The sequence below is a fragment of the Pseudomonas sp. NFR02 genome, from assembly GCF_900119375.1.
Classification (GTDB): Bacteria; Pseudomonadota; Gammaproteobacteria; order Pseudomonadales; family Pseudomonadaceae; genus Aquipseudomonas; species Aquipseudomonas paracarnis.
In genome coordinates, this window is the sequence record NZ_FPJJ01000002.1 from 851,480 (window position 1) to 907,387 (window position 55,908).

Consider the following 55,908-nt stretch of genomic DNA (forward strand, 5'->3'; position numbering starts at 1 on the left):
CGTGCGCAGTATCCTGGTCGCGCTGATGATGGCGATCTTCCTGGGTGCCCTGGACCAGACCATTGTCGCCGTGTCCATGCCGGCCATTTCCGCACAGTTCCATGACGTCAACCTGCTGGCCTGGGTGATCTCAGGCTACATGGTGGCGATGACCGTGGCGGTGCCGATCTACGGCAAGCTCGGTGACCTGTATGGGCGCCGGCCCATGATGCTCATCGGCATGGGCCTGTTCACCCTGGCGTCGTTGTTTTGCGGCCTGGCGCAAAGCATGGAGCAACTGGTGCTGGCTCGGGTTCTGCAGGGTATCGGCGCTGGCGGGATGGTCTCGGTGAGCCAGGCGATCATTGGCGACATTATTCCTCCCCGCGAACGGGGACGTTATCAGGGGTATTTCAGCAGCATGTACGCGGTGGCCAGCGTGGCCGGGCCGGTGCTGGGCGGTTATATGACCGAGTACCTGTCGTGGCGCTGGGTGTTTTTGATCAACCTGCCACTGGGCGTCGGCGCCTGGTACGTGGCCCATCGCACCCTGGTGGGGCTGCCGGTGCCGCAGCGCAAGCCGATCATCGATTACCTCGGCACGGTGCTGATGATCGTCGGCCTCACCGCCTTGTTGCTGGGCATCACCGAAATCGGCCAGGGCCATTCGTGGCGTGACGATCAAGTGCTGGGGTTGCTGGCCTGCGCACTGATGGCGTTAAGCGTGTTTGTGTGGCACGAACGCCGGGCGCGGGAACCGCTGTTGCCGATGCACTTGTTTGCCAACCGCAGTGCGGTGTTGTGCTGGTGCACGATTTTCGTCACCAGCTTCCAGGCGATTTCCCTGACAGTGCTGATGCCCCTGCGCTACCAGACCGTGACCGGCGCCGGTGCCGACAGCGCGGCCCTGCACTTGTTGCCCTTGGCGATGGGCTTGCCGATGGGCGCGTATTTCGCCGGGCGCATGACCTCGGTGACGGGCCGCTATAAACCGATGATCCTCAGCGGCGCAGTGTTGAGCCCGCTGGCGATTCTCGGCATGGCCTACAGCGCGCCCCAGGCGGTGGCGCTCACCAGCGTCTTCATGTTGTTGTGCGGTATCGCCGCGGGCATGCAGTTCCCGACCTCGTTGGTGGGGACGCAGAACTCGGTGGAGCAGCGGGATATCGGTGTGGCCACCAGCACCACCAACCTGTTTCGCTCCCTGGGCGGGGCAGTGGGGGTGGCCTGCATGTCGGCGTTGCTGCTGGCGCTGTTACACGATTCCAGTTTCGCCCATCTGGCAAGCGGCGCACTGGTGGCCGAAGGCAGTTCCGGCAACGTGCTGCTCGACGGCCTCAACGCCGCACCCGGCCCGGCGCAAGATGCGTTGCGCGGCGAGCTGGCGGTGACGTTCCGGCATTTGCTGATGGTGAGTGCGGCGGTGTCGCTGCTGGGGTTGGCCGCTGCGATAGCGATGCCGAATCGGGTACTGCGCGGCCGTGAAGACAAAGTTAGATAAGCGGACGCGGAGCGTCCCAGGCGGCGTTCCCACGCAGAGCGTGGGAATGATCAGGATCAGGGGCTGTAATACCCCACCGCAACCATGAAATGCCCGCTCTTGCGCACATAGGCATGCTTGTTCTCGACCTTGCCGGTCACCGGGTTTTTCCAGCGGTATTTGTATTCGCCCTGGTCCTGTTCGGCCATCATCTGGAGGATCGGCACACCCACCGGTTTGCCATCCGGGTCCTTGATCTTGGCAAAATCGGTGTTGATCAGGCGCAGGTTGGTGCCATGGGCGACGTAGCGCTGCGTGTTCAGGTCCACCACGAATACGTAGAGATCATCTTGCAGGAAGCCGCCTTGCAAGGAGTTGATCGCCTTGAGCGTGCCGGCTTCATCCTTGACCAACGCCTCCACCGCCTTGTTGCGCAGCGCCCGTGCCTGTTCCGGTGTGGCGCGCGGCAAGTAATAACCGACCGCCAGGATGCGTTCGCCCACGCGCTGATAAAACACGTGTTTATGTTCGACCTTGCCGTCATTCCAGTTCTGCCAGCGGTAGTCAGCCTGCTGGATACCCTGGTTTTCGGGCACCTTGAGCGCGTCCTTGAAGGATTGGCGCAAATCCGGTCCGAGTACCTCGGACACATCGCGACCTATGAGCGCGGAGGAGGGCCCGCCACTGGCCAGCAGTACGCCTTTTGTATCGACCACAAACACATAACGGTCCTGGTCGATGAACTCGCCCTGACGGCTGAAGGCGGCGAACGCCTTGTCACCTTGCTTGTGGTAGTACGCCAAGGCCTTTTCCAGCAGGGCCTTGGCGGCTTGGGCATCCGCTTCCTGTGCCGTGGCGGCATGCACCTGGCTGCAACACAACAGCAGCAGCCAGGTGAATCGGAGCAGTCTCTTCATTTACCCGTCCCTCGTTCTTGTTGGTGTGCCAAGAGCGTAGACGGTTGGCGGCGAATCAGAAGGGTTTGGTCGGCAGGTATTTGCCGTCCAGGGTGATGACCGCACGGGAGCCGCCGTCCGGGTCTTCGACTTTCTTGATGTCCAGTTTGAAGTTGATGGCGCTGATGATGCCGTCGCCGAATTGCTCATGCACCAGGGCCTTCAAGGTAGAGCCGTAGACTTGCAGCATTTCATAGAAACGGTACATGGTTGGGTCGGTCGGCACACCGCTCGGGAAGCTGCCGCGCAGTGGGACGCTTTGCAGCAGGCGGCTGGCGTCCTCGTCAAGGCCGAGTTTGCCGCACACGATGTCGGCCGCTTCCTTGGGCAGCGGGTGCTGGCCGAGCAGGGCTGCGGTGACGAATGCCAGGCTCAGCCCGGTGCCGTCGGTGAGGTCCTGCCACGACAGGTTTTTGCGTGCCTTGAGGTCGATAACGGTGTCGGCCAGGGCCAGGCGTGGGGTTTGAGCGAATTGGGATTGCAACATGGTGACGTCCTCTTGGGTTGATTAGGGTTCAGGCGGCGTGGGCGCGGGTGCTGGGGTGGTCGAGCAGGGAGACGAAGCGCCCGGTGTGCCCGTCCAAAGCGTCAATGCCGCCGGTTTCGATGTCGTACACCCAGCCATGCAGGTTCATCCGGCCTTGTTCCAGCGCCAGGGCGACCGAAGGGTGAGTCTTGAGGTTGGCCAGTTGGGCGACCACGTTTTCGCGCACCAATGAATCCAGGCGTGCAGCGTCCGAGGCATGCGTACGGGCGGCATTGATCACCTTGGCCGACTCGGCATGGCGCAACCAGTTGGCCACGGCGGGCAGGTGGTCCAGGCATTTGCAGGTAGAAATTGCAGTCATCGCGCCGCAGTCCGAGTGCCCGCAAATCACGATGTCGCTGACGCCCAGCACCGCTACGGCATATTCGACTGTGGCCGACACACCTCCCGGCTCCGGGCCGTAGGACGGCACTATGTTGCCGGCGTTACGGATGACGAACAGGTCGCCGGGTTCCTGCTGGGTCAACAGCTCGGGGACTACGCGGCTGTCAGAGCAGGACACGAACAAGGTGCCGGGGCTTTGCGTGGTCGCCAGGTGTTTGAACAAGTCACTGCGAGGGGTAAAGGCTTCACGTTGGAATTTGCGAAAGCCGTCGATGAGATGCTGCATGGTGGTTCTCCTTGCGTCGCTGATGGGGGCAAGGATGGGAGTTTTTGGCTATAGGGTCCAAGACCGGTTTATTATGCTTTCTATAAGTCATGCCTATAGTTGGAGCGCTGCCCATGCTGTTGCGTCATATCCGTTACTTGCTGGCCGTTGCCGAGCACCGCAACTTCACGCGGGCTGCAGAGGCGCTGCACGTGTCGCAGCCGACCTTGTCGCAACAGATCAAGCAACTGGAAGAAAGTCTGGGCGCGCCACTGCTGGACCGCTCCGGGCGCAGTGTCAGCCTGACCGACGCGGGGCAGGCCTATGTGCGTTATGCGCGGCTGGCCTTGCAGGATCTACAAGCCGGCACCCGCGCCATACATGACGTGCAGGACCTGCGCCGAGGGCATTTGCGCCTGGCCATGACGCCGACTTTCACCGCCTACCTGATCGGGCCATTGCTGGCGCGTTTCAACCAGCTGTATCCGGGCATCACCCTGAGCATCGAGGAACTGACCCAAGACCGTATCGAAGCCGCGCTGGGCGAGGACCTGCTGGATATCGGCATCGGCTTTACCGGCGAGCATGGGCTGGAGATCGACTGTGAGGCGCTGTTTGTCGAAGAGCTGAGCCTGGTCGTCAGTGCCAGTCACCCCGAACGCACACAACCGGCCTGGCTCGAACAGCCTCTGGTGCTACTGAACACAGGCTTCGCCACCCGCCGCTACATCGACGACTACTGCCACCAGCAAGGGGTTAAACCGCAGATTGCCATGGAGGCCAATTCCATCAGCGCGATTATCGAAATCGTGCGCAGCACGCCCCTGGCAACCGTCCTGCCCCGCGCACTGGCCGAGGCCCAGGCAGGCCTGCATGCCGTGGCGATTGCCCCACCGTTGCCGCAGCGCACCGCGGCACTGCTGAGCCGCAAGGGCGCGTATCGCAGCGCTGCGTGTGCGGCGTTTGTAGCGTTGATCAAGGCGTAGGGCCGGGCTGACGCCCCAGGATCCCAATGTGGGAGCTGGCTCGCCTGGGATGACGGCCGGACAATCAACACCGATCTACCTGGCACCCCGCATTCAAGGCGCAGCCAACCACTGCCCCACAATCCCCGCATACGCCCCCGTCGCCACACTTAAATGCAACCACTGATCCACGTAACTCTTCCAGGCCACATCATCGCGCGGCAACAAAAACGCTTTTTCACTGTACTGCATCGGTTGCTCCGGGTTGACCGCGCACAACCCAGGCTTGAGCTTCTGCTGATAACGTGCCTCGCTGGCGTCGGTAATCATCACATCGGCTTTGCCCGCCAGCAGCTCATCAAAAATCGTCACGTTGTCATGCAGGCGAATCTGCGTCTGGCCCAAGTGCGCACGGGCAAACACTTCGTTGGTGCCGCCCGCCGGTTCGATCACTCGCACCTCGGGCTGGTTGATCTGCTCCACCGTCTGGTAACGCTGCACGTCGGCGCAGCGTACCAGCGGGATCTTGCCGTCGACTCCGAGTGATTGGCTGAAGAAGGCTTTTTTCTGACGTTCCAACGACACGGAAATACCGCCCACCGCGATGTCGCAGCGTTGGGCCAGAAAGTCCGGCATCAGGGCTTTCCAGGTGGTAGGCACCCAGGTGATTTTGGCGTTCAGGCTCTTGGCGAGAGACTCGGCCATGGCAATGTCGATGCCTTCATAGCCGCCGTCGCTGCGCAGCGAGGTGTAAGGCTTGTAGTCGCCGGTGGTACACACGGTGAGGGTGCCGCGCGCAATCACGTCGTCAAGGCGAGATGCAGCGGTGTCGGCCTGGGCGACAGTGGCCAGGCTTGCCAGTACACAGAGGGCCAGAGGCGCTTTCATGGGGTCGAATCCTTGGGGCACGGTCGGGGGCTCATTATTTCCAGCACAGGGCAGGGTGGCAAGGCGCGGTGAATGTTTAGCCAAACTGCAACCAAACTCCGTCAAGCCTGAATTTACCTGCGTATCCCCGCGTGTGACGCTCAAGTCTTTCTATCACTGTGAAGCGCGCATGCACGCTTGCCCCGACATTCACACCGCGACATTGCCGTCTGCGCTTGCGTTCTGGGCTCTGTTCCATTGCCGACACGCGCGCCCGCCAGATACCTCTCTCCTACGTTGATCTACCCCATGGATGACGCGCACCTGTGCGCATCTGCCCGGCGGCGCCTGCGCGCTTGCCTGACGCAAACGTATGAGAATTCCCATGAGTGTTTTTGCCCGCCTGCATGAAGCCCAGACCTTCCTTGAACAGAACCCCGACATTGAGATGTTCGAGCTGTTTATCCTCGATAACAACGGCGTACCGCGCGGCAAGCTGCTGCACCGCGACGAACTGCTGGCGGTGTACGAAAGTGGCCGGCCTCTGCCCAGCACCATCCTCGGCCTGACTATCAATGGCGATGACGTAGAAAACTCCGGGCTGGTCTGGGAGGTGGGGGATATCGACTGCCGCGCCTATCCGATCAGCGGCAGCTTGCAGCGCATGCCATGGCGCTTGATCCCCACCGCGGCGGTGCAAGTCAGCATGCACCCCACCGAAGGCCTGCCCGCCACCGTGGCCGACCCCAGGCACCTGCTGGCCAATGTTATCGAGGCGCTCAAGGCCGACGGTTATTACCCGGTGATGGCGGCGGAGCTGGAGTTCTACCTGCTCGACCAGAAGCCCGACAGCAACGGCCGCCCACAACCGGCGCGGGATGTGGATGGCAAGCGTCCGCGCTCGACCCAGGTGTACGGCCTGCGCGAGCTGGAGCAGATCGAGCCGTTTCTTGCCGACCTCTACAGCGCCTGCAAACTGCAAGGGATTCCGGCGCGCACGGCCATCTCCGAGTACGCGCCGGGCCAAGTGGAAATCACCCTCGAACACCGCACCGACGCGCTGCAGGCGATGGACGAAGCCGTGCGCTACAAACGCCTGGTCAAGGGCGTGGCGCACAAACATGGAATGACCGCCTGTTTCATGGCCAAGCCGTTTGACGACCTGGCCGGTACAGGCATGCACATGCACGTCAGCTTGGCCGATGCCCAGGGCAATAACCTGTTTGCCAGTGAAGCGGTCGACGGCACGCCACTGCTGCGCCAGGCCGTGGGCGGCATGCTCAGCACCTTGCTCGATTCACTGTTGATGTTCTGCCCCAACGCCAACTCTTATCGACGCTTCCAAACCAACAGCTATGCGCCGCTCGCTGCCACCTGGGGCGTGGACAACCGCACCGTCAGCCTGCGAGTGCCCGGTGGCCCGGCTCAATCCCGGCATATCGAACACCGCATCTGCGGGGCCGACGCCAACCCCTACCTGGCGGCCGCCGCGATCCTGGCCGGCATTCATCGAGGCATCCGCGAACAGCTCGACCCTGGCGCCCCGGTGCAAGGCAACGGCTACGCCCAGGCCAAGGAACTGTTGCCCACCGACTGGCTGACCACCTTGCGCGCGCTGGAAACCTCCCGCTGGGCACCGGATGCGTTCGGGCGCCAATTCCTCGGCGTTTACCTGGCGGTCAAACGTGCCGAATACCGCCAGTTCATGGGCGAGGTAGGGGAGCAGGATTGGCGCTGGTACTTGCATCAAGCGTGACCGGTTTTAGTGGGGGGCTTTCGACCTTTTTTTCACGTTGCGGCGGTTAAGCTGCGAATCAAGGTCGTTCACTACCGTTTCATTCACATGAGCCCGCGATGTCGCCACAACCTCCATCCTCCATCGAGACCGAATTCACCGAGCGCTATGACCGTGAGCATGCCAGGGGCTGTGGCGACCCGCGTCCGCCCAGGCTGTTGCAGCGCCTGTCGGCGTGGCGCGATGCGCGGTTGGTACGCCAAGCCCTGAAGGTGGCGGGGGAGCCAGGGCTTATCCTCGACCTGGCGTGCGGTTCCGGGCGCTTCTGGCCGGTGCTGGCCGAACACGTCAACCGCGTGATACTGGCCTCGGACAACTCCCAGGCGATGCTCGATCACGCGCGCACCCATCACCCGGGCGGGTTGCTCAAGCGTGTCAAAACATTCCAGGGCTCGGCGTTTTCCATTGGCCTTTCGGCGAATGCGGTGGACTGCATTTTTTGCCTGGATTTGTTTCGCCATGTGCCCGACAGTGATGCGCGACTCATGTTATTGCACGAGTTTCACCGCGTCAGCCGCGACACGGTGATTGTTGCCGTGAACGTGGGCACGCCCGTAGAGAGCGAGTTTCGGCAAGCCGGCTTCAAAATCCTCAATTACCAAGAGTTCCTGCCGGGCTCGCGGCGATGGTGCGTCTACGTTTTGCGTAAGAGAGGATAACGCCCCTTTGTCGGACTATTCTTCATCTCCTGTCGGAGTTTTCATGATGGCGTGTGCACTGCGGATGCTCGCAAGCCCCTTTCGCGATATATACTGCGCGCCATTCTTCAAGGGAGAGCCGTGTGGCCATCGATATTCACTGGATCTGCGACAACGATAGCCTCGGCCAGCATTGCGCCGAATGGCAGCAGTTGCCATTCGTCGCCCTCGACACCGAATTCATGCGGGTCGACACCTTTTACCCTATTGCCGGGCTGATCCAGATCGGTGATGGCGTGCGCGCTTACCTGATCGACCCCCTGACCATCGACAATTGGCAACCCTTGGCCGCCTTGCTGGAGAACCCAGCGGTGATCAAGGTGGTGCACGCCTGCAGTGAAGACCTGGAAGTGCTGTCGCGCCTGACCGGCAGCTTGCCGGTGCCCTTGTTCGACACCCAATTGGCAGCGGCCTACCTCAACCTCGGTTTTTCCATGGGCTACTCGCGCCTGGTGCAGGCGGTGTTGGATATCGAGTTGCCCAAGGGTGAAACCCGCTCCGACTGGCTGCAGCGGCCATTGTCGGAGACGCAGATCAGCTACGCCGCCGAAGACGCGGTGCACTTGGCCGAGGTTTACACCCGTCTGCGCCCGCAACTGTCGGATGACAAATACGCCTGGGTACTGGAAGACGGCGCCGAATTGGTGGCCAACCTGCGCCGCGAGATCGACCCCTACGAGGTGTACCGCGACGCCAAGCTGGCGTGGAAATTGTCCCGTGCCCAACTCGCGGTGTTGCGTGAACTGTGCGCCTGGCGCGAGCAGCAGGCCCGTGCTCGCGACTTGCCGCGCAACCGTATTATTCGCGAACACTCGTTGTGGCCCCTGGCCAAATCCCAGCCGGATAACCTCGCCGCCCTGGGCAAGATCGAAGACATGCACCCGCGCACCGTGCGCCAGGACGGCCAGTTTTTGCTGGACCTGATCAAACGCACCGGTAGCGTGCCCATGGACCAATGGCCGCCTGCCGTGGCTGAGCCGTTACCCGTGGACGCTGCCGCGTTGATCAAGCAACTGCGGGCTTTGGGCCAAACCTTCGCCGAGCGCCTGGACATGGCGCCGGAACTGATGCTGCGCAAGAAAACCCTCGAAGCCCTGGTTAAAAGTGGCTACCCCGATGGGCCTTACCAATTGCCAGACTCGCTGCGTGGCTGGCGCCGCGAGTTGATGGGCCAGGCGTTGCTCGACAGCCTGGCCAATGCCGGAGAACAGCCTTGAAACGTATTTGCTCCATCTACCGCAGCAAGAAAAAAGACGGCATGTACCTCTATGTGCTCAAAAGCGATGCCCTGGAGCGCGTACCCGAGCCGTTGATGGAAGCCTTCGGCAAGGCGCATCACGCCTTTGACATGGTGCTGACGCCTGAGCGCAAGCTGTCGCGCGAAGACATCACCGTGGTGCTGGAAAACCTCGACAAGCAGGGCTACCACCTACAAATGCCGCCAGCTGAGGACGAGTACATCGAGCACTTGCCCGAAGAGCTGCTGCGCCGCAACGACCCGATGTGATCGACCCGTGCCCGGCTCAGGGCACAGTTTCAATGGAATCGTATTAGAGGACGGTGGCCGTAAGGATGCGGGCGGCCGTCTGCACTGTTTTTTCAAAGGTTTGAACCATGCGTGTTCTGATTGCTGAACAGGATCATCCGCTCTACGCCCAATTGCTCAGGGACGCCGCCCCAGACCTCGAAGTGCTGACCAGCGGCGATTCGGCCGAACTCTCGCGCCTGGCCGCCGACTGTCCGGTGTGGCTGGGCCAGCCCGATCTGTTGGCGACCCTGCTGCGCCAGGGCCATCATCCGCAATGGCTGCAATCGACGTGGGCGGGCATCACGCCACTGCTGGCCGACGGCTTGCCACGCGACTATCGGCTGACCCGCGCGGTAGGCATTTTTGGCCAGGTCATGGCCGAGTTTGTCCTCACCTACATGCTGGGCCACGAGCGCGAAGTGCTGGCGCGGTTGGTCAGCCAGGTGGAGCGCAAATGGGATAACCGCATGGGTCAGAGCCTGGCGGGGCGTAAGGCGCTGATCGTCGGCACCGGTGACATTGGCCAGAGCGTGGCCGAGTTTCTGCTGCCGTTCGGCGTGCAGTTGTATGGCATCGCCAGCCAGGCCCGCGAGCAGGCACCGTTTATCGAAGTGGCGGGGCCCGACCAGTTGGGCCGGCTGGTGGGGGAGGTGGATTACGTGATCAACCTGCTGCCCAACACGCCTGATACCCATGACCTGTACGACGCGGCGCTGTTCAAGCAATTCAAACCCACCGGTTTGTTTATCAACGTCGGACGCGGCGTGGCGGTGGTGGACGCCGACCTGGTCGAGGCGCTCAAAGAAGGGCACCTGGCCGGCGCGGTGATCGACGTGTGCCGCCAGGAGCCCTTGCCGCAACGCCATCCGTTCTGGACGGCGTGGGGTTTGCTGTTGACCGGGCACAGCTCGGCCCCGACCTCGCCGCCGATGATGGTGGCGTTGTTTGTGCAGAACCTGCGGGCGTATCAGGCCAAGCAAGCGCTGCGCGGGGAAGTGGATTTCGAGCGCGGTTACTGACAAAACGCGGAAAAAAATGTGGGAGCGGGCTTGCTCGCGAATGCAGGGGATCAGTCAACACATTGGGTGGCTGCCACACCGCATTCGCGAGCAAGCCCGCTCCCACATTGAGTGTATGCAAGTCTTAGAGACTGAAGTCACCCTCGGACACCAGCTCGCTCAACGGCTTGCGCGGGCTCGGCATTTCGCGCCCTTGCAGGTACTCCGGCAAACTCGACTTGTCACCCAGCTTGCCCACCGCCACGGCCGCATGCAGCGCATAACCCTGCGGAATCTTGAGCTCCTTGCGGGTCAGTTCCTGGTCGAAACCGGCCATGCCGTGGGTGTGCCAGCCACTGAGGCTGGCTTGCAGCGCCAAGTGGCCCCAGGCCGAGCCGGTGTCGAAGGTGTGCCACAGCGCCGGGGTTTCTTCTGTGGCGCCGGGGGCGATGAAGTCGGTTTTCGACGCGATAATGACCAGAGCCGACGCATGCTGCGCCCAATTGCGGTTGAATTCATTCAGCAGGCCCAGGAAACGCTCCCAATCCGGCGTGTCACGGCGCGCATACAGAAACCGCCACGGCTGCGAGTTGTAGGCCGAAGGTGCCCAGCGTGCCGCTTCGAAGAAACTCAGCAGCGTCTCCTGCGGGATGCTCTCGCCGGTAAAGGCGCGGGGCGACCAGCGCTCGGTAAATTGGGTGTGGATCGGATAATCGGCAACGCGGGGGTTATTGCTCATGGACAGACCCTGATGAAAAAACCGGGATTCAAAACTACTGCGCGCATCCAGGCCTGACAAGTCTTGCAACACCGTCAGTCGTAAGCGCTTGGCCCCAACGGGCTTGGGCACTAGACTGGCGGCCTTTTCACCTTCCGATACTGATGCAGAGCCATGGCCGCCAAAGTCGAACCTTTCTGGATACGCAAAACCCTTGAGCACCTCGACCAAGAGGAGTGGGAGTCCTTGTGCGACGGCTGTGGCCTGTGCTGCCTGCAAAAGCTCGAGGATGAGGACGACAACAGCGTCTATTACACGCGTATCGCCTGCAAACTGCTCGACCTGAAAACCTGCCAGTGCACCGATTACCCCAACCGCCGTGCCTCGGTGCCTGATTGCATCCAGCTCACGCCGGGCCAGGCCGATCAGTTCAAATGGTTGCCGCCGACCTGCGGTTACCGCCTGGTCAGCGAGCGCAAGGACTTGCCGCTGTGGCATCACCTGGTCTGCGGCGACCGTGACGCGGTGCACCACGAACGCATTTCCCAGTCCGGGCGCATGCTCAGCGAAGGCAGCGTGCCCGAAGACGACTGGGAGGATTACCTGATTTTCCGCGCGGGTTGAACGAGGAGTGTGTATGAAGGTGGCCGCCAAGTGGGCAGCGGGCCTGGTCGTGCTGGCGCTGAGCGGGCCGGGCTGGTGCGCGAAGAAAGTCGACCTGGATTACCACGTCAAGCTGTTGCCCCAAAGCCAGCAGGCCGAGGTGCGCGTCAGCCTGTCCCAAGGCGCGGCGGTGCGCAGCCTGAACTTCGACCTGGGCCGCGACGGTGACTACAGCGACTTCAAGGCCGATGGCCAGTGGCAAATCACGGGCAACCGTGGCCTGTGGCAACCCAGTGCCGACAAGGCCAGCCTGACCTACCGCGTGCGCCTGGCCCATGCGCGCAAGCCCGGCGTGTATGACACACGCATCACGCCCGGCTGGGCGTTACTGCGCGGCGAAGACCTGGTGCCGGCCGCCCGTCTCGACCAGCAAGACGGCGTCGAACTGGTCTCACGCCTGATGTTTGAACTGCCGACGGGTTGGAAGAGCGTCGAAACCGCCTGGCCGCGCATCGGCCAGAACAAATTCCGCATCGACAACGTGTCCCGCCTGTTCGACCGCCCCACCGGCTGGATGCTGGCGGGCAACCTCGGCAGCCGCCGCCTGCGCCTGGGTGATACCGACGTCACCGTGGCCTCGCCCAAGGGCCAGGGGATGCGCCGCATGGACGTGCTGACGTTACTGACGTTTGTCTGGCCCCAGGTGGAGGCCGCGTTCCCGCGCCATCCTGGCAAACTGTTGATTGTCGGTGCCAGTGACCCGATGCGGCGGGGCGCTTATTCGTTACGCGATTCGATCTACCTCAACAGCCGCACGCCGCTGGTTGGCGAAAATGGCAGCAGCCCGTTGCTGCGCGAAGTGGTGCAGGCCATCGGGCGCTTTAATGACCACGACAGCAGTGACTGGATCAGCGAGGGCTTGGGCGAGTACTACGCAATCGAGTTGATGCGGCGTGCCGGCGGTATTACCGATGAGCGCTATGCGGCGATCCAGGCACGGCTGACCAAAGAAGGCAAAGACGTCAGCACCCTCAAAGGCGAGCACGTCAACGGCGCGACGCTGGCGCGTTCGGTGGTGGTATTGCAGGAACTGGACCGTGAGATCCGCGTGAAGACCCACAACAAGCGCTCCCTGGACGATCTGGCGCAGGCAGTGATGCGGGTGAACAGCATCAACACCAAAGAGTTCGTGCAGTTGGCCGAGAGTGTGATTGGTGAGTCTTCGGTGGTACTGGACTCCAAATTACTGCGCTGAGCAACAAAACTGTGGGAGCAAGCCAGCTCCCACATTTTAGATCTTCACAGTCTTGAAGACAGGGATCAGGCTTTAGGTTTCACCGCCTTTTCAGCCGCCACTTCAGCCTTGGTCTTCAGGTTCTTCAACTCTTCCCCGGCGCGCTCGATTTTCGTGCGCACGCTGTTCATTTCCTGGCGGCCCTGTTCCAGTTTGTCCTTGAGCGAACTGTGCCCGGTAAAGCCACGGGCCAGTGCCACGCCACCAATCGCCACCTGGATCAAGCCGAAAATCCCACCACGGCGCAAGCCTTTACCCACCATCATTACCCCGCCGGCCACCGAGCCGATGCGCTCCCAGCCATGCACGTTCTGGGTGGGTTGAGGCTTCAACGGCGTGGCTTCGATGATAGGTCGCAAGGTTTTGCTGTCGCTCATGATCAGTCTCCAACAAGGGCAAGTGTTACTAGCTGACTGCGCGCATGTGCCGGATGTTCCCGCAATGTCAGTACTTGGGGCCCGAGCGGGTGTTGTTGCCCTTGGCCAGGCGGTCATAGAGCACCACGTTGACCGTGGCCGCCAGGTTCATGCAGCCGGTGGTGGGGATATACACCACGTCCTCGCACCAATCGCGGATCTCTTTGTCCAGGGAGCCGTCTTCGGGGCCGAAGATATACAGCGCGCGGTCGGGGTGGGTGTATTCAGGCAACGGGCGGGCGCCGTCGACCAATTCCACGGCGACCGGGATGCAGCCTAAGGGCAGGATCTTTTTCAGATCGTCGATGCCGATCAGCGGGATATCGTGGTGCACCTTCTTGGTGTCGGTGATGAAATCCCTGGCGCGCTCGTAACGCACGCCGGTGTAGAACACCGAGGCCACGCCGTAACAGCCGGCGGCACGCATCACCGAGCCGACGTTTTCGGGGGATTTGGGGTTGTACAGACCGATGCAGCTGTAGCGTTTATTGCCCACGGGGAAGGGTGCCTTGAGAAAAACGGCGATTATACGGGGAATGTGAGACTGCGGTCGGGAACAAGTTATGTGTTGTTGCAGCCGCCGCCTTCGCGAGCAAGCCCGCTCCCACATTTTAATTTGTGAACACATTCAAATGTGGGAGCGGGCTTGCTCGCGAAGGGGCCAGGACAGTCAGCCCAGAGCTTCAGTTGTCCTTCTTCATCAACCCCGCCAACGCCGCAAACGGGTTGTGCGTCGCCTTGGCAATGCTCGGGCTGCTGGTGGAGCCTTCGCCGAAGTACTGCTGGTCGGTGTAGCGCGAGTGTTCGTTGTCGTGGCAGTACAGGCACAGCAACTCCCAGTTGGAACCGTCCTGGGGGTTGTCATCATGGTTGTGGTTGCGGTGGTGAACGGTCAGTTCACTCAAGCGCTTGCCGGCAAATTCACGGGCGCAGCGGCCACACACGTGGGGGTACATCTTCAAGGCTTTATCGCGGTAGCCCATTTCGCGGTCGCGCTGGGCATCGGCAAGGATGCGGTCCAGCTTGGCGGTGTGGGAGGGCGGGTTGTTCGAGCTCATCATGGCTCCTGGCTATTATTGGGTGGTTCACGGACAAGGTTGATTCTAGCTGCTCCCACAGGGGATTGGCGCGATTGAATCAACCGCGATCAGCCCTTGAGCTTCTCTGCAATCCAGATGGTATGCCGCGTACCCTTGTTGCCATGGGCAAATACTTGCACTTCTTCGGCCTTGAAGCCGGCCTTGCGCAGTTTGTCACTGAACAGCTTGTCGGCGCTGGCCGACCACACGGCCAGCACGCCCTTGGGGCGCAGGGCCTTGGCACACGCGGCCAGGCCACTGGCCGAGTACAACCAACTGTTAGCCTTTTGCGTGAGCCCTTCAGGGCCGTTGTCGACGTCGAGCATGATCGCGTCAAAGCCTTGGGGCTCGGCCTGCAGTACCTTGGCCACGTCTTCCTGGCGGACCACGGTGCGCGGGTCCAGCAGCGGGCGTCCGGATTTCTCCCCCAGCGGCCCTCGGTTCCACTCCACGACGCCGGGCACCAGTTCGGCCACCACCACTTCGGCGCTCTTTCCCAAATGCTTGAGCGCCGCGGCCAGGGTAAAGCCCATGCCCAGGCCGCCGATCAGCACCCGCGAACCCGGGCGCCCGGCCACTTTGCGGCAGGGAATCTCCGCCAGGGCATCTTCGGAGCCGTGCATGCGCGTGTTCATCAACTGGCCACCGTCACCGCCCTGGATCTTGATGACAAAGTCCTCGCCGTATTCGAACAGGCACAAGGCGCCGCCGTTGTCGGGGATTGGGGTGGTGTCCAGCAGAACGAAACGTTTCATGGAAATCTCATTGGGAAGGGCATTCTTGCGCGGTTGGGAGTAGCCTTAGGGCATTCCGGTCAGGCCATGGAGCCATCGATGAAGTGCAGCATTCTAACGGTCATTGTGTTGAGCGCGCTCGCATTGGGTACCGCGCAGGCTCAGGAGTTACAAACCGTACCGGTCGCGCCCGCGCCAACCCCAGGCGCGCCGGGCACGCCAACGCCCACGTTGTACCCGCAAGTCACGCCGCCCGTTGCGCCCAAGACCCATAATGGCTCGCCACCGCTGGCGCCCATCGTGCTGCCGGCGCCGCCCAAGGACCAGACGGTCCCTGGCCTGCAGCAAAACGACAGCAAGCCGAAAACGCCGGGCGGTTAGACCAGACCGAGGGCCTTGAACACAAAGGCATATTCGAGGGCCACGTCACGTAAGCCCTGATAGCGCCCGCTCATGCCGCCATGGCCGGCACCCAGCTCGGTCTTGAGCAGCAGCAGGTTGTCGTCTGTCTTGGTATCCCGCAGCTTGGCCACCCACTTGGCGGCTTCCCAGTACTGCACGCGGCTGTCGTTATAGCCGGCGATCACCAGCGTGGCCGGGTAAGCCTGGGCACGGACGTTCTCGTAGGGCGCGTAGGCCTTGATGCGCGCATACACTTCGGGTTCCTCGGGGTTGCCCCATTCGTCGTACTCGGTGATGGTCAGCGGCAGTTCCGGGTCGAGCATGGTATTGAGCACATCGACGAACGGCACTTCCGCAATCGCCGCCTGGAACAATTCCGGACGCTGGTTGAGCACCGCGCCGATCAGCAGGCCGCCGGCACTGCCGCCGCTGATCGCCAGTTGTGGGGAGGTGGTCAGGCCCTCGGCGATCAAATGTTCCGCGCAGGCGATAAAGTCGCTGAAGGTGTTCTGCTTGTGTTCCTGCTTGCCGCTGCGATACCAGGCCTCACCCAGCTCACCGCCGCCGCGCACATGGGCGATGGCAAACGCCACCCCGCGGTCGAGCAAGCTCAGGCGCGCATGGGAGAACCACGGGTCCAGGCTTGAGCCGTAGGCACCGTAGCCATACAGGTACAGGGGCGTCGGCTTGCCGAGCTGGTCACGCTTGACCACCAGGCTGATGGGTACCTGGGTGCCATCGGCAGAAGTGGCCCACAGGCGTTGGCTGACGTAATCGTCGGCGTTGAAGACGCCCAGCACCGGGGTTTCCTTGAGCACGACCTGCGCGCCTGTCGCCAGCTCGAGCTGGCGCACTTGGGCCGGGCGATTCAAGGCCTCATAGCGCAGGCGGATCTTGTCGCTGGGAAACTCGAGGCTGTTCTGTACGTAGAGGCTGTAGGCGGCGTCAGGCAATTGCACCCGATAGGCCGGCACGTTCTCGGGGTGTACTTCGATAACCGGCAGGCCACCAATGCGCAGGCTCAAGGTCATGGCGTTGGCGTTCAGGCTCACGCCGTCGAGCATGACCTCGTCGCTGTGGGGGATCAGGTTCTGCCAGTCGGCTTCGGTGGGCGGCGTGCCGGTGTCGGCGGCCACGTACAGCGCATGGTTGATGCCGTCGCGGTTGCTGCGGATAAACCAGGTCCACTGGCCATTGCGCTTGCCGTGGTCGACGTCGTATTCGTGGTCTTCGACCCGTGGCGCCAGGCAGGTGAAGGCCAGGTGCGGTTGCTCGGCGTCCAGCGCCCAGACTTCGCTGGTGGTCTTGCTGCCCAGGGCCAGCAACAGTTGGCGCTCGGAGCTTGAGCGGTAGCAATGCAGGAAAAAACGGCCGTCGGGCTCGTGGAACACTTCCTGCGCGGCGGTGCCGTCCAGGCGATAGCGATACAGTTTGTGCGGGCGATGGGTGTCGTCCAGCTCACCGAAAAACAGGGTCAGGCTGTCATTGGCCCAGGTCATGCTGCCATCGCAGTTTTCGAACGCCAGTTCGCTGACCTTGTCGGTCGCCAATTCCTTCACGAACAGGGTGTAAATCTCTTCGCCGCTGGTATCGAGGCTATAGGCCAGGCGTTGGTGATCGGGGCTGATGCTGAACGCGCCCAGGGAAAAAAAGCCGCCATTGGCCAAGACGTTCGGGTCCAGCAACAGTTCTTCGCTGCTGGCGTCCACCTGGTTGCTGTCATCGGCCGGGCGGCGGCAGCGGTAGTGGCGGGCGTACTCGTCACCGGCGGTGGTGCGGGTGTAATACAAATACGGGCCCCAAGGGGAGGGCAGGGACAGGTCGGTTTCCAGAATGCGGCCCTTGATCTCGTCGAACAGGGTCTCGCGCAACGCCTGCTGATCGGCGAGTTGGGCTTCCTGCCAGTCGTTTTCGGCCTTGAGGTAGTCGAGTACCTCAGGGTTGTCGCGTTCTTGCAGCCAGGCGTACGGGTCTGGGCCTGGGGCCTTGCGGGCAATCGGTGCGGTGGAAATAGGCATGGATAATTCCCTATCTGGCAGACGGTGGCAGGCATTGCAGCCGCGACACGCAAAAGCCGTTATCATAGCCGCCTGTTTGCCAACCTTGCCATGGACACCATGACCGAGAACGACTATCTGACCGCTTGGGGCCTTTACGCCTTCGCCGCTTTGGGCTGCCTGTTGGTGTGGTGGCGCATGACCCGCTGGCTCTGGCGCTGGCTGCGCGAGCCCCTGCAATTGCTGATGGCGGTGTTGCTGCTCAGCCCGACCATTGTCGACCCGGTCAAGACCCAGTTTGCGCCGGCCGTGGCCATTACTGCCCTGGACCTGGTGCTCAAGGTCGGCAACAACGCCTGGCGCGCCATTTCCGACCTGTTCATGTACACGATGATCGTGTTTGCCCTGTACATCGTGTTTGTGCTGATCCGCTGGCCCATCGAACGCGCCGCCAACGCTCGCCGTGAGCGCAAGGCGGCTGCGGATGCCGCCTTGGCCGCCGAACCGGAAGACGACGAACCGTTCCGTCGCCCGGCGCCTGCCGGTGGTATGCGGGTCGAACCGCGCCTTTAACGTTGTTTGCCCTGCAGCGAGAGCCCTGGCATGTGTGAATTATTGGGCATGAGTGCCAACGTCCCCACCGATATCGTGTTCAGCTTTACCGGGCTGATGCAGCGCGGTGGGCGCACTGGCCCGCATCGCGACGGTTGGGGCATTGCTTTCTATGAAGGCCGCGGCCTGCGCCTGTTCCAGGACCCGGCTGCCAGTAGCGAGTCGGAAGTCGCGTTGCTGGTGCAGCGTTACCCCATCAAGAGCGAAGTGGTGATCGGCCATATTCGCCAAGCGAATGTGGGCAAGGTCAGCCTGGCCAATACCCATCCGTTCGTGCGCGAGCTGTGGGGGCGTAACTGGTGTTTTGCCCACAACGGCCAACTGGCAGACTTCGATCCCCGCGCCACCTTCTACCGCCCGGTGGGCGATACCGACAGCGAAGCGGCGTTCTGCGACTTGCTCAACCGTGTGCGCGAAGCCTTCCCTGAGCCGGTGGACATCGAACAGGTGCTGCCCGACCTGATCGCCGCCTGCGCCGAATACCGCAGCAAGGGCGTGTTCAACTGCCTGCTCAGCGACGGCGACTGGCTGTTCTGCTATTGCTCGACCAAGCTGGCACAGATCACCCGGCGGGCGCCTTTTGGCCCGGCGCGCTTGAAAGATGTCGACGTGATCGTCGATTTTCAGGCCGAAACCACCCCCAATGACGTGGTAACGGTGATCGCCACCGAGCCGTTGACCGACAACGAAAACTGGACCCGCTACGAACCGGGCCAATGGAGCCTGTGGCGACGCGGTGAATGTGTCAGCCAGGGCGTTACCAAGTAAGGAATCGAGCATGTTGCTTAGCTATCTGCGGTTGGTGCTGTTTGCCGTTGGCTTGTTGGTCGGCGTGCAGGTGCCGGGGTTTATCAATGACTACGCCAAGCGCGTCGAAGCCCACTTGATCGAGGCCCAGACCGGCTTGCGCGGTTTCGAGTCCACGGCGCAGCAGTTCTTCAACGGTGATATGCAAGCCTTGGTGGCGCATTACCGCGCCAGCGATGACCCGGTGTTCCAGAGCGACGCCAGCAGCCTGGGCGCCATGCTCGACCGCCAGCTCGAGCTGGACAAGCAATTCCAGGCCATGCAGGGTCCGTGGTACATCCGCGCCCTGCAAGTGGCGGTGGCTGCCGACTCGGATATCCGTTCGGAGACCTGGAATGGCTACAGCTACCAGATCTTGCTGACGCCCGAAGCCATGGGCTGGGGCCTGGGCGGGGCGATGCTGTTGTCGTTCGGCATCGAGTGCCTGTACCGCTTGATCGACTGGGTGGTGCTGGGTGGCCGGCGCCTGCGCCAGAGCCGGCCCATCGAAGAACGGGACCTCAAGGGCCTCTAACGACCCACTGATCGTTCCCACGCTCCGCGTGGGAATGCTTTTTCTGACGCTCCGCGTCGCGCGTGAGGGCGCAGAGCGCCCTGTGCTGCATTCCCACGCAGAGCGTGGGAACGATCAGTCGGGCTTATTCAGTTGCATGCGTTCTGCACCGACTTGCTCGGCATAGCGGGCAACGACTTTCTGGCACAACCCCACAATCTCCTCCACCAACTCCACCCCCACACGCCACGACACCACCACCTGCAAGTTCGGCAGACGCTGGGCCATGGGCAGCATCACCAATTCCCCTCGCTCCAGCTCTTCGCTCACCAGCACCGGCGGCAGCGCGCCAATGCCGAAGCCATCGCGCAGCAACCGGGTGATCGCCGACACCGAGTTCACGCAGTTCATGCGCGGTGCGGCCACGCCATTGGCCTGCATCAAACTCAATACGTCCTGATGCGGGTGGGAGTTTTTCGAGTAAGTGATGATGCGCTCCTGGGCCAGCTCGGCGAGGGAGGCGTAGTCACGGTTGTAAATCGACTGGCTGGCCACGATCCAGGCCATGGGGTGGCTGGCCAGCTCCAGGCTGCGCACGGTTTCCAGGCGCAGCAGGTCGGTTTGCAGGATCAGGTCGAGGAAACCTTTTTGCAGTTGATCGCTGAGGTTCAGCGCAGTGTCGGCGACCAGCTCGATTTCCACCAGTGGGTACAGCTTCATCAGCTCAGCAACCAGCGGGCTTAGCCAGGTGTGGATCACCGTGTCCATTGCGCCGATCCGAATGCGCCCAACCTTGCTGCTGGTGGTCTCCAGGGACTGCTTCAAGCCCTGCATGGTCACCATCATCTGCTCGGCATAGTCGAGCACTTTCAAACCTTCCGGGGTCAGGCTCACGCCACGCGAATCACGCAGGAAAAGTTTCACCCCCAGCTCGCTTTCCAGCACCGCGATGCGGCTGGAGATCGAGGCTTGGGTGGTGAACAGCTTCTCGGCCGTCAGCCGGAAGCTCTTGAGCTTGGCCACCCAGACGAAGGTTTCGAGGAACTTCAAATTCATGGGATCAACTTTTTCTTATGCATGGATCGGTTTTTATTAGTTGGACGTCGCACCGGGTAAGCGCCAAAAATCGAGCTATTCCACGATAAGCGTCGTTGGGGTGTCAGGACAAGTTGCGAGTTCTGCGTAAAAAATCCCACACTACAAGAAAACAAAGCCTACAGGAGCGACCCCCGTGAGCCGCCTGCTACTGAACTGCGACATCGGCGAAAGCTTTGGCAACTGGACCATGGGTCTGGACGCCGAAGTCATGCCGTTCATTGATTGCGCCAACGTGGCTTGCGGTTTCCATGCCGGCGACCCGAGCATCATGCGCAAGACCGTCAGCCTGGCGTTCAAGCACGGCGTGCAAGTGGGCGCTCATCCGGCCTACCAGGACCTGCAAGGCTTCGGCCGGCGCTCCATGAACTACACGCCGCAGGAAATCCAGGACCTGTTGCACTACCAGATCGGTGCGCTGGACGGCATCTGCCGCGCCCAGGGCGGGCGCGTCAGCTATGTGAAACCCCACGGCGCGATGTACAACGACATGATGGCCAACCCCGCGCAGTTGCGTGCGGTGATCCAGGCCGTGGCCGCTTACGGCGACCTGCCGCTGATGCTGCTGGCCACCCGCGACAACCGCGCGGCCCAAGCCTTGGGCGACGAATACGGGGTGACCCTGTGGTTCGAAGCCTTCGCTGACCGTGCCTATGACAGTAACGGCCATCTGGTGTCTCGCCAACTGCCCGGCGCGGTGCATCACGACGCCGACACCATCGTGCAGCAGGCCCTGACCCTTTTCCGTGGCGAATCGCTGATTGCCAGCGACGGCAGCCCATTGGTGCTACAAGCCAATACCCTGTGTGTGCATGGCGACAACGCCAGTTCGGTCGCTGCCGTGCAGCGTATCCGCGAAGCGTTGAAAACAGCATGAACCCACGCATCGAAGTGGTGGCGATCGACTGCCTGATGGTGCGTCTGTTTGACGTGATCGCCGAAGCCAACATGCCGTGGATGCTCGCGGCTACCGAGCGCCTGCGCCACGGTTTTGGCCCGGCCTTGGTGGACCTGGTGCCGTCCTACACCACCTTGATGGTGCATTACGATCTCACGGCGCTGACCCCGGCCCAGGCCCGGGCGCTGATCGACCAGGCCCTCACCGATCTGCAACCCCAGGCGCAGGGCAGTGGCCAGTGCCATGTGCTGCCCGTGTGGTACGACCTGAGTGTCGGCCCGGAACTGAACTTGCTGTCCCAGCGCAGCGGGCTGGCCGTGGAGGAGGTGATCCGCCGCCACAGCGCCCACGAGTACCAAGTGTTCGCCCTCGGTTTTGCCCCAGGGTTTGCCTTTATGGGGCTGGTGGACGAGCTACTTGCCACGCCGCGCCTGAACACGCCGCGCAAACGCGTGGCTGCCGGCAGCGTCGGCATCGCCGAACGGCAAACCGCCGCGTACCCGGTGGTGTCCCCGGGCGGCTGGAACCTGATCGGCCGCACCCCGGCCAAACTGTTCGACCGGGAGCGCGACGGCTACAGCCTGATGCAACCCGGCGACACGGTGCGCTTCGCCTCGGTCAGCCACGCCGAATTCATCCACTTGGGTGGCGACGACACGCCGCTGGAGGCGCAGGCATGAGCCGCTTGATCATCGAGGCCAGCACGCCGCTGTGCCTGTTGCAGGACGCCGGTCGTTTTGGCGTACGCCACCTGGGCGTGACCCAGGGCGGCGCGCTGGATTGGGTGTCGATGTCCTGGGCCAACTGGCTGTTGGACAATGCCCTGGATGCGCCGGTGGTGGAGATCACCCTTGGGGGCTTTACCGTGCAGGCCGAGGATTATTGCCTGCTGGCCTTGGCCGGTGCGGACCTGGGCGCCTATGTCGATGAGCGAGCGATAAGCCCCGGTCGCAGTTTTATCCTGCAAAAGGGCCAGCGACTGCGCTTCACCCAGCCGTTCAATGGGGCACGCGCTTATCTGGCCGCGCCCGGTGGCTTTGATGCGCAGGCTGTACTGGGCAGTTGTGCCACGGTCGTGCGCGAAGCGTTGGGCGGGGTGGACGGTTGCGGCAAGGCACTGGCCGAAGGCGGGCGGTTGGCCTATTCCGGTACGGGCGGTGCAATGAAGGTGCTGGCCAACCCGGATTTGCAATCCGCTGCATCACTGGACGTGATCATCGGCGCGCAGATAGGCCAGTTCAGCGGGCAGAGTCTGTTTGATGCCTTCAACGCCGAATGGTCTCTGGACAGCCGTGCCGACCGTATGGGCGTGCGTTTGCTCGGCACGCCGTTGCAGTATCAGGGGCCGTCGTTGATTTCCGAAGGGATACCGTTGGGCGCGATCCAGGTGCCCCCGGATGGGCAGCCGATTGTGTTGCTCAATGACCGGCAGACGATCGGTGGTTATCCGCGGTTGGGCGCGTTGACGCCTTTATCCTTGGCGCGGCTGGCGCAGTGTTTGCCGGGGGAGAAAGTCCGATTGGCCCCAGTAGTGCAGGAAACAGCGCATCGGCAGCACATAGAGTATTTACGCAGGTTTTCAGCGTAAGTGGGTTTTAAAGATGAGTCCTACGACATTGCAGAATTTTGTCGTCTTTGCCCCAGCGCACAGCCATGCAAGCCTTGATTGGCTTATTCACTATCAGGCTTTGCTATGCGCTATTTGAAGATATATGCCCAGGATGTACTCGATAACGATATTCCGGATGTGGTCTATCTGGAGTTTTATGACACCGCCCAAACCCCCGCGCTTGTGCATCGGGCAACGGCATTTGATATTACTGACGATGGCCAGTTTGACTGGATTATTGCGGATGATCTCAATCAAGACGGCATTGTCGACAAGGTTGACCAGGAGATGGCACTGGAGTTTTCCCAGCTGTTTCTGGCTTTCCAGTGGTTCAGTCTCGATGAGCCCTTTGACAAATACCTGAAGGTGTTTGCCGGAGACTTCGATGACAACGGGATTCCTGATACGGTGCGGCTGCACTTCCATCAAGGCGAGGGAGACCCTCGAGATGAAACCATCGTCTATTCGGCGGCGGTATACAGCGACGGGAATGGTCAAGGGGCCAGTGTTTCGATCAATCAGGATGTGAACAACGACGGGAAAGTAGACCGCCAGGATTCTGAACTGATCAAACAGTTCGCTGCGCTCTTTCTCAGGTTTTCCTGGATCGACAACGAGCATTGCTGAGTGCCGTGCCTGTAGCCGATAGCATCGGCTACAGGCCAGGGTTCACTTGGATAGAAAACGCATGCCCTCTTCAAGCCCGCGCAGCGTCAGCGGATACATTTGATCCTCCACCAACTCCCGCACAATCCCCGTCGACGCCGTATAGCCCCAGGTATCTTTCGGGTAGGGGTTAATCCAGATCAGCTTCTTGTACTTGGCCATGAAACGCTGCATCCACACATACCCGGGCTCCTCGTTCCAATGCTCCACGCTGCCACCGGCCTGGGTGATTTCATAGGGCGCCATGGCCGCATCGCCGATAAAAATCACTTTGTAGTCGGCGCCGTATTTGTGCAGCAGGTCCTGGGTGGAGGTGCGTTCGGAAGTACGGCGCTGGTTGTTCTTCCACACCGATTCGTACACGAAGTTGTGGAAGTAAAAATACTCCAGGTGTTTGAACTCGGTCTTGCACGCGGAGAACAGCTCCTCGCAGATCTTCACGTGGGCATCCATCGAGCCGCCGATGTCGAACAGCAGCAACAGCTTGATGGTGTTACGCCGTTCGGGGCGCATCTGAATATTCAGCAAGCCGGCATCGCGAGCGGTGTGGTCGATGGTGCCATCGATATCCAGCTCTTCGGCCGCACCCTGGCGCGCAAACTTGCGCAGGCGGCGCAGGGCGATCTTGATGTTGCGCGTGCCCAGTTCCACCTGGTCGTCGAGGTTCTTGTACTCGCGCTGGTCCCAGACTTTCACCGCCTTGCCCTGGCGCTTGCCCGCGTCACCGACGCGAATGCCTTCTGGGTTGTAGCCGCCAGAACCAAAGGGGCTGGTGCCGCCGGTGCCGATCCATTTGTTGCCGCCGGCATGGCGTTCTTTCTGTTCTTCCAGGCGCTTCTTGAACTCTTCGATCAGTTTGTCCAGGCCACCGAGGGACTGGATCTGCGCACGTTCCTCATCGCTCAAGGAACGTTCGAATTCCTTGCGTAGCCATTCTTCGGGGATCAGCGCCTGCAGGTGGTCGTCGAGCTTTTCCAGGCCGTTGAAATAGGCGCCGAAGGCCCGGTCGAACTTGTCGAAATGCCGCTCGTCCTTGACCAGGATCGCCCGGGCCAAATAATAAAACTCGTCCATGTCGGCGAAGGTCACGCGCTGTTTGAGCGCGTTGATCAGGTCGAGCAGCTCGCGCACCGACACCGGCACCTTGGCGGCACGCATCTCATTGAACAGGTTGAGCAGCATCAGCGATTACCGCGACGGCTCATGAACGCCAGACGCTCCAGCAACTGCACGTCTTGCTCGTTCTTCACCAGGGCGCCAGCCAGGGGAGGGATGGCCTTGGTCGGGTCGCGCTCGCGTAGCACTGCTTCGCCAATATTGTCAGCCATCAGCAGCTTGAGCCAGTCGACCAGCTCGGAGGTGGAAGGTTTTTTCTTCAGGCCCGGCACCTTGCGCACATCGAAGAACACGTCCAGCGCTTCGCTGACCAGGTCTTTCTTGATGTCGGGGTAGTGCACATCCACGATTTTTTGCAGGGTGGTGCGGTCGGGGAAGGCGATGTAGTGGAAGAAGCAGCGGCGCAGGAACGCGTCCGGCAGCTCTTTTTCGTTGTTGGAGGTAATGATGATGATCGGGCGCTTCTTGGCTTTGATGGTCTCGTCGATTTCGTAGACGTAGAACTCCATCTTGTCGAGTTCTTGCAGCAGGTCGTTGGGGAACTCGATGTCGGCCTTGTCGATTTCATCGATCAACAGGATCACCCGCTCATCGGACTCGAAGGCTTCCCACAGCTTGCCCTTCTTCAGGTAGTTGCGCACGTCGTGCACCTTGTCCACGCCCAGTTGCGAGTCGCGCAGGCGGCTGACCGCGTCGTACTCGTACAGGCCCTGGTGCGCCTTGGTGGTGGACTTGATGTGCCAGGTGATCAATCTGGCACCGAAGGATTCGGCCAGTTGCTCGGCAAGCATGGTCTTGCCGGTGCCCGGTTCGCCCTTGACCAGCAGCGGCCGCTCCAGGGTGATGGCGGCGTTGACGGCCAGTTTCAGGTCATCGGTAGCCACATAGGCCTGGGTGCCTTCGAACTTCATCGGTCATTCCTCGGATTCATCAATGGCCCGACTATACCCCTCAGCCCCGGCGACTGTGAACGCAGACGGGGCATTCAGTCTCTGAATGGCGGGTCACATCAGCCCTGGCCCATGCAGGAAGTGGGGGAGCTGGCTTGCCTGCGATGACGGTGTATCAGTGACAGATGAGTTGGCTGACCAGCTCCCACAGGGTTAATCAGCGCTGGGCTTGGGCTGTTCGTAACGAGCATTGAAGGCCTGGATGAACCCATTGCGCAGAATCGCGATCACCGCAGAAAACGCACTGATATTTTGCTGATGCACGCTACCGCTCAGCTCCACACGGGTGGCGAACTGGTTTTTACGCTGGTTTTTCAGCACGGTTTCGCTGGCGCCCACCACGGCTTCCCAGATCGAACGGAAGATATTCTTGTCCTGGTTTTCAACGTCTTGTTGCCAGTCGAACACCTCCACATCACGCAGCAGTGGCTTGATGTAGCCGGTGAGCCGGCCATTTTCAGCCTGGGCTTCGATCACCACATCACCCGTGCCTGCCTTGAAGTCGAACTTGCCGTAGGCAGAGGCGAAGTCGTTCATGCGTTTGAGTTGCAGGTCGCGGGCGCGGAAGCGGAACTCGAACTCTTCGAAATCGCTCAGCGGGTCAAAGGTGGCGTTGGCTTCCAGGGGCGCCTGGCCTTGCAGCAGTGCCTTGCCTTCAAAGCGTGCATCACGCTTGCCTTTGACATCCACCACATTGGTCAGGTTATAGAAGCTGGCGTTGACCCCGGTGGCGTTGATATTCACCTGAGGCTTGGAGCTGAAGTTATGGAAGGCGATCTCGCCGTCTTCGATGCGTACTTCATTGAGGGTAATCGGCAGCAGCTTGCGCAGTTGTTCCTGCCAGTCGGTGCCTTTACCGGTCTGGGACGCCTGCTTGTTGGCACCGCCATCGACGAAGTTGATCTGGGGGCGTACAAAATGCCCCTCGGCCACGACGGCATGGTCGTACCACAGCGAATGCCAGCTCACGGCGAACTCGATCAGCGGCGCCTTGACGAATGGTACCGGGACCTTGCCGTCCACCTTGACGATTTGCAGGCCGTTGATCCGATAGGCGCCGCGCCATAGCGCCAGGTCCACATCGGCAATCTCGCCACGGTAGTCGCCCATGTTGGCGAGTTTGTCGTTCAGGTAGTTGCGCACCACGTAGGGCAGCGCGATGTGCACGGCAATCAGGACCAGCACCAGAGCGGCGATTGTCCCTAACGGCCAACTGTAGCGACGTTTCATTGGGCAGTTCTCCTAGCTTGTAGGAGATTGACTGTTCTGATCGTCGCAACGTTCCTCCTTCTGGACGCTTGGGAGCACGAGGCATACCCTTGGGGCCTTCCAAAGTCTCGACAACAGGAATCGCCATGAGCCGCATCTTCGCAGACAACGCGCACTCCATCGGCAACACGCCTCTGGTTCAGATCAACCGCATCGCACCGCGGGGCGTGACGATCCTGGCCAAGATCGAAGGGCGTAACCCCGGCTATTCGGTGAAGTGCCGCATTGGCGCCAGCATGGTCTGGGATGCGGAAAGCAGCGGCAAACTCAAGCCGGGCATGACCATAGTCGAGCCGACTTCGGGCAACACCGGTATCGGCCTGGCATTTGTCGCCGCTGCCCGTGGCTACAAGTTGCTGCTGACCATGCCGTCGTCCATGAGCCTTGAACGCCGTAAAGTGCTCAAGGCTCTGGGCGCCGAACTGGTGCTGACCGAGCCGGCCAAGGGCATGAAGGGCGCCATCGATAAGGCCGCCGAGATCGTCGCCAGCGACCCGGCCACCTACTTTATGCCGGCCCAGTTCGATAACCCGGCAAACCCTGCGATCCACGAGAAAACCACCGGCCCGGAAATCTGGAACGACACCGATGGCGCCGTGGACGTGCTGGTGGCGGGCGTGGGAACCGGCGGCACCATCACCGGGGTATCGCGCTATATCAAGAACACGGCGGGCAAGCCGATCCTGTCGGTGGCTGTGGAACCCATGGTTTCGCCGGTGATCACCCAGGCTTTGGCGGGTGAAGAGATCAAGCCCAGCCCGCACAAGATCCAGGGGATCGGCGCCGGTTTTGTGCCGAAAAACCTCGACCTGTCGATGGTCGACCGCGTGGAGCTGGCGACCGACGAGGAGTCCAAGGCCATGGCCCGGCGCTTGATGCTGGAAGAGGGCATTCTGTGCGGGATCTCCTGTGGCGCCGCCATGGCGGTGGCCGTGCGCCTGGCCGAGAAGCCGGAAATGCAGGGCAAGACTATCGTGGTGATCTTGCCGGACTCCGGTGAGCGCTACCTGTCGAGCATGTTGTTCAGCGATTTGTTTACCGAGCAGGAAAACCAGGCCTGAATATTGTAGGAGCGAGCTTGCTCGCGAAAAACCTGAGAGCGCCACGTTGTGTCAGTAAGCCCTCGTTATCGTTGACGTTCTTCGCGAGCAAGCTCGCTCCTACAAGTGTTGATACAGGTCAGTCTGGTTTCCTGGGCCTTCTGCATAATGGCTCAAGTGTTTATCATGGCCGGCTGTTACGTCTGGTTTCCCATTGACGGAAATTTGCTGGCCAGGCGCTTATTTCCAGGAGTTGCTGCATGACCTTTTCTTTGGCCGCCAAACTGTCGGTGTTGCTGCTGTTCATCGGCAGCACGCTGTATGTGCACCTGCGTGGCAAGGCCCGTTTGCCGATGTTGCGTCAGTTCGTCAACCATTCGGCGCTGTTCGCCCCGTATAACGCCCTGATGTACCTGTTTTCCGCGGTGCCGTCCAAGCCCTACCTGGACCGCAGCAAGTTCCCGGAACTGGATGTGCTCAAGGACAACTGGGAAGTGATCCGCGAAGAGGCCATGCACCTGTTCGACGAGGGCTACATCCGCGCCGCCGAAAAGAACAACGACGCCGGCTTCGGTTCGTTCTTCAAGAAGGGCTGGAAGCGTTTCTACCTCAAGTGGTACGACAAACCGCTGCCTTCGGCCGAGGCGCTGTGCCCCAAGACCGTGGCGTTGGTGAGCAGCATCCCTAACGTCAAGGGCGCGATGTTTGCGCTGTTGCCGGGCGGCAGTCACCTCAACCCGCACCGCGACCCGTTTGCCGGTTCCCTGCGTTATCACCTGGGGCTGTCCACGCCGAACTCCGACGACTGCCGTATCTTCGTCGACGGCCAGGTCTACGCCTGGCGCGACGGTGAAGACGTGATGTTCGATGAAACCTACGTGCACTGGGTGAAAAACGAAACCGAACAGACCCGTGTGATCCTGTTCTGCGACATTGAGCGGCCATTGAGCAACCGCGTGATGACCCGCATCAACCGCTGGGTCAGCAAGCAACTGGGCCGCGCAACCGCGCCGCAGAACCTCGATGACGAGCGCGTGGGCGGCATCAACCAGGCGTACGCCTGGAGCAAGACCTTCAGCGACAAGTTCAGTGGCCAGGTCAAACAGTGGAAGCGCAAGCATCCCAAGGCCTACCGCATTGCGCGGCCGGTGCTGGCGGTGGTGGTGCTGGTACTGCTCTGGAAGTGGCTGTTCGGCTAAACCGCACACCATAAAAAGGCGCTGTATCGAAAGATACAGCGCCTTTTTCATGCCTGGAATGTGATCAAAACTGTGGGAGCTGGCTTGCCTGCGATGGCGGAGTATCAGCTATAAAAAGGTTGGCTGACCCACCGCTTTCGCAGGCAAGCCAGCTCCCACCTTTGATCTGCGTTGCTCTTAAGAGGCGATCAACTGGCGCAGCACGTAGTGCAGAATCCCGCCCGCCTTGAAATACTCCACTTCATTCAAGGTATCAATCCGGCACAGCACCTCAACCTTCTCGCTGCTGCCATCCTCCCGCGTGATCACCAACGTCAGGTTCATCCGCGGCTCGATCTCGGCGTCGGTCAGTCCGAGGATATCGATCTTCTCCTTGCCGGTGAGCTTGAGTGTCTTGCGGTTCTGATCCAGCTTGAACTGCAACGGCAACACGCCCATGCCTACCAGGTTGGAGCGGTGGATACGCTCGAAACTCTCGGCGATCACCGCCTTGACCCCTAGCAGGTTAGTGCCCTTGGCCGCCCAATCGCGGCTGGAGCCGGTACCGTATTCCTGGCCGGCGATCACCACCAGCGGTGTGCCCGAGGCCTGGTACTTCATGGCGGCATCGTAGATCGCCATTTTCTCGCCCGTGGGGATATACAGCGTGTTACCGCCTTCTTCGCCGCCGAGCATTTCATTGCGGATACGGATATTGGCGAAGGTGCCGCGCATCATCACTTCATGGTTGCCCCGGCGTGAGCCGTAGGAGTTGAAGTCACGCGGCTCCACGCCCTGTTCGCGCAGGTAGCGCCCGGCCGGGCTGTCGGCCTTGATATTGCCGGCTGGGGAGATGTGATCGGTGGTTACCGAATCGCCCAGCAGGGCCAGCACGTTGGCGCCCTTGACGTCCTCGATCACCGGCAGCGGGCCGGCTATGTCGTCGAAGAACGGCGGGTGCTGGATGTAGGTGGAATCCTGCTGCCACACGTAGGTGGCTGCCTGCGGCACTTCAATGGCTTGCCACTGTTCGTCGCCGGCAAACACTTCGGCATATTCCTTGTGGAACATGCTGGTGCTGACTTGGGCCACCGCTTCGGCGATTTCCTGGCTGCTGGGCCAGATGTCCTTGAGGTACACCGGATTACCCTGCTGGTCATTGCCCAGCGGTTCGCTGCTGATGTCGATGCGCACGGTGCCGGCCAACGCGTAGGCGACGACCAGGGGCGGCGAGGCCAGCCAATTGGTTTTCACCAGTGGGTGCACACGGCCTTCGAAGTTACGGTTGCCGGACAGCACCGAGGCCACGGTGAGGTCGGCCTTCTGAATGGCTTTTTCGATCGGCTCGGGCAGGGGCCCGGAGTTGCCGATACAGGTGGTGCAGCCGTAGCCCACCAGGTCGAAGCCAAGCTTGTCCAGGTACTGGGTGAGGCCCGCAGCCTTGTAGTAGTCGGTGACCACTTTGGAGCCTGGCGCCAGGGAGCTTTTCACCCAGGGCTTGCGGGTCAGGCCTTTTTCCACGGCTTTTTTCGCCACCAGCCCGGCCGCCATCATCACGCTGGGGTTGGAGGTGTTGGTGCAGGAGGTAATCGCGGCGATCACCACCGCGCCGTTTTTCAGGCGATAGGTGTTGCCTTCGTATTCATAATCCGCCTCGCCGACCAGATCGGCATTGCCCACGGCAACGCCGCCTCCGCCCTCGCTTTCGAGGCGGCCTTCTTCTTTGCTGGTGGGCTTAAATTGCAGGTCGAGAAAATCACTGAACGCTTGGCCTACATTCGGCAGGGCGACGCGGTCCTGGGGGCGTTTAGGCCCGGCGAGGCTGGCCTCGACAGTGCCCATGTCCAGGGCCAGGGTGTCGGTGAAGACCGGCTCCTGGCCTGCGTTGCGCCACAGGCCCTGGGCCTTGGTATAGGCTTCCACCAGCTTGACCGTCTCAGCCGGGCGGCCGGACAGGCGCAGGTAGTCCAGGGTCACCTCATCCACCGGGAAAAAGCCACAGGTCGCACCATATTCCGGTGCCATGTTGGCGATGGTCGCGCGGTCGGCCAGGGGCAAATCGGCCAGCCCGTCGCCGTAGAACTCGACGAACTTGCCCACCACGCCTTTCTTGCGCAGCATTTGTGTAACGGTGAGCACCAGGTCGGTGGCGGTGATGCCTTCCTTGAGCTTGCCGGTGAGCTTGAAGCCGATCACTTCCGGGATCAGCATCGACACCGGCTGGCCGAGCATCGCCGCCTCGGCTTCGATGCCGCCCACGCCCCAGCCGAGTACGCCGAGGCCGTTGATCATGGTGGTGTGGGAGTCGGTGCCTACCAGGGTGTCGGGGAAGGCGTAGGTGCGGCCGTCTTCTTCTTTGGTCCATACGGTGCGGCCCAGGTATTCGAGGTTGACCTGGTGGCAGATACCGGTGCCAGGTGGCACGACGCTGAAGTTGTCAAAGGCGCTCTGGCCCCAGCGCAGGAAGGCGTAGCGTTCGCCGTTGCGCTGCATTTCGATGTCAACGTTCTGCTCAAAGGCGCTGGTGCTGCCGAACTTGTCGACCATCACCGAGTGGTCAATCACCAGGTCCACCGGTGACAGCGGGTTGATGCGCTGCGGGTCGCCCCCGGCCTTGGCCACGGCGGCGCGCATGGCGGCCAGGTCGACCACCGCGGGTACCCCGGTAAAGTCCTGCATCAGCACGCGAGCGGGGCGGTACTGGATCTCGCGGTCAGACTGGCGCTCTTTGAGCCAGGCGGCGATGGCCTTGAGGTCGGTGCCGGTGACGGTCTTGGCGTCTTCCCAGCGCAGCAGGTTTTCCAGCAGCACCTTGAGGGACATCGGCAGCTTGTCCAGGTCACCCAGGCTCTTGGCGGCTTCGGGCAGGCTGAAGTAGTGGTAGGTTTTACTGTCTATTTGCAGTGTCTTAAGGGTTCTCAGGCTATCAAGGGATGACATTACATGACTCCTTATGGTCCGCACGGCTACGGACCTGACGGGACGAACAGAGCTATCACGTTAGCGCTGTTTTCATTAGCAGGCTAATAACTGGACTCTATCGCTGAGTCCAAGGTTCCGAACTCGGCTATCATGCGCGCGTTTTCATGACAGGTATTGCGATAGCGCAAGGCCAGTTGATTCACCAGGAGATTCAATGAACACCCTTTTTATGCACTGCCGCCCGGGTTTTGAAGGCGAAGTCTGTTCCGAGATCGCGGAGCACGCCGCGCGCCTGAACGTGTCCGGCTACGCCAAGGCCAAGACCGGCAGCGCCTGCGCCGAATTTGTCTGCACCGAAGAAGACGGCGCCCAGCGCCTGATGCACGGCCAACGCTTCGCCGAGCTGATCTTCCCCCGGCAGTGGGCGCGCGGGGTGTTTATCGACCTGCCGGAAACCGACCGTATCAGCGTGATCCTCGCCCACCTGCGCGAATTCCCCGTGTGCGGCAGCCTGTGGCTGGAGATGGTCGACACCAACGACGGCAAGGAACTCTCAAACTTCTGCAAGAAGTTCGAAGTGCACCTGCGCAAAGCTCTGCTTAACGCCGGCAAGCTGGTGGACGACCCGAGCAAGCCTCGCCTGCTGCTGACCTTCAAGAGTGGCCGTGAAGTGTTCATGGGCCTGGCCGAGTCGAATAACTCGGCGATGTGGCCCATGGGCATCCCGCGCCTCAAGTTCCCGCGTGACGCGCCCAGCCGTTCGACCCTGAAGCTGGAGGAAGCCTGGCACCACTTTATCCCCCGTGACCAGTGGGACGAGCGCCTGCACGGCGACATGACCGGCGTCGACCTCGGCGCCGCACCGGGCGGCTGGACCTGGCAACTGGTCAACCGTGGCATGCTGGTGACTGCCATCGACAACGGCCCCATGGCCGAAAGCCTGATGGACACCGGCCTGGTGCAGCATCTGATGGCCGACGGCTTCACCTTCGTGCCCAAGCAGCCGGTAGACTGGATGGTCTGCGACATCGTTGAGAAGCCCGCTCGCAACGCGGCACTCTTGGAAACGTGGATTGGCGAAGGGCATTGCCGCGAGGCGGTGGTGAACCTGAAGTTGCCGATGAAACAGCGTTACGCCGAAGTGAAGCGTTTGCTGGAGCGCATCGAAGAGGGCTTCAAGGCGCGTGGCATTCGTGTGGAGATCGGCTGCAAGCAGCTCTACCATGATCGCGAAGAAGTGACCTGTCACCTGCGCCGCCTGGTAGACGTAAAGAAATCCAAAGGCCGCTGATATTAAATGTGGGAACTGGCTTGCCTGCGAAAGCGGTATAACAGTCGAAATTTATGTTGAATGTGCCCCCGTCATCGCGGGCAAGCCCGCTCCCACATTGTTGAGCGGTGCCAGTTTTAGGAGTGAAGTATGAGTCTTGAACAGCCGGTTGATGGCACCCTCGACGCCACCGGCCTCAACTGCCCGGAACCCGTGATGATGCTGCACCAGCACATCCGCGACCTGCCGGCGGGCGGCCTGCTCAAGGTGATCGCGACCGACCCGTCGACCCGTCGCGATATCCCCAAGTTCTGCGTGTTTCTCGACCATGAACTGGTGGATCAGCAGGAAGATGCTGGCACCTACCTGTACTGGATCCGCAAGAAAGCCGATTAAGCCTGCGCCTTTTCGGCCCGAATGCGTCGGCGTGCACTGCGCGCCAGGCGCACCACCAACATCCCCGCCGCACAGCTCAAGCCCACGATCAGGCCTTGCCATAAACCGCTCGGGCCGCTGGGTTCGCCGAGCCAGTTGGTCAGGCCCAGGGCGTAACCCACCGGCAGGCCCACGCCCCAATAGGCGAACAAGGTCAGCACCATGGTCACCCGGGTGTCCTGGTAGCCGCGCAATGCGCCGGCGGCGGTGACCTGGATCGAGTCAGAGAACTGGAACAGCGCCGAGAACACGATCAGCATCGACGCCAGGTGGATCACCACCGGGTCGGGCGTATAGATCGCTGCAATCTGCTCGCGAAACAACAGCATCAAGCTGCAGGAAAAGCAGGCATACGCCAGTGCGGTGCCCATGCCGACGCCGGCGGCGAAGCGTGCTTCCCGAGGTTCGCCGCGCCCCAGCGCCTGGCCGACGCGCACGGTGACGGCCATGCTCAGGGAGTAAGGGATCATGAACACCAGGGAGCTGACGTTCAGCGCGATCTGGTGGCCGGAGACCACCGTGGCGCCCAGGCTGCCGATCAACAAGGCGATCACCGCAAAAATACTCGATTCGGCAAAGATCGCCACGCCTATCGGCAGGCCAATGCCCAACACGCGCTTGATCACCGCCCACTGCGGCCAGTCGAAGCGCTTGAACAATTCGCTGCTTTGATAGGCCGCGCCCCAGCGCGTCCAGATGGCCAGGCCGATCATCATCACCCACATTGCAATCGCGGTAGCCCAGCCACAACCCACGCCGCCCATGGCCGGTACGCCCAGGTGGCCGTAGATGAAGATGTAGTTCAGCGGAATATTCAGCGCCAACCCGCACAAGCCCATGACCATGCTCGGCCGTGTGCGGCCCAGGCCGTCACTGAAACAGCGAAACACGTAGTACAACGCCACCGCCGGCATACCGGCGGCGATGCCATGCAGGTAGCCCATGGACGGCTCGATCAAGTCGGGTTCGACCTTCATCGCATGCAGGATCGGCTCGGCGCATAGCAACAACAGCGCCCCTGCGATGCCAACCACGACGGCCAGCCACAATGACTGACGCACCAAGGGCCCGATCTCGCTGAACTGGCCCGCACCGTAGCGCTGGGCGACTTTCGGCGTGGTGGCCAGCAGAGTACCGGTCATCAACAGGTACACCGGGATCCAGATCGAATTACCCAGGCCCACCGCCGCCAGGTCCTGCGGGCTCACGCGCCCGGCCATAACCGCATCGACGAAGCTCATTGCGGTGGTTGCCAGTTGGCCAATCATGATCGGCAAGGCCAGCGTCAGCAGGCCGCGCACTTCCCGGCTGATGCGGGCGGGGCGGGAGAGGGTAGCGGTGGCAGTGTTCACGTACAGGTGTCCAATAAAAAAGGCAGTCGCAAGGACGGCGGATTCTACGCGTTGACGCAGCGGTCAGGAAAAAACCTGTGTTAGGGATTTGTAAGCAATGCGCCCCGGCCAGCGCTGAACCCTGTGGGAGCTGGCTTGCCTGCGATGCAGGCACCTCGGTACATCAGGCAAACCGGGTCGATGCAATCGCAGGCAAGCCAGCTCCTACACAGGATCTTCTGTACACTGCCAATCCGCCAAAGGAGCCTGCCATGCTGATTGTTGCCGACGAAAATATCCCGCTGCTCGATGCATTCTTCGAAGGGTTTGGCGAGATTCGCCGCGTGCCTGGCCGTTCCATCGACCGCGCTACGGTCGGGCAGGCCGACGTGCTACTGGTGCGCTCGGTGACCAACGTCAACCGTGCCCTGCTTGAGGGCAGTAACGTGCGCTTTGTTGGCACCTGCACCATCGGCACCGACCACCTGGACCTCGACTACTTCAAGCAAGCGGGTATCCAGTGGTCCAGCGCGCCCGGCTGCAATGCGCGTGGGGTGGTGGACTACGTGCTTGGCAGCTTGCAGACCCTGGCTGAAATCGAAGGCGCTGACCTCAAGCAGCGTACCTATGGCATCGTCGGTGCCGGCGAAGTCGGCGGGCGCTTGGTCAAGGTGCTCAAGGGCCTGGGCTGGAATGTGTTGGTGTGCGATCCGCCGCGCCAGATTACCGAAGACGGTGATTACGTCAGTCTGCAGCAGGTCATCGAGCAATGTGACGTGATCAGCTTGCATACGCCGCTGATCAAGTCCGGCAACGGTTCGACCTGGCACCTGTTTGATCGCCAGCGCCTGGCACAGCTCAAGCCGGGCACCTGGCTGATCAACGCCAGCCGGGGTGCGGTGGTGGATAACGCCGCGCTGCGCGAGGTGTTGCTGGCGCGCGAAGACCTGCAAGCGGTGCTGGACGTGTGGGAAGGCGAGCCCGAGGTGGATGTCGAGCTGGCAGACCTGTGCGTGCTGGCCACGCCCCATATCGCCGGCTACAGCCTCGATGGCAAACAGCGCGGCACCGCGCAGATTTACCAGGCGCTGTGTGCGCACCTGGGCCAGGAGCCGAGTATCCAGCTGAGTGATTTGCTGCCGGCCCCCTGGCTGGCCGAGATGCACCTTAACGCTACGACTGACCCGGCCTGGGCGCTGGCGACCTTGTGCCGCAGTGTGTACGACCCACGCCGTGACGATGCGGATTTCCGCCGCAGCCTGGTAGGTACCGTGCAGGAGCAGCGCCAGGCCTTTGACCTGCTGCGCAAGCATTACCCGGAACGTCGCGAGATCGATGGCTTGAAGGTGCGCATCATGGGGGAGTCGGCGGTGCTGTCGCAGATCGTGGCTGCTCTGGGCGCCGAACACCTATAACTGTAGGAGCGAGCTTGCTCGCGAAAAACGTCAACGATAACGCAGCGTTTCTGATTTAACGCGGCGCCCTCAGGTTTTTCGCGAGCAAGCTCGCTCCTACAGGGGGCATAAAAAACCCGGCCACCTGGGCCGGGTTTGAAAGAGCGTGGGCGCTTCAGCCTTGCTGGGCAGGCTTGACCAGTCGCTGTTCCAGCTCGCTGCAGGCTTGCTGGATCATTTCTTCGGTAATCTGCACTTCCCGGCCCTTGGCATCGATGTACGAGCAAGGCAGCTGCTGCGGCTGGCGGATCACTTCAATCTTGGCGTCGCTGCTATTTTGCAAGGTCATGGCCTGTCTCCTCATCAGGTTGTGTACCTACTTTAATTCCCCCGCATGAACGCGCTGTTACAACTCCTTACACGCTCATCGGTTTGAACACCCAGTCCACCAGAAACCGGTACATATTTCCAGATCAGGCTTAGACCGATAGCCTCTAGCGGCCTGCATCGGCGGGCATAATTAACCTGACTCATTGTTATTTGCGCAAGTTCCCCCAATGTTGAGGTACAGACTCCTCATTGGGTGATGCCTTCCATGTTCTCCATCCGTCAACGCCGTGCGATTCGCCTGGCCAGCCGCTTTATTGCGCCCTACCGTTGGCAGGCGCTTGGCGCACTGCTGGCGCTGATCGTCACCGCTGGCATCACCTTGTCCATGGGGCAGGGCATACGCCTGCTGGTGGACCAGGGCTTCATGACTCAGTCGCCGCACTTGCTCAACCAGTCCATCGGCCTGTTCATGCTGCTGGTGCTCGGCCTAGCCGTGGGCACCTTCACGCGGTTTTACCTGGTGTCGTGGATTGGCGAGCGGGTGGTGGCCGATATTCGCCGGCAAGTGTTCAACCACCTGATCTACCTGCACCCAGGCTTCTACGAGAACAACCGCAGCTCCGAAATCCAGTCGCGGCTGACCACCGACACCACCTTGCTGCAATCGGTGATCGGCTCATCGCTGTCGCTGTTTCTGCGCAACGCCCTGATGGTGATCGGCGGCATCGTATTGCTGTTTATCACTAACCCCAAGCTCACCAGCATCGTAGTGGTGGCGTTGCCGCTGGTGCTAGCGCCGATTCTGATCTTCGGGCGCAGGGTGCGCAGCCTGTCGCGTTTGAGCCAGGACCGTATCGCGGACGTTGGCAGCTATGTCGCCGAGACCTTGGGCCAGATTAAGACCGTGCAGGCCTATAACCATCAGGTTCAGGACGAACAACGCTTTGCCGTCACCGTCGAGGACGCCTTTGTCACGGCACGTAAACGCATCTTGCAGCGCTCCTGGCTGATCACCCTGGTGATCATGCTGGTGCTCGGTGCGGTAGGCGTGATGCTTTGGGTGGGCGGCATGGACGTGATCAGCGGGCGCATTTCCGGCGGTGAGCTGGCGGCGTTCGTGTTCTACAGCCTGATTGTCGGCAGCGCCGTCGGCACCCTGAGCGAAGTGCTTGGCGAGTTGCAGCGTGCCTTTGGTGCAGCCGAGCGTATCGGTGAGCTGTTGCAGTCAGGCAACGAGATCCAGGCGCCGGCCACTGGCGGCGTACGTTTGCCGGATCGGGTCAGTGGCCGCATGGAACTGCAGGACCTACGCTTTTCCTATCCTTCGCGACCGGACAGCTATGCCATCGACGGCTTGAACCTGACCATCAACCCGGGCGAAACCCTGGCCTTGGTAGGGCCGTCCGGTGCGGGCAAGTCGACGATTTTCGATCTGCTGCTGCGCTTCTACGACCCCCAGCAAGGCCGAATCCTGCTCGAAGGCCAGCCGCTGACCGAGCTAGACCCCCTGGACCTGCGGCGCCATTTCGCCCTGGTGTCCCAGAGCCCGGCGTTGTTCTTCGGCAGCGTCGAGGACAACATCCGCTACGGCAACCCGTCCGCCACCACCGCCCAGGTGGAAGCCGCCGCGCGTATTGCCCACGCCCACGACTTCATCCTGCAAATGCCCGACGGCTACCAAACCCACCTCGGCGAAAGTGGCCAGGGCCTCTCCGGCGGCCAGCGCCAACGCCTGGCCATCGCTCGCGCCTTGCTGGTCGACGCGCCGATCCTGCTGCTGGACGAAGCCACCAGCGCCCTCGACGCCCAGAGTGAACACCTTATCCAGCAAGCGCTGCCGCAGCTGATGCAGGGGCGCACCACGCTGGTGATCGCCCACCGTTTGGCCACGGTGAAGAATGCCGACCGCATTGCGGTGATGGACCAGGGCAAGCTGGTGGCGGTGGGCACGCATCAGCAGTTGATTGCGAGCAATCCGCTGTATGCGCGGTTGGCGGCGTTGCAGTTCAGTGCGGAACCTGTGGGAGGGGGCTTGCCCCCGATAGCGGCGGATCAGCAATAGACGTGTGACTGACAGCCTGCAATCGGGGGCAAGCCCCCTCCCACATTAGAAGCAGGTTCAGAGCCTTATTGGTCGTCGAAGTACCGCTCATGCCAATCCACCAACGGCTGCGGTGAGTTGAGCTTCTGCCCGTAGATCACCGAATAAGACAGCACGTTCTGCACATACTGGCGGGTTTCGTCGAAGGGGATGCTTTCCACCCACACGTCGAAACTCAGGTGGTCTGCGCCGCGCAGCCATTGGCGCACGCGGCCGGGGCCGGCGTTGTAGGCAGCGGAGGCGAGCACGCGGTTGCCGTTGAACTGGCTGTGAACCTGGCTCAGGTAAGCAGCGCCGAGCTGGATGTTTTTATCCGGGTCCAGCACCTGGGCCGGGGAGGCCAGGGGGATGCTGAACTTGCGTGCAGTTTCCTTGGCGGTGCCGGGCATCAGTTGCATCAGGCCGCTGGCGCCGACGCCGGAGCGGGCATCGTCCATGAACGCGCTTTCCTGACGGGTGATGGCAAAGATCCAGCTGGAGTGCAGGCCACGTACCTTGGCTTCGCGCACCAGGGTGTCGCGGTGGGCCATCGGGAAGCGGATGTCCAGGTCGTCCCAGTACTGCGCCTGGCTGATGGTGCGGATGGCCGGAAAGTACCACTTCATGTCGTAGGCCAGTTTGGCCTGGGCGACCATCTCGTCACGGTTGAAATGACGGCTGACGTGGTACCACTCGCGGCGACCGTCGACGATCTGGCCACGGGCGTAGAATTCCAGGGCACGCCGCACCCCAGGGGTATTGCGCACCTTGTTGACCAGCGCCTGGCTCATCACCAGCGGCTTGTTGTTCAACTGGTAAGGGGCTTTGGAGCGGTCAGCAGCGAGGAAACCGTAGAAGTCCCGCTCCTTGGCCACGTTTTTGTATAGCACCAAAGCCTGCGGGTTTTTCGGCTCGGCCAGCTCCAGGCTGCGTGCCTGCCAGTAGCGCCAACGGTTGGTGGTGGCCAGGTCTTGTGGGAGTTTGCGGGTCAACTGGTAGGCGTCTTCCCAGCGCGCTAGGCGCAACAGCAGGCGCAGACGCCACTCGGAAACCGTATTGTCGCGTAACTCGGGGTCGTACTTGGTCATGACCTCCAGTGCGCGCGGGTCGAAGCGCTTGGCCAGGGTCAAGCCGATCTCGCGGGCAATCGAGACTTTTTCGTCACGGGAGAAGTGCATGCTGCTGGCGTAACCGTCGAGCAGCGACATGGCTTTGTCCGGATCCTGCCGCGCCAGGCGACGCAGGCCCAGGCCCACGGCGTCAGACATGGCCTCGGTGGCCGGCTGGAAGCGTGACGGGTCGCTGAGCATGTCGGGCTTTTGCGCCACATCCACCATCAAGCGGCCTTGGGCGCCGAGGGTGGGTAGGGTTTTCACCAGGCTATTGGCCAGCGCGTAGTTACGCGCTTCGGCGGCGAGCTTGGTGCGCTCCCAGATCTTCTGCTCGGTGAGCTGGCCGGCAGCGGCCCACTGGCCAAACGTGGCGTCACACGCGGCGGGCTGGGATTTGCCGGTCATCCACAATTTTTCGGCGGTCTTGTAGCCTTCAGCCTTGAGATTGTGGCTGAGCTGGTACTGGCCATGCAGGCAATCCAGCTCGACGAAATTGAGCTTGGTGTCGTAGTACTTTTCAAAAGTTTGCCAATCGCCGCGTTCGGCCAGCCAGCGCAGCCAACGCAGTTTCATCCAGTTGGCCTGGGGCAAGTCGCCGTGTTTGGCGAGGAATTGTTCGATTTCCTCGTTACTTGCGGTTTTCAGGCGCGCGGTCAGTTCGTCGTAGGCCAGGTAGGGCGTGAGCGGGTAATCGGCCAGGGCCTGGCTGTATTGCATATAGGGGCCGCTGTCGCCCTTGGCCAAGGCACGTTTGGCTTGATCGTAATACTGGCGTTGAGTGGTGAGGTCCACCGCCTGGGCGGATTGAACGGCAGTGGCGGAAAGAAGCAGACAAGATAAAAAGTTGAAAAGGCGACTGCGCATGAGACGTCCGTGCAGAGAAATCACGACTAGCACCGGCACTGCCGACACTGATTGCCCCTAGCTTAGCCTTTTGCCAGCGGCCCGCGAAAGCTTTGCCGGCTGGTTCGTTCAAGTTCGCCGGAAATGTCCTACAGAACGTGTCAATAGAGAAAATGCCGACCGCATCCCACCCTCACATCAGGTAGAATGCGCGCCCAGTTTTTGGAGAAGCGTATGACCCTGCTCAAATTCAGCGATGTGTCCCTTGCTTTCGGCGCCATGCCGTTGTTGGACAAGGTGTCCTGGCAGATCGCCCGTGGTGAGCGGGTGTGCATCATCGGCCGCAACGGCACCGGCAAGTCCAGCATGATGAAGCTGGTAAAAGGCGACCAGAAGCCCGATGACGGCTCTGTCTGGCGTGCCCCGGGCCTCAAGATCGGCGAATTGCCGCAAGAATTGCCGGTGGCCGACGGACGGACAGTGTTCGACGTGGTAGCCGAAGGCCTGGACGGTGTTGGCGAGTTGCTCGCGCAATACCATCACCTGGCACAGAACTGCGTCACCGAAGAAGACCTGGACAAACTGATGCACGTCCAGCAAGACCTCGAAGCCCGTGACGGCTGGCGCTTGCAGCAACTGGTGGACAGCACCCTGAGCCGCCTGCAACTGCCGGCAGACAAGACCCTCGCCGAATTGTCCGGCGGCTGGCGTCGCCGTGTGCTGCTGGCCCAGGCCCTGGTGTCCGAGCCGGACCTGCTGCTGCTCGACGAACCGACCAACCACCTGGACATCGGCGCCATCGCCTGGCTTGAAGAAGCCATCAAGGACTTCCAGGGCGCCGTGCTGTTTATCACGCACGACCGTGCTTTCCTGCAGAGCCTGGCTACGCGCATCCTCGAGCTGGACCGTGGCGGCCTGATCGACTGGAACGGCGACTACGCCAGCTTCCTGGTGCATAAGGAAGCCGCCCTGGCGGCCGAAGAAACCGCCAACGCGCTGTTCGACAAGAAGCTGGCCCAGGAAGAAGTCTGGATCCGCCAGGGCATCAAGGCCCGTCGCACCCGTAACGAAGGCCGCGTGCGTGCCTTGAAAGCCTTGCGCGTGGAGCGCAGTGAGCGCCGCGAGCGTACCGGCAAGGCCAATATCCAGCTCGATACTGCCGACAAGTCGGGCAAGCAAGTGATGGTGCTGGAGAACGTCAGCTTCCATCACCCGGACGGCCCGTTCCTGATCAAGGACTTCTCCATGGTCCTGCAGCGCGGCGACCGTATTGGCCTGTTGGGCGCCAACGGTACCGGCAAGACCACCTTGCTCAAGCTGATGCTCAGCGGTCTGCAACCGACCAGCGGCAAGGTGGAAGAGGGCACTCGCATCGACGTGGCCTACTTTGACCAGTTGCGCCACCAGTTGGACCTGGAAAAGACCGTGATCGACAACGTCGCCGAAGGTCGCGACTTTATCGACATCGACGGCCAGAGCCGCCACGTACTCAGCTACCTGGGCGACTTCCTGTTCAGCCCGCAACGTGCGCGCACGCCGGTCAAGGCGCTGTCGGGGGGTGAGCGTGCGCGCCTGCTGCTGGCCAAGCTGTTCAGCAAGCCGGCCAACCTGCTGGTGCTCGACGAACCGACCAACGACCTCGACGTGGAAACCCTGGAACTGCTGGAAGAGGTCTTGCTGACCTTCAACGGCACCGTGCTGATGGTCAGCCACGACCGGGAATTCCTCGACAACGTGGTCACCAGCACCCTGGTTTTCGAAGGCGAAGGCAAGGTGCGCGAATACGTGGGCGGTTATCAGGACTGGCTGCGTCAGGGCGGCTCGCCGCGCTTGCTGGGCGTGACCGAGAGCAAGTCGGGCAAGGCCGACCTGAACACGGCGGTGGTGGCTCCGGTCGCTGCGCAGGCGCCTGCAGCGGCTGCTGAAGCTGCGCCTGCCAAGAAGAAGCTCAGCTACAAGTTGCAGCGCGAGCTGGAAGCTTTGCCAGGTGATATCGACGCCAAGGAACAGCAGATTGCTGCGGTGGAAGCGGAAATGGCTGATGCCGGCTTCTACCTGCGTCCTGCGGCAGAAACCGCCAAGGTCATCGCCTCTCTGGAGACGCTGAACCAGGAGCTGGAAGCCTTGGTTGAGCGTTGGGCCGAGTTGGATGCCTGACTGATCGACCCGCAATAAAAAAGCCCGGCACTCTTCTATGAGCGCCGGGCTTTTTAATATGGAATGCGATTCAACTGTGGGAGCTGGCTTACCTGCGATAGCAGTCTGTCAGTTGATGCATCGGGTGGCTGATACACCGCTATCGCAGGCAAGCCAGCTCCCACATTAGACCTTTATCGGTCTTACGGACTCTTTATCAGTTTGACGGCCAATACATCGCACGGCGCGCCGTGCAATACATCATTGGCGGTCGAGCCCAGCAACAACGCCAAACCGTGACGACCATGGCTACCCACCACGATCAAGTCGCAAGCCTTTTCCTTGGCCAGGTGGTGAATTTCCTGGCGCGGTTGGCCGTATGTCAGGTGGCAGTCTTCCTTTTTCAGGTGCGGGTATTTGAGAATCAAACGGTCAAGGCGCTCCTTGGCCTGGTCAAATTGTTGTTGCTGCAGCTGGGAAAGGTCCATCGGCACGTCACCACCAAAGGCCATGGCCATGGGCTCGACGATGTGTACCAACGACAGTTTGGCGCCATTGGCAATCGCGGATTCCTGTGCGCGCTTGATCACTGGATCGCACTCTTCGGTCAGGTCGACAGCGACCAGAATATGTTCGTAGGGCATGAGGCGTTCCTCCAGAGGACTGCAATAAGTTCAGTATGGCTGCTTTCAAGCGGATGGGGTTGCCGCAGATCAAATCCGCTCATCTAGAAATTCGGGAGTACACATATGACGGTCTGGATAGTGGTGTCAATCCTTGCGGTGGTTTTGAGCCCCCTGGTATGGCTGCGACCTTCGCGCCAGCAGAGTGGGCGTATGGCCCTGCGCATGGAGGCACGCCGCATCGGCCTGGCCATGCAGTTGGCGCCTCAGGAATGGCCGCACTGGCTCAAGCAGGAGCCGCCGAGCCCCTGTGCGCAGTATTGCCGGCCACGACGCGGCAGCGCGCCCGCAACGTGGAGCTACTGGCAGCTGGAGCCGGGGCTATGGGTCAATCAGTGGCGTGAACCCTGTGTGGATGAGAAGTTGTTGCCGCATTTTGCAACGCTGCCGGCAAACGTCTATAAGGTCGAGGCCGACAAACAGATGATTGCTCTGTATTGGGGCGAAAAGGGCGACGCAAGCGTGCTGAAAGATATTGATACGCTGCTCAAGGCCCTGGCCTGACCCAAGCTCTGTAGGAGCGAGCCAGCTCGCTCCTACAGGAAAGCCAGGCAATAAAAAGCCCGACATCATCATCGGGCTGGAGGTGGCCAGGCAGGCCGGTAAATCTGCACATTGCCGCTAGCCTAGTCGTGTATTGCTTTCTGTACAGCCTTTTCCCACATCCTTTCCATTATTGATCCTGTGAATATTTGAATATTGACGGGTGGCGAGCCTATGGGCCGGGTTCTGAAATGACTGGAAAGTCGCGTTTTTCCTAGCCTTTGGAGCGATTGACAATTGCTCGGAATTGGATGAAGGTGGCGTACCCAAATCAAACGGGCGTATGAATTGAGCGTTTGCCTGTCAGACGACTCATACAAAACCCGACTATCGCACTGGCGGGTGTGCCTGGCGGATTGGCGTGAGCATTGATTCAACTGTCAATGTCAAACCAGAGACCAGCGTCCAGTGTGTACTGTTCAGCTTCCATATCGTGGAGATCAGTTGATGATTTACGAAGGTAAAGCCATCACGGTTAAGGCTCTTGAAAGTGGCATCGTCGAACTCAAATTCGACCTCAAGGGTGAGTCCGTCAACAAGTTCAACCGTCTAACCCTGAACGAACTGCGTCAGGCCGTAGACACCATCAAAGCAGATGCTTCGGTCAAGGGCGTGATCGTCTCCAGCGGCAAGGACGTGTTTATCGTCGGCGCTGACATCACCGAATTCGTCGACAACTTCAAGCTGCCCGATGCCGAGCTGGTGGCTGGCAACCTCGAAGCCAACAAGATCTTCAGCGATTTCGAAGACCTCAACGTGCCGACTGTTGCTGCCATCAACGGCATCGCGTTGGGCGGCGGCCTGGAAATGTGCCTGGCGGCAGACTTCCGTGTCATGTCCGCGACGGCCAAGATCGGCCTGCCGGAAGTCAAGCTGGGTATCTACCCAGGCTTTGGCGGTACCGTGCGCCTGCCGCGCCTGATCGGTGCCGACAACGCGATCGAATGGATCGCCGCCGGCAAGGAAAACAAGGCTGAAGACGCGCTGAAAGTCGGTGCCGTCGACGCTGTGGTGGCCCCCGACAAACTGGCCGAAGCCGCGCTGAACCTGATCAAAGGCGCCATCAGCGGCGAATTTGACTACAAGGCCAAGCGTCAGCCGAAGCTGGAAAAACTTAAGCTCAACGCCATCGAACAGATGATGTCGTTCGAAACCGCCAAAGGTTTCGTGGCAGGCCAGGCCGGCCCGAACTACCCGGCGCCGGTTGAAGCGATCAAGACCATCCAGAAGGCCGCGAACTTTGGTCGCGACAAAGCCCTGGAAGTGGAAGCGGCAGGCTTCGTCAAACTGGCGAAAACCTCGGCGGCCCAGAGCCTGATCGGCCTGTTCCTGAACGATCAGGAACTGAAGAAAAAGGCCAAGGCCTACGACGAAATCGCCAAGGACGTGAAACAGGCCGCCGTACTCGGCGCCGGTATCATGGGCGGCGGTATCGCCTATCAATCGGCGTCCAAAGGCACGCCGATCCTGATGAAAGATATCAACGAGCACGGTATCGAACAGGGCCTGGCCGAAGCGGCCAAGCTGCTGGTGGGCCGCGTTGATAAAGGTCGCATGACCGCTGCAAAAATGGCTGAAGTGCTCAACGGCATTCGTCCTACGCTGTCCTACGGTGATTTCGGCCACGTCGACCTGGTGGTCGAAGCGGTTGTCGAAAACCCGAAGGTCAAGCAGGCGGTACTGGCTGAAGTGGAAGCCCAGGTCAAAGATGACACCATCCTGGCTTCTAACACCTCGACCATTTCCATCTCGCTGTTGGCCAAGGCCCTCAAGCGTCCGGAAAACTTCGTCGGCATGCACTTCTTCAACCCGGTGCACATGATGCCGCTGGTAGAAGTGATCCGTGGCGAGAAGTCCAGCGAGCTGGCCGTTGCCACCACCGTTGCCTACGCCAAGAAAATGGGCAAGAACCCGATCGTCGTCAACGATTGCCCGGGCTTCTTGGTCAACCGCGTGCTGTTCCCGTACTTTGGCGGTTTCGCCAAGCTGGTCAGCGCCGGTGTGGACTTCGTGCGCATCGACAAGGTCATGGAGAAGTTCGGCTGGCCCATGGGCCCGGCGTACCTGATGGACGTGGTCGGTATCGACACCGGCCACCACGGTCGCGACGTCATGGCTGAAGGCTTCCCGGACCGCATGAAAGACGACCGCCGCTCGGCGATCGACGCGCTGTACGAGGCCAAGCGCCTGGGCCAGAAGAATGGCAAGGGCTTCTACGCCTACGAGGCCGACAAGAAGGGCAAGCAGAAGAAAGTGGCCGACCCGTCGGTGCACGAAGTGCTCGCTCCGGTCATCTACGAACAGCGTGAGGTGTCCGACGAAGACATCATCAACTGGATGATGATCGCCCTGTGCCTGGAAACCGTGCGTTGCCTGGAAGACGGCATCGTTGAAACCGCCGCCGAAGCCGATATGGGCCTGGTGTACGGTATTGGTTTCCCTCCATTCCGTGGTGGCGCGTTGCGTTACATCGATTCGATCGGTGTGGCCGAGTTCGTTGCCCTGGCTGACAAATACGCTGATTTGGGCCCGCTGTACCACCCGACCGCGAAGCTGCGTGAAATGGCCAAGAATGGCCAGAGCTTCTTCGGTTAAGCGCCCAATCGACTAGAGCGAGAATATTTATGAGCTTGAATCCAAGAGACGTCGTGATTGTCGACTTCGGTCGTACGCCGATGGGCCGCTCCAAGGGCGGCATGCACCGCAACACCCGCGCCGAAGACATGTCGGCGCACCTGATCAGCAAAGTGCTGGAGCGCAACACCAAGGTCGACCCGAACGAAGTCGAGGATGTGATCTGGGGCTGCGTCAACCAGACCCTGGAGCAGGGCTGGAACATCGCGCGCATGGCGTCGTTGATGACCCAGATCCCGCACACTGCGGCCGGCCAGACCGTCAGCCGTCTGTGTGGTTCGTCGATGAGCGCGCTGCACACCGCTGCGCAAGCGATCATGACCGGCAACGGCGATGTGTTCGTGGTCGGCGGCGTGGAGCACATGGGCCACGTCAGCATGATGCACGGCGTCGATCCTAACCCGCACATGTCCCTCTACGCGGCGAAAGCCTCGGGCATGATGGGCCTTACCGCGGAAATGCTTGGCAAAATGCACGGCATCACCCGTGAAGCCCAAGACGCCTTCGGCCTGCGCTCCCACCAGCTCGCCCACAAGGCGACGGTGGAAGGCAAGTTCAAGGATGAAATCATCCCGATGAACGGCTACGACGAGAATGGTTTCCTGAAACTGTTCGACTACGACGAAACCATTCGTCCGGACACTACCCTGGAAAGCCTGGCGGCCCTCAAGCCAGCCTTCAATCCAAAGGGCGGCACCGTGACAGCCGGTACTTCCTCGCAAATCACCGATGGTGCTTCGTGCATGATCGTGATGTCGGCGCAGCGTGCCCAGGACCTGGGTATCCAGCCGCTGGCCGTGATTCGTTCGATGGCAGTGGCGGGTGTGGATCCGGCGATCATGGGCTATGGTCCAGTACCGGCCACACAGAAAGCCTTGAAGCGCGCAGGCCTTTCCATCTCCGATATCGACTTCTTCGAGCTCAACGAAGCTTTCGCCGCACAGGCCTTGCCAGTGCTGAAAGATTTGAAAGTACTCGACAAGATGAACGAGAAGGTTAACCTGCACGGCGGTGCGATTGCCCTGGGCCACCCATTCGGTTGCTCCGGTGCGCGTATCTCTGGCACTTTGCTTAACGTGATGAAGCAAAATGGCGGCAACCTTGGGGTTGCTACCATGTGCATTGGTCTCGGCCAAGGCATCTCTACCGTCTTCGAACGCGTCTAAACGTTCGGTTGACGGAAGCCGGGGCCCAGTGCCCCGGTTTTTGTTTTTTGGAACTTTTAAATATTTTTTTTCAACAAATTTCGCATGAGGGCCAGAGCATGAAAGTCGAACCAGGGCTCTACCAGCATTACAAGGGGCCGCAGTACCGTGTTTTCAGCGTGGCGCGCCACTCTGAAACCGAAGAAGAAGTGGTGTTTTACCAAGCACTGTATGGCGAATACGGCTTTTGGGTACGCCCTTTGAGCATGTTCCTGGAGACCGTCGAAGTTGACGGCGAGCAGGTCCCACGCTTTGCTTTGGTCACGGCCGAACCCAGTCTTTTTACAGGGCAATAACGGCAGGTCGCGCAGAATGCTGCGCTTGACCTCATCCGGTTGCCACTATATATAGCGTTGCCGCGTCAGGCGCCAACTGCCTTTCACTTCTCGAATTCAGGAATTTTCCGATCCATGGGCAAATCGCTGGTCATTGTGGAATCCCCGGCTAAGGCCAAGACCATCAACAAGTACTTGGGCAACGAGTACGTGGTGAAGTCGAGTATCGGCCATATCCGAGACCTGCCCACCAGCGGTTCGGCTAGCGCCAGCAAGGAGCCTGCCGCCAAGCGCGGCAAGGCCGCCGCGGGCGAAGGTCCGGTACTCACGCCTAAAGAAAAAGCGCGCAAGCAACTGGTTTCGCGCATGGGTGTGGACCCGGACCATGGCTGGAAGGCCAAGTACGAAATCCTTCCGGGCAAGGAAAAGGTCATCGAAGAGCTGCGCCGGCTCGCCAAAGATGCTGACACCATCTATCTCGCGACGGACTTGGACCGCGAAGGGGAAGCCATTGCCTGGCACCTGCGCGAAGCCATCGGCGGTGATGACAGCCGCTACAAGCGCGTGGTGTTCAACGAAATCACCAAGAAAGCCATCCAGGAAGCCTTCTCCAAGCCGGGCGAGTTGGACATCGACCGTGTCAACGCCCAGCAGGCCCGTCGCTTCCTCGACCGCGTCGTCGGCTACATGGTCTCGCCACTGCTGTGGGCGAAGATCGCCCGTGGCCTGTCCGCCGGCCGTGTGCAATCGGTAGCGGTCAAGCTGGTGGTTGAGCGTGAGCGCGAGATCCGTGCGTTCATCCCTGAAGAATACTGGGAAGTCCACGCCGACCTCGGCACTGCCAAGGGCGCCAATGTGCGCTTTGAAGTGGCCCGTGAAAAAGGCGAAGCCTTCAAGCCGCTGAACGAAGCCCAGGCCATGGCCGCGCTGGAGAAGCTCAAGGCCTCCAGCTACAGCATCGTCAAGCGTGAAGACAAACCGACCAGCAGCAAGCCGTCGGCGCCGTTCATCACCTCCACCCTGCAACAGGCCGCGAGCAACCGTTTGGGCTTCGGGGTGAAGAAGACCATGATGATGGCCCAGCGTCTGTATGAGGCTGGCTACATCACGTATATGCGTACGGACTCCACCAACCTGTCGCAAGACGCGGTGGCGATGGCGCGTACCTATATTGAAAGCGAATTCGGCAAGACCTACCTGCCGGAGAAGCCGAACGTCTACAGCAGTAAGGAAGGCGCACAAGAGGCACACGAAGCGATTCGTCCTTCCGACGCCAACACCACGCCTGCCAAGCTGAGCGGCATGGAGCGCGACGCTGAGCGCCTCTACGAGCTGATCTGGCGCCAGTTCCTGGCTTGCCAGATGCTGCCGGCGCAATACCTGTCTACTACCGTCAGCGTGGGCGCGGGCGATTTCGAGCTGCGTGCCAAGGGCCGTATCCTCAAGTTCGATGGCTACACCCGTGTGATGCCGCAGATCGCCAAGCCTGGCGATGATGATGTGCTGCCGGACATGGCCCAGGGCGACACGCTGAAGCTGATCAAGCTCGACCCGTCCCAGCACTTCACCAAGCCGCCGGCGCGTTATTCCGAAGCCAGCCTGGTGAAAGAGATGGAGAAGCGCGGTATCGGTCGTCCGTCGACCTACGCGGCAATCATCTCCACCATCCAGGACCGTGGCTACGTTGCGCTGCATAACCGTCGTTTCTATTCGGAAAAGATGGGTGACATCGTCACCGAGCGTCTGTCGGAGAGTTTCTCCAACTTGATGGATTACGGCTTCACTGCCGGCATGGAAGAGAACCTCGATGACGTGGCCCAGGGCGAACGCGACTGGAAAAACGTGCTGGATGAGTTCTACGGCGACTTCAAGAAAAAGCTTGAAGTGGCCGAGAACCCCGAGAACGGGATGCGCGCCAACCAGCCGGTGATGACGGATATTCCGTGCACTACCTGCGGTCGACCGATGCAGATTCGTACCGCCTCCACCGGCGTGTTCCTCGGTTGCTCGGGCTACAGCCTGCCGCCCAAAGAGCGCTGCAAGGCGACCGTCAACCTGGTGCCGGGCGATGAAATCGCGGCTGACGACGAGGGTGAGTCCGAGTCGCTGGTGCTGCGTGGCAAGCACCGCTGCCCGATCTGCAGCACGGCGATGGACGCCTACCTGCTGGACGAGAAGCACAAGCTGCACATCTGTGGTAACAACCCGGATTGCAACGGCTACGAGATCGAAGAGGGCACCTATCGCATCAAGGGCTATGAAGGCCCGAGCCTGGAATGCGACAAGTGCGGCAGCGAGATGCAGCTCAAGACTGGCCGTTTCGGCAAGTTCTTCGGGTGCACCAACCCAACCTGCAAGAACACCCGAAAGCTGCTGAAAAGCGGTGATGCGGCGCCGCCGAAGATGGACCCGGTGAAGATGCCTGAGCTCAAGTGCGAGAAGGTCAACGACACCTACATCCTGCGTGACGGCGCTTCGGGGCTGTTCCTGGCTGCGAGCCAGTTCCCGAAAAACCGCGAGACCCGTGCACCACTGGTGATGGAGATCGTGCCGCACAAGGACGAGATCGATCCGAAGTACCACTTCCTGTGTGAAGCGCCGAAAAAGGACCCGGATGGTCGCCCAGCCGTGATCCGTTACAGCCGCAAGACCAAGGAGCAGTACGTGCAGACCGAAGTGGACGGCAAGCCTACTGGCTGGAAAGCGTTCTACGACGGCGGCAAGTGGAAGGTCGAGGACAAGCGCCAGGGCGCTTGATCCGCTAGTCTGTTAACGCCAAAAGCCGTCTGTATAGACGGCTTTTGCTTACTGTAGGAGCGAGCTTGCTCGCGAAGATCGTTAACGAAAACGCGGGAAACCTGGCACCCTGCGGTGCCTGGAAGTTTTTCGCGAGCAAGCTCGCTCCTACACAGCCAGCATCACGCCTATTCGTTGTGGAGATTGCCGTCATGGCCAACGAACTCTATACCCGTACCAATCAGAAAATTTACTTCGCGGGTTTATCCCTGGAGGCCCTTGGCCGTGCCGAGGAAGGGAAAGAGATGAACGCCATCGCGCTGGTACAGGCGGGGCGCGAAGCGGCGTTGTTCCACCTGTACGGTGCCTTGCTGGGGCTGTGCCATGAGATCGCCGGGTTCTACCGCCTACCCCAGGCCGGTGCGCCGCGTGCAGAAATGATCATGAATCGTGAAGTGCTGGATTCAATGGCGATCCCCGAGTTGGCCGAACTGGTGGAAATGGCCCAAAGCCCCGACAGTTGGGTGGCACGGCTGCTCAAAGCCCATGCGGATATGTTTCAACCGCCGCGTATTCCCCATGTGCCCAAAGGTGATGTCACCCAGCCGCTGATCGTCGCCGTGGCCTTGGAGCAGGATGAGCCTAAGCCTTTGAGCCGTGAGGAGTTGGAAGGCTGGCGCCAGGAGCTGAAAAAGATGGCGCTGCGTTTTCGTGAAGGGCTCAACGAGTGCTGAAGGGGTTGCACTAAGCAAATGTGGAAGCTGGCTTGCCTGCGATGACGGCCTGCCAGCCGACACCTATCGATCTGATGCCCCGCGTTCAACCTGTGGGAGCTGGCTTGCCTGCGATGGCGGCCTGACAGGCGACCCTGTTATACCGAGTACATATTCATTCCTGCGGCAACGGCCACTTAGGGCTCCGCCTGACGGCGGGTCACTGTGGAAAGCCGGAATGCCAGCGTGGTTTAACGGGGCGCCTGAGATCAAGATCAAAAGCAGATCAAAAGCTACTCGCTTCGCATCGTGGTTACCGTTGGCTGCTTTAGCCTGCAAAGTTGTATAGGTACTTATGCTGCGATAGCGGTGGGTTAGTTTGCTGATTATGCGCTGATACTCCGCCATCGCAGGCAAGCCAGCTCCCACATAGAGACGCGTGTTCCCTAGGGCGCCATTCATCACACCGTAAACAAACCTGTCCATATCCCCTGCGAGGCTGGGTGGATGACTGATATAATCCCAGGCCTTTCGTGGAGAACAGACTTTTATGCCAACGTCCTTTCTGGAAATTGTTGAACTGCCTGACGGCCGAATCGAACTGCGCCGGGCGGAGGACGAGGGTTCTCTGGTTATTCTGGATTTCTCCGAAGACGCCAAGGTCTTCCTGCAAGGCCAGCACGTCGAAGTGGCTAAAGCCATGTTGAGCGTGGGCGTGCAGATGGCAGGTCGCCTTGCTGAAGGCGAGCCGGAGAAAGATGAAGGGCCGCGCGTTCTTCACTGAGTCCTTTGTGACGGCTGCTTCTGTGGCGCGCCATCATTACCCCAATCGAATATTCAAACTCTGTGCATCACCCGTGCGCGCAGCACTGATCAGTTGCTGCTTGGCGCTGGCATTCAGCGGGTTCAACCAGCTCACCACCGTATGGCTGCGGCCCAGGCGCAAGGCTTCGCAGGTTAGCTGCTGGGCACTTTGCGCGCCGCGTGGTTGCAGCAACAGGATACGCTCACGGTTGAGCCCAGCGTCCCGCAGCCAGGCCTGGGTGAGGCTGGCGGGCGGGGCGATCAGTGTCAGCCAGCGGGCGTCCTGATCTTCGCTCAATTCGCGCAGGATAGGTGCCAGCAGGTTCAGGCAGCTCTCAGCCGCACCGCGCAACGACAGTTCACTGAACGCCTCAGGTTCGCCGCCCCAGGGGGCTTCGACCGTTTCCTTGAGGATTGGCGCAAGGGGCTGGGCCATGAAGGCCTCGAACAGCGACAGTTGTGTATGTTGTGGGGTGTGCACGAGCTGCATGATGCCTCCTTTAGCGGCGAATGACGCCGACACTCAAGCCTTCGATCACCAGGTCCTGGTCTTTCAGGTTGACTTCGATCGGGGCAAACTCAGGGTTTTCGGCCAGGAGCCAGACCTTGCTGCCTTCGCGCTTGAAGCGTTTGACCGTGACCTCGTCGCCGATACGGGCCACGACGATCTGGCCATTGCGGGCTTCGCGGGTGGTATGCACGGCCAGCAGGTCGCCGTCGAAGATGCCCACGTCCTTCATGCTCATGCCGTGCACACGCAACAGGTAGTCGGCGCGAGGGTGGAAGAAGGTCGGGTTGATGTTGCAGGATTCCTCGACGTGCTGCTGCGCCAGGATCGGCGCACCTGCGGCGACGCGACCGATGATCGGCAATGTCGACTCGTCGGCCTTGGCTTCGAAGCCAGGGATGCGAATACCTCGCGAAGCACCCGGGGTCATCTCGATCGCACCTTTGCGAGCGAGGGCCTTGAGGTGTTCCTCGGCGGCGTTCGGGGACTTGAACCCCAGTTCCAGGGCAATCTCCGCACGGGTAGGCGGGTAACCATTGTCATCAAGGCAGCGCTTGATAAAAGCCAGAATCTCAGCTTGGCGTGGCGTCAGTTTTAGCATGTTGATCGCTCTGTCTTTTTATACAGTGACTGGGATTATATACAGTGAACTGCGCTTGGCAATCATCCTTTTTAGTGGCCCCGCTGGACGGTCATCCATCAGCCGTCCTACAGAGCAGAAGCGGCGCTGCCTACACAGCTGCAAGGATGTGATTAAATAGCGACGAATCAGATGACTGACCAGCCGCAAAGCGGACCCGCAGGCTTGACAAGACACACTCTGAAACGTATGTTTCAAACAAGTGTTTGTCAGGCGGAGTAGCCATGGCCCAGTCGGAAACCGTTGAACGCATTCTCGATGCTGCCGAGCAATTGTTCGCGGAAAAAGGATTTGCTGAAACTTCATTGCGCCTGATCACCAGCAAGGCTGGGGTCAACCTGGCCGCTGTGAATTACCACTTCGGCTCGAAAAAGGCCCTGATCCAGGCGGTGTTCTCACGCTTTCTGGGCCCGTTCTGCACAAGCCTCGACCGTGAGCTGGAACGCCGCCAGGCCAAGGCCGATCACAAGCCGAGCCTGGAAGAGCTGCTGGAAATCCTCGTGGAGCAAGCCTTGGTCGTGCAGCCTCGCAGCGGCAACGACCTGTCGATCTTCATGCGCCTGCTGGGCCTGGCGTTCAGCCAGAGCCAGGGCCACTTGCGCCGCTACCTGGAAGACATGTACGGCAAGGTGTTCCGCCGCTATATGCTGTTGGTCAACGAAGCGGCCCCGCGTATTCCACCTATCGAGCTGTTCTGGCGTGTGCATTTCATGCTCGGTGCCGCAGCTTTCAGCATGTCGGGTATCAAGGCGCTGCGGGCAATTGCCGAGACCGATTTCGGTGTGAACACGTCCATCGAGCAAGTCATGCGCCTGATGGTGCCGTTCCTTGCCGCTGGCATGCGCGCCGAAACCGGCGTCAGCGACCCTGCCATGGCCGCCGCCCAGTTGCGCCCACGCAGCAAAGCCGTACCGGTCGCCGCCAAGGTTTGATCGCTGCGGGTGGGCGCGGCCGCTTGCATCCGCTAAGCTAGCCGCCATGCCGATTTTCAGCTATTTATTCGCAACCCGTCGTCCTTGCCGTGCCTGGCAAGGACGACGGGTTGTGTGCGTTATTTAAGGAAGGTTTATGACTGCTGCCCTGCAAGGTTCTTTGATGGTCGACGTCGCCGGTACCTGGCTCACGGCCGAGGATCGTCATCTGTTGCGCCAACCGGAAGTGGGCGGCCTGATTATTTTTGCGCGCAATATCGAGCACCCGCGCCAGGTTCGCGAGTTGAGCGCCGCGATTCGTGCAGTGCGCCCGGACTTGCTGTTGGCCGTGGACCAGGAGGGCGGTCGCGTGCAGCGTCTGCGCCAAGGCTTCGTGCGCCTGCCGGCCATGCGTGCGCTGGCGGATAACCCCAACGCTGAATACCTGGCCGAACAGTGCGGCTGGATCATGGCCACCGAGGTGCTGGCGGTGGGCCTGGACCTGAGTTTTGCCCCCGTGCTGGACCTCGACTACCAGCGCAGCGCCGTGGTCGGCACCCGTGCTTTCGAAGGCGACCCCGAGCGCGCTGCCGTGCTCGCGGGTGCCTTTATCCGTGGCATGAACAGCGCCGGCATGGCCGCCACCGGCAAGCACTTCCCTGGCCATGGTTGGGCCGAGGCCGATTCCCACGTCGCCATTCCCAATGATGAACGCAGCCTGGAGCAGATTCGCGCCAATGACCTGGTGCCTTTCGCACGCCTGAGCAAGCAATTGGCCGCCGTGATGCCGGCGCACGTCATCTACCCGCAGGTCGATGCCCAGCCTGCAGGTTTTTCGCGTCGCTGGTTGCAGGATATCCTGCGCGGTGAGTTGCAGTTTGACGGGGTAATCTTCAGCGATGACCTGTCCATGGCCGGCGCCCATGTGGTCGGCGATGCGGCCAGCCGTATCGAAGCGGCGCTGACCGCCGGTTGTGACATGGGCTTGGTGTGCAATGACCGTGCGGCGGCCGAGCTGGCGCTGA

At 61.0% G+C, this 55,908-nt stretch carries 54 protein-coding genes and 1 pseudogene (2 of these 55 only partly in view); 33 read left to right on the forward strand and 22 right to left on the reverse strand.

From position 1 onward, the window contains the following. A protein-coding gene (locus BT199_RS09690; protein WP_072434364.1) for an MDR family MFS transporter crosses the window boundary here: on the forward strand, positions 1-1,480 show its 3' portion. 38 nt of this gene lie to the left of the window's left edge; 1,480 of the gene's 1,518 nt are visible here — the last part of the coding sequence; its start codon lies off the left edge, out of view; it ends in the stop codon at positions 1,478-1,480. A gap of 56 nt (positions 1,481-1,536) precedes the next feature. On the opposite strand, the gene BT199_RS09695 is transcribed toward BT199_RS09690, so the two are convergent. Genes BT199_RS09695 through BT199_RS09705 form a run of 3 tightly spaced genes read right to left on the reverse strand, consistent with a single transcriptional unit; the run spans position 1,537 to position 3,572 of the window. Then, complete coding sequence (locus BT199_RS09695; protein WP_054920003.1) at positions 1,537-2,376, reverse strand: cache domain-containing protein; 840 nt, start codon at positions 2,374-2,376, stop codon at positions 1,537-1,539. A gap of 55 nt (positions 2,377-2,431) precedes the next feature. Further along, positions 2,432-2,902, reverse strand: coding sequence for a cyanase (gene cynS / locus BT199_RS09700; RefSeq protein ID WP_014717475.1), 471 nt, complete (start codon positions 2,900-2,902; stop codon positions 2,432-2,434). 28 nt (positions 2,903-2,930) lie between these two features. Next, a complete protein-coding gene (locus BT199_RS09705) occupies positions 2,931-3,572 on the reverse strand; it encodes a carbonic anhydrase (protein WP_019818265.1) in 642 nt (213 codons plus the stop codon). A 113-nt stretch (positions 3,573-3,685) separates the two neighbouring features. Here BT199_RS09705 and cynR point away from each other — a divergent pair, with 113 nt between their 5' ends. Then, the gene (cynR, locus tag BT199_RS09710) at positions 3,686-4,537 is read left to right on the forward strand and encodes a transcriptional regulator CynR (protein WP_014717477.1); all 852 of its coding nucleotides are present in this window, start codon (positions 3,686-3,688) and stop codon (positions 4,535-4,537) included. Positions 4,538-4,630: 93 nt separating this feature from the next. Here cynR and BT199_RS09715 read toward each other — a convergent pair whose 3' ends face one another. Then, a complete protein-coding gene (locus BT199_RS09715) occupies positions 4,631-5,404 on the reverse strand; it encodes a transporter substrate-binding domain-containing protein (protein WP_072434365.1) in 774 nt (257 codons plus the stop codon). A gap of 364 nt (positions 5,405-5,768) precedes the next feature. Here BT199_RS09715 and BT199_RS09720 point away from each other — a divergent pair, with 364 nt between their 5' ends. The 5 genes from BT199_RS09720 (at position 5,769) to BT199_RS09740 (ending at position 10,423) form a co-directional block, all read left to right on the forward strand. Then, positions 5,769-7,139, forward strand: coding sequence for a glutamine synthetase family protein (locus BT199_RS09720; protein WP_072434366.1), 1,371 nt, complete (start codon positions 5,769-5,771; stop codon positions 7,137-7,139). A 98-nt stretch (positions 7,140-7,237) separates the two neighbouring features. Then, a complete protein-coding gene (locus tag BT199_RS09725) occupies positions 7,238-7,837 on the forward strand; it encodes a class I SAM-dependent methyltransferase (protein ID WP_014717480.1) in 600 nt (199 codons plus the stop codon). Between the two features lie 122 nt (positions 7,838-7,959). Further along, positions 7,960-9,093: a ribonuclease D gene (gene rnd / locus BT199_RS09730; protein ID WP_014717481.1), complete on the forward strand. Its 1,134-nt coding sequence runs from the start codon at positions 7,960-7,962 to the stop codon at positions 9,091-9,093. After that, positions 9,090-9,383: a YcgL domain-containing protein gene (locus BT199_RS09735; protein WP_014717482.1), complete on the forward strand. Its 294-nt coding sequence runs from the start codon at positions 9,090-9,092 to the stop codon at positions 9,381-9,383. The genes rnd and BT199_RS09735 overlap by 4 nt, the downstream gene beginning before the upstream one ends. Before the next feature lie 107 nt (positions 9,384-9,490). Continuing rightward, positions 9,491-10,423, forward strand: a complete 933-nt coding sequence (locus BT199_RS09740) for a D-2-hydroxyacid dehydrogenase (protein ID WP_072434367.1) — start codon at positions 9,491-9,493, stop codon at positions 10,421-10,423. A 124-nt stretch (positions 10,424-10,547) separates the two neighbouring features. On the opposite strand, the gene BT199_RS09745 is transcribed toward BT199_RS09740, so the two are convergent. After that, a complete protein-coding gene (locus BT199_RS09745) occupies positions 10,548-11,141 on the reverse strand; it encodes a nitroreductase family protein (RefSeq protein WP_003189601.1) in 594 nt (197 codons plus the stop codon). Positions 11,142-11,294: 153 nt separating this feature from the next. Here BT199_RS09745 and BT199_RS09750 point away from each other — a divergent pair, with 153 nt between their 5' ends. Together BT199_RS09750 and BT199_RS09755 are read left to right on the forward strand one after the other, a co-directional pair. Further along, entirely contained in the window at positions 11,295-11,744 is a 450-nt protein-coding gene (locus BT199_RS09750; protein ID WP_003172524.1) for a YcgN family cysteine cluster protein, read from the forward strand. A gap of 13 nt (positions 11,745-11,757) precedes the next feature. Next, positions 11,758-12,978, forward strand: coding sequence for a hypothetical protein (locus tag BT199_RS09755; RefSeq protein ID WP_014717484.1), 1,221 nt, complete (start codon positions 11,758-11,760; stop codon positions 12,976-12,978). A 65-nt stretch (positions 12,979-13,043) separates the two neighbouring features. Here the strand turns inward: BT199_RS09755 and BT199_RS09760 are convergent, their stop codons facing one another. The 4 genes from BT199_RS09760 to BT199_RS09775 form a co-directional block, all read right to left on the reverse strand. Beyond that, a complete protein-coding gene (locus tag BT199_RS09760) occupies positions 13,044-13,394 on the reverse strand; it encodes a YgaP family membrane protein (RefSeq protein WP_019818260.1) in 351 nt (116 codons plus the stop codon). Between the two features lie 67 nt (positions 13,395-13,461). Then, complete coding sequence (locus BT199_RS09765) at positions 13,462-13,929, reverse strand: RNA methyltransferase (protein ID WP_014717486.1); 468 nt, start codon at positions 13,927-13,929, stop codon at positions 13,462-13,464. Between the two features lie 187 nt (positions 13,930-14,116). Continuing rightward, the gene (locus tag BT199_RS09770) at positions 14,117-14,491 is read right to left on the reverse strand and encodes a YajD family HNH nuclease (protein WP_072434368.1); all 375 of its coding nucleotides are present in this window, start codon (positions 14,489-14,491) and stop codon (positions 14,117-14,119) included. An 89-nt stretch (positions 14,492-14,580) separates the two neighbouring features. Continuing rightward, the gene (locus BT199_RS09775; protein WP_003189610.1) at positions 14,581-15,267 is read right to left on the reverse strand and encodes a spermidine synthase; all 687 of its coding nucleotides are present in this window, start codon (positions 15,265-15,267) and stop codon (positions 14,581-14,583) included. A gap of 78 nt (positions 15,268-15,345) precedes the next feature. Between BT199_RS09775 and BT199_RS09780 the strand changes: the two genes are divergently transcribed. Further along, positions 15,346-15,627, forward strand: a complete 282-nt coding sequence (locus tag BT199_RS09780) for a hypothetical protein (RefSeq protein ID WP_014717488.1) — start codon at positions 15,346-15,348, stop codon at positions 15,625-15,627. Here the strand turns inward: BT199_RS09780 and BT199_RS09785 are convergent. Next, the gene (locus BT199_RS09785; RefSeq protein WP_072434369.1) at positions 15,624-17,666 is read right to left on the reverse strand and encodes a S9 family peptidase; all 2,043 of its coding nucleotides are present in this window, start codon (positions 17,664-17,666) and stop codon (positions 15,624-15,626) included. The genes BT199_RS09780 and BT199_RS09785 overlap by 4 nt on opposite strands. Positions 17,667-17,690: 24 nt before the next feature. Between BT199_RS09785 and BT199_RS09790 the strand changes: the two genes are divergently transcribed. The 3 genes from BT199_RS09790 to BT199_RS09800 are packed head-to-tail and all read left to right on the forward strand — an operon-like array spanning position 17,691 to position 19,578. Next, complete coding sequence (locus tag BT199_RS09790; RefSeq protein WP_072434370.1) at positions 17,691-18,218, forward strand: MFS transporter; 528 nt, start codon at positions 17,691-17,693, stop codon at positions 18,216-18,218. Between the two features lie 30 nt (positions 18,219-18,248). Next, complete coding sequence (locus tag BT199_RS09795) at positions 18,249-19,025, forward strand: class II glutamine amidotransferase (protein WP_014717491.1); 777 nt, start codon at positions 18,249-18,251, stop codon at positions 19,023-19,025. Between the two features lie 10 nt (positions 19,026-19,035). After that, positions 19,036-19,578 (forward strand): DUF2937 family protein, encoded by a 543-nt coding sequence (locus BT199_RS09800; RefSeq protein WP_072434371.1) that lies wholly within the window; start codon positions 19,036-19,038, stop codon positions 19,576-19,578. 114 nt (positions 19,579-19,692) lie between these two features. On the opposite strand, the gene BT199_RS09805 is transcribed toward BT199_RS09800, so the two are convergent. Further along, a complete protein-coding gene (locus tag BT199_RS09805; RefSeq protein ID WP_003189619.1) occupies positions 19,693-20,613 on the reverse strand; it encodes a LysR family transcriptional regulator in 921 nt (306 codons plus the stop codon). 175 nt (positions 20,614-20,788) lie between these two features. Between BT199_RS09805 and BT199_RS09810 the strand changes: the two genes are divergently transcribed. From BT199_RS09810 to BT199_RS09825, 4 genes are all read left to right on the forward strand, one after another. Further along, a complete protein-coding gene (locus tag BT199_RS09810) occupies positions 20,789-21,529 on the forward strand; it encodes a 5-oxoprolinase subunit PxpA (RefSeq protein WP_014717493.1) in 741 nt (246 codons plus the stop codon). Further along, positions 21,526-22,230 (forward strand): 5-oxoprolinase subunit PxpB, encoded by a 705-nt coding sequence (pxpB, locus tag BT199_RS09815; protein WP_014717494.1) that lies wholly within the window; start codon positions 21,526-21,528, stop codon positions 22,228-22,230. The genes BT199_RS09810 and pxpB overlap by 4 nt, the downstream gene beginning before the upstream one ends. Further along, positions 22,227-23,138 carry a 5-oxoprolinase subunit C family protein gene (locus tag BT199_RS09820; RefSeq protein ID WP_072434372.1) on the forward strand — a complete coding sequence of 304 codons (912 nt, stop codon included), beginning with the start codon at positions 22,227-22,229 and terminating at the stop codon, positions 23,136-23,138. Before pxpB ends, BT199_RS09820 begins: the two co-directional genes overlap by 4 nt. A 105-nt stretch (positions 23,139-23,243) precedes the next feature. Further along, a complete protein-coding gene (locus BT199_RS09825; RefSeq protein ID WP_072434373.1) occupies positions 23,244-23,786 on the forward strand; it encodes a hypothetical protein in 543 nt (180 codons plus the stop codon). Positions 23,787-23,828: 42 nt separating this feature from the next. Here BT199_RS09825 and BT199_RS09830 read toward each other — a convergent pair whose 3' ends face one another. The 3 genes from BT199_RS09830 to BT199_RS09840 form a co-directional block, all read right to left on the reverse strand. Beyond that, complete coding sequence (locus tag BT199_RS09830; protein WP_003189625.1) at positions 23,829-25,007, reverse strand: vWA domain-containing protein; 1,179 nt, start codon at positions 25,005-25,007, stop codon at positions 23,829-23,831. Then, positions 25,007-25,852, reverse strand: a complete 846-nt coding sequence (locus BT199_RS09835) for an AAA family ATPase (protein ID WP_072434374.1) — start codon at positions 25,850-25,852, stop codon at positions 25,007-25,009. Before BT199_RS09835 ends, BT199_RS09830 begins: the two co-directional genes overlap by 1 nt. Before the next feature lie 192 nt (positions 25,853-26,044). Beyond that, positions 26,045-27,121 (reverse strand): DUF748 domain-containing protein, encoded by a 1,077-nt coding sequence (locus tag BT199_RS09840; protein ID WP_072434375.1) that lies wholly within the window; start codon positions 27,119-27,121, stop codon positions 26,045-26,047. A 125-nt stretch (positions 27,122-27,246) separates the two neighbouring features. Here BT199_RS09840 and cysK point away from each other — a divergent pair, with 125 nt between their 5' ends. Continuing rightward, a complete protein-coding gene (gene cysK, locus BT199_RS09845; protein ID WP_014717498.1) occupies positions 27,247-28,221 on the forward strand; it encodes a cysteine synthase A in 975 nt (324 codons plus the stop codon). On the opposite strand, the pseudogene BT199_RS27425 reads toward cysK, so the two are convergent. Further along, positions 28,220-28,312, reverse strand: a pseudogene (locus BT199_RS27425) (outer membrane lipoprotein carrier protein LolA); the annotation flags it as partial. The gene cysK and the pseudogene BT199_RS27425 overlap by 2 nt on opposite strands. A gap of 148 nt (positions 28,313-28,460) precedes the next feature. Here BT199_RS27425 and BT199_RS09850 point away from each other — a divergent pair. Then, positions 28,461-29,399, forward strand: a complete 939-nt coding sequence (locus BT199_RS09850; RefSeq protein WP_005786126.1) for an aspartyl/asparaginyl beta-hydroxylase domain-containing protein — start codon at positions 28,461-28,463, stop codon at positions 29,397-29,399. 177 nt (positions 29,400-29,576) lie between these two features. Here BT199_RS09850 and acnA read toward each other — a convergent pair whose 3' ends face one another. Further along, positions 29,577-32,318 (reverse strand): aconitate hydratase AcnA, encoded by a 2,742-nt coding sequence (gene acnA / locus BT199_RS09855; protein WP_032903155.1) that lies wholly within the window; start codon positions 32,316-32,318, stop codon positions 29,577-29,579. Positions 32,319-32,514: 196 nt separating this feature from the next. Here acnA and rlmM point away from each other — a divergent pair, with 196 nt between their 5' ends. Together rlmM and tusA are read left to right on the forward strand one after the other, a co-directional pair. Further along, positions 32,515-33,591: a 23S rRNA (cytidine(2498)-2'-O)-methyltransferase RlmM gene (rlmM, locus tag BT199_RS09860; protein WP_014717500.1), complete on the forward strand. Its 1,077-nt coding sequence runs from the start codon at positions 32,515-32,517 to the stop codon at positions 33,589-33,591. Between the two features lie 129 nt (positions 33,592-33,720). Beyond that, positions 33,721-33,966 (forward strand): sulfurtransferase TusA, encoded by a 246-nt coding sequence (gene tusA, locus BT199_RS09865; RefSeq protein ID WP_020302891.1) that lies wholly within the window; start codon positions 33,721-33,723, stop codon positions 33,964-33,966. On the opposite strand, the gene BT199_RS09870 is transcribed toward tusA, so the two are convergent. Continuing rightward, entirely contained in the window at positions 33,963-35,357 is a 1,395-nt protein-coding gene (locus BT199_RS09870; protein ID WP_014717502.1) for an MATE family efflux transporter, read from the reverse strand. The genes tusA and BT199_RS09870 overlap by 4 nt on opposite strands. Positions 35,358-35,608: 251 nt before the next feature. On the opposite strand from BT199_RS09870, the gene pdxB reads away from it, so the two are divergent. After that, the gene (gene pdxB, locus BT199_RS09875) at positions 35,609-36,751 is read left to right on the forward strand and encodes a 4-phosphoerythronate dehydrogenase PdxB (RefSeq protein WP_072434376.1); all 1,143 of its coding nucleotides are present in this window, start codon (positions 35,609-35,611) and stop codon (positions 36,749-36,751) included. A gap of 154 nt (positions 36,752-36,905) precedes the next feature. On the opposite strand, the gene BT199_RS27235 is transcribed toward pdxB, so the two are convergent. Beyond that, positions 36,906-37,079: a PA1571 family protein gene (locus BT199_RS27235; protein ID WP_014717504.1), complete on the reverse strand. Its 174-nt coding sequence runs from the start codon at positions 37,077-37,079 to the stop codon at positions 36,906-36,908. Positions 37,080-37,316: 237 nt separating this feature from the next. Here BT199_RS27235 and BT199_RS09880 point away from each other — a divergent pair, with 237 nt between their 5' ends. Then, a complete protein-coding gene (locus BT199_RS09880; protein WP_175556205.1) occupies positions 37,317-39,122 on the forward strand; it encodes an ABC transporter ATP-binding protein/permease in 1,806 nt (601 codons plus the stop codon). A gap of 65 nt (positions 39,123-39,187) precedes the next feature. On the opposite strand, the gene BT199_RS09885 is transcribed toward BT199_RS09880, so the two are convergent. After that, on the reverse strand, positions 39,188-41,116 hold the full coding sequence (locus BT199_RS09885; protein ID WP_014717506.1) for a transglycosylase SLT domain-containing protein: 1,929 nt from the start codon (positions 41,114-41,116) through the stop codon (positions 39,188-39,190). A gap of 213 nt (positions 41,117-41,329) precedes the next feature. Here BT199_RS09885 and BT199_RS09890 point away from each other — a divergent pair, with 213 nt between their 5' ends. After that, positions 41,330-43,252 carry an ATP-binding cassette domain-containing protein gene (locus BT199_RS09890; protein ID WP_072434378.1) on the forward strand — a complete coding sequence of 641 codons (1,923 nt, stop codon included), beginning with the start codon at positions 41,330-41,332 and terminating at the stop codon, positions 43,250-43,252. 182 nt (positions 43,253-43,434) lie between these two features. On the opposite strand, the gene BT199_RS09895 is transcribed toward BT199_RS09890, so the two are convergent. Beyond that, positions 43,435-43,875: a universal stress protein gene (locus BT199_RS09895; protein ID WP_014717508.1), complete on the reverse strand. Its 441-nt coding sequence runs from the start codon at positions 43,873-43,875 to the stop codon at positions 43,435-43,437. Between the two features lie 105 nt (positions 43,876-43,980). Between BT199_RS09895 and BT199_RS09900 the strand changes: the two genes are divergently transcribed. From BT199_RS09900 to BT199_RS09935, 7 genes are all read left to right on the forward strand, one after another. After that, positions 43,981-44,418, forward strand: a complete 438-nt coding sequence (locus tag BT199_RS09900; RefSeq protein WP_019818247.1) for a hypothetical protein — start codon at positions 43,981-43,983, stop codon at positions 44,416-44,418. 486 nt (positions 44,419-44,904) lie between these two features. Then, the gene (fadB, locus tag BT199_RS09905; RefSeq protein ID WP_005786151.1) at positions 44,905-47,052 is read left to right on the forward strand and encodes a fatty acid oxidation complex subunit alpha FadB; all 2,148 of its coding nucleotides are present in this window, start codon (positions 44,905-44,907) and stop codon (positions 47,050-47,052) included. 29 nt (positions 47,053-47,081) lie between these two features. Further along, on the forward strand, positions 47,082-48,257 hold the full coding sequence (fadA, locus tag BT199_RS09910) for an acetyl-CoA C-acyltransferase FadA (RefSeq protein WP_003189650.1): 1,176 nt from the start codon (positions 47,082-47,084) through the stop codon (positions 48,255-48,257). Between the two features lie 98 nt (positions 48,258-48,355). Beyond that, entirely contained in the window at positions 48,356-48,592 is a 237-nt protein-coding gene (locus BT199_RS09915; protein ID WP_003189651.1) for a DUF1653 domain-containing protein, read from the forward strand. Between the two features lie 114 nt (positions 48,593-48,706). After that, entirely contained in the window at positions 48,707-51,328 is a 2,622-nt protein-coding gene (topA, locus tag BT199_RS09920; RefSeq protein ID WP_003189652.1) for a type I DNA topoisomerase, read from the forward strand. Between the two features lie 191 nt (positions 51,329-51,519). After that, positions 51,520-52,041 (forward strand): DUF6586 family protein, encoded by a 522-nt coding sequence (locus tag BT199_RS09925; RefSeq protein WP_003189653.1) that lies wholly within the window; start codon positions 51,520-51,522, stop codon positions 52,039-52,041. 529 nt (positions 52,042-52,570) lie between these two features. After that, positions 52,571-52,804 (forward strand): hypothetical protein, encoded by a 234-nt coding sequence (locus tag BT199_RS09935; protein ID WP_014717511.1) that lies wholly within the window; start codon positions 52,571-52,573, stop codon positions 52,802-52,804. 36 nt (positions 52,805-52,840) lie between these two features. Here BT199_RS09935 and sulA read toward each other — a convergent pair whose 3' ends face one another. After that, positions 52,841-53,314: an SOS-induced cell division inhibitor SulA gene (gene sulA, locus BT199_RS09940; RefSeq protein WP_005786162.1), complete on the reverse strand. Its 474-nt coding sequence runs from the start codon at positions 53,312-53,314 to the stop codon at positions 52,841-52,843. 10 nt (positions 53,315-53,324) lie between these two features. Then, entirely contained in the window at positions 53,325-53,933 is a 609-nt protein-coding gene (lexA, locus tag BT199_RS09945) for a transcriptional repressor LexA (RefSeq protein WP_003172575.1), read from the reverse strand. A 263-nt stretch (positions 53,934-54,196) separates the two neighbouring features. Here lexA and BT199_RS09950 point away from each other — a divergent pair, with 263 nt between their 5' ends. Then, positions 54,197-54,904 carry a TetR/AcrR family transcriptional regulator gene (locus tag BT199_RS09950; protein ID WP_072434379.1) on the forward strand — a complete coding sequence of 236 codons (708 nt, stop codon included), beginning with the start codon at positions 54,197-54,199 and terminating at the stop codon, positions 54,902-54,904. A 148-nt stretch (positions 54,905-55,052) separates the two neighbouring features. Then, a protein-coding gene (gene nagZ, locus BT199_RS09955) for a beta-N-acetylhexosaminidase (protein ID WP_175556206.1) crosses the window boundary here: on the forward strand, positions 55,053-55,908 show its 5' portion. Its footprint extends 143 nt past the window's final position; only the first 856 of its 999 coding nucleotides appear in the window; the start codon lies at positions 55,053-55,055; its stop codon lies off the right edge, out of view.

What these genes read in the sequence shown, in the direction of transcription:
- BT199_RS09705 (WP_019818265.1), bottom strand. Translation starts at nt 3,572, where the DNA reads ATGCAGCATCTCATCGACGGCTTTCGCAAATTCCAACGTGAAGCCTTT.
- BT199_RS09770 (WP_072434368.1), bottom strand. Translation starts at nt 14,491, where the DNA reads ATGAGCTCGAACAACCCGCCCTCCCACACCGCCAAGCTGGACCGCATC.
- lexA (WP_003172575.1), bottom strand. Translation starts at nt 53,933, where the DNA reads ATGCTAAAACTGACGCCACGCCAAGCTGAGATTCTGGCTTTTATCAAG.
- acnA (WP_032903155.1), bottom strand. Translation starts at nt 32,318, where the DNA reads ATGTCATCCCTTGATAGCCTGAGAACCCTTAAGACACTGCAAATAGAC.
- BT199_RS09840 (WP_072434375.1), bottom strand. Translation starts at nt 27,121, where the DNA reads ATGAAACGTCGCTACAGTTGGCCGTTAGGGACAATCGCCGCTCTGGTG.
- BT199_RS09830 (WP_003189625.1), bottom strand. Translation starts at nt 25,007, where the DNA reads ATGCTGCTCAACCTGTTCAATGAGATGCGTGCCGCCAAGGTGCCGGTG.
- BT199_RS09695 (WP_054920003.1), bottom strand. Translation starts at nt 2,376, where the DNA reads ATGAAGAGACTGCTCCGATTCACCTGGCTGCTGCTGTTGTGTTGCAGC.
- rlmM (WP_014717500.1), top strand. Translation starts at nt 32,515, where the DNA reads ATGAACACCCTTTTTATGCACTGCCGCCCGGGTTTTGAAGGCGAAGTC.
- BT199_RS09725 (WP_014717480.1), top strand. Translation starts at nt 7,238, where the DNA reads ATGTCGCCACAACCTCCATCCTCCATCGAGACCGAATTCACCGAGCGC.
- BT199_RS09755 (WP_014717484.1), top strand. Translation starts at nt 11,758, where the DNA reads ATGAAGGTGGCCGCCAAGTGGGCAGCGGGCCTGGTCGTGCTGGCGCTG.
- BT199_RS09825 (WP_072434373.1), top strand. Translation starts at nt 23,244, where the DNA reads ATGCGCTATTTGAAGATATATGCCCAGGATGTACTCGATAACGATATT.
- BT199_RS09805 (WP_003189619.1), bottom strand. Translation starts at nt 20,613, where the DNA reads ATGAATTTGAAGTTCCTCGAAACCTTCGTCTGGGTGGCCAAGCTCAAG.
- tusA (WP_020302891.1), top strand. Translation starts at nt 33,721, where the DNA reads ATGAGTCTTGAACAGCCGGTTGATGGCACCCTCGACGCCACCGGCCTC.
- BT199_RS09950 (WP_072434379.1), top strand. Translation starts at nt 54,197, where the DNA reads ATGGCCCAGTCGGAAACCGTTGAACGCATTCTCGATGCTGCCGAGCAA.
- fadA (WP_003189650.1), top strand. Translation starts at nt 47,082, where the DNA reads ATGAGCTTGAATCCAAGAGACGTCGTGATTGTCGACTTCGGTCGTACG.
- pdxB (WP_072434376.1), top strand. Translation starts at nt 35,609, where the DNA reads ATGCTGATTGTTGCCGACGAAAATATCCCGCTGCTCGATGCATTCTTC.
- BT199_RS09720 (WP_072434366.1), top strand. Translation starts at nt 5,769, where the DNA reads ATGAGTGTTTTTGCCCGCCTGCATGAAGCCCAGACCTTCCTTGAACAG.
- BT199_RS09795 (WP_014717491.1), top strand. Translation starts at nt 18,249, where the DNA reads ATGTGTGAATTATTGGGCATGAGTGCCAACGTCCCCACCGATATCGTG.
- BT199_RS09915 (WP_003189651.1), top strand. Translation starts at nt 48,356, where the DNA reads ATGAAAGTCGAACCAGGGCTCTACCAGCATTACAAGGGGCCGCAGTAC.
- fadB (WP_005786151.1), top strand. Translation starts at nt 44,905, where the DNA reads ATGATTTACGAAGGTAAAGCCATCACGGTTAAGGCTCTTGAAAGTGGC.
- BT199_RS09750 (WP_003172524.1), top strand. Translation starts at nt 11,295, where the DNA reads ATGGCCGCCAAAGTCGAACCTTTCTGGATACGCAAAACCCTTGAGCAC.
- BT199_RS09760 (WP_019818260.1), bottom strand. Translation starts at nt 13,394, where the DNA reads ATGAGCGACAGCAAAACCTTGCGACCTATCATCGAAGCCACGCCGTTG.
- BT199_RS09880 (WP_175556205.1), top strand. Translation starts at nt 37,317, where the DNA reads ATGCCTTCCATGTTCTCCATCCGTCAACGCCGTGCGATTCGCCTGGCC.
- BT199_RS09820 (WP_072434372.1), top strand. Translation starts at nt 22,227, where the DNA reads ATGAGCCGCTTGATCATCGAGGCCAGCACGCCGCTGTGCCTGTTGCAG.
- cysK (WP_014717498.1), top strand. Translation starts at nt 27,247, where the DNA reads ATGAGCCGCATCTTCGCAGACAACGCGCACTCCATCGGCAACACGCCT.
- sulA (WP_005786162.1), bottom strand. Translation starts at nt 53,314, where the DNA reads ATGCAGCTCGTGCACACCCCACAACATACACAACTGTCGCTGTTCGAG.
- BT199_RS09800 (WP_072434371.1), top strand. Translation starts at nt 19,036, where the DNA reads ATGTTGCTTAGCTATCTGCGGTTGGTGCTGTTTGCCGTTGGCTTGTTG.
- topA (WP_003189652.1), top strand. Translation starts at nt 48,707, where the DNA reads ATGGGCAAATCGCTGGTCATTGTGGAATCCCCGGCTAAGGCCAAGACC.
- BT199_RS09775 (WP_003189610.1), bottom strand. Translation starts at nt 15,267, where the DNA reads ATGAAACGTTTCGTTCTGCTGGACACCACCCCAATCCCCGACAACGGC.
- BT199_RS09935 (WP_014717511.1), top strand. Translation starts at nt 52,571, where the DNA reads ATGCCAACGTCCTTTCTGGAAATTGTTGAACTGCCTGACGGCCGAATC.
- BT199_RS09785 (WP_072434369.1), bottom strand. Translation starts at nt 17,666, where the DNA reads ATGCCTATTTCCACCGCACCGATTGCCCGCAAGGCCCCAGGCCCAGAC.
- BT199_RS09890 (WP_072434378.1), top strand. Translation starts at nt 41,330, where the DNA reads ATGACCCTGCTCAAATTCAGCGATGTGTCCCTTGCTTTCGGCGCCATG.
- BT199_RS09745 (WP_003189601.1), bottom strand. Translation starts at nt 11,141, where the DNA reads ATGAGCAATAACCCCCGCGTTGCCGATTATCCGATCCACACCCAATTT.
- BT199_RS09740 (WP_072434367.1), top strand. Translation starts at nt 9,491, where the DNA reads ATGCGTGTTCTGATTGCTGAACAGGATCATCCGCTCTACGCCCAATTG.
- cynS (WP_014717475.1), bottom strand. Translation starts at nt 2,902, where the DNA reads ATGTTGCAATCCCAATTCGCTCAAACCCCACGCCTGGCCCTGGCCGAC.
- BT199_RS09780 (WP_014717488.1), top strand. Translation starts at nt 15,346, where the DNA reads ATGAAGTGCAGCATTCTAACGGTCATTGTGTTGAGCGCGCTCGCATTG.
- pxpB (WP_014717494.1), top strand. Translation starts at nt 21,526, where the DNA reads ATGAACCCACGCATCGAAGTGGTGGCGATCGACTGCCTGATGGTGCGT.
- BT199_RS09715 (WP_072434365.1), bottom strand. Translation starts at nt 5,404, where the DNA reads ATGAAAGCGCCTCTGGCCCTCTGTGTACTGGCAAGCCTGGCCACTGTC.
- BT199_RS09900 (WP_019818247.1), top strand. Translation starts at nt 43,981, where the DNA reads ATGACGGTCTGGATAGTGGTGTCAATCCTTGCGGTGGTTTTGAGCCCC.
- BT199_RS09835 (WP_072434374.1), bottom strand. Translation starts at nt 25,852, where the DNA reads ATGAAGTTCGAAGGCACCCAGGCCTATGTGGCTACCGATGACCTGAAA.
- BT199_RS27235 (WP_014717504.1), bottom strand. Translation starts at nt 37,079, where the DNA reads ATGACCTTGCAAAATAGCAGCGACGCCAAGATTGAAGTGATCCGCCAG.
- BT199_RS09895 (WP_014717508.1), bottom strand. Translation starts at nt 43,875, where the DNA reads ATGCCCTACGAACATATTCTGGTCGCTGTCGACCTGACCGAAGAGTGC.
- cynR (WP_014717477.1), top strand. Translation starts at nt 3,686, where the DNA reads ATGCTGTTGCGTCATATCCGTTACTTGCTGGCCGTTGCCGAGCACCGC.
- BT199_RS09885 (WP_014717506.1), bottom strand. Translation starts at nt 41,116, where the DNA reads ATGCGCAGTCGCCTTTTCAACTTTTTATCTTGTCTGCTTCTTTCCGCC.
- BT199_RS09850 (WP_005786126.1), top strand. Translation starts at nt 28,461, where the DNA reads ATGACCTTTTCTTTGGCCGCCAAACTGTCGGTGTTGCTGCTGTTCATC.
- BT199_RS09925 (WP_003189653.1), top strand. Translation starts at nt 51,520, where the DNA reads ATGGCCAACGAACTCTATACCCGTACCAATCAGAAAATTTACTTCGCG.